General features: G+C 68.3%; 52 protein-coding genes (1 of these 52 cut by a window edge). 9 read left to right on the forward strand and 43 right to left on the reverse strand.

The genetic code is table 11. The features are described 5' to 3' along the window. Positions 1-282 precede the first annotated feature (282 nt). On the reverse strand, positions 283-1152 hold the full coding sequence (pssA, locus tag RKE50_RS16995) for a CDP-diacylglycerol--serine O-phosphatidyltransferase (protein WP_350038477.1): 870 nt from the start codon (positions 1150-1152) through the stop codon (positions 283-285). 35 nt (positions 1153-1187) lie between these two features. Continuing rightward, positions 1188-2099 (reverse strand): HTH-type transcriptional activator IlvY, encoded by a 912-nt coding sequence (gene ilvY / locus RKE50_RS17000; protein WP_350038479.1) that lies wholly within the window; start codon positions 2097-2099, stop codon positions 1188-1190. 95 nt (positions 2100-2194) lie between these two features. On the opposite strand from ilvY, the gene ilvC reads away from it, so the two are divergent. Next, positions 2195-3667 carry a ketol-acid reductoisomerase gene (gene ilvC / locus RKE50_RS17005; RefSeq protein ID WP_350038481.1) on the forward strand — a complete coding sequence of 491 codons (1473 nt, stop codon included), beginning with the start codon at positions 2195-2197 and terminating at the stop codon, positions 3665-3667. A 317-nt stretch (positions 3668-3984) separates the two neighbouring features. On the opposite strand, the gene ilvN is transcribed toward ilvC, so the two are convergent. Both ilvN and RKE50_RS17015 read right to left on the reverse strand, forming a co-directional pair. Next, positions 3985-4476, reverse strand: a complete 492-nt coding sequence (gene ilvN / locus RKE50_RS17010; RefSeq protein WP_350038483.1) for an acetolactate synthase small subunit — start codon at positions 4474-4476, stop codon at positions 3985-3987. A gap of 1 nt (position 4477) precedes the next feature. Then, positions 4478-6226 (reverse strand): acetolactate synthase 3 large subunit, encoded by a 1749-nt coding sequence (locus RKE50_RS17015; protein WP_350039072.1) that lies wholly within the window; start codon positions 6224-6226, stop codon positions 4478-4480. Positions 6227-6731: 505 nt separating this feature from the next. Between RKE50_RS17015 and RKE50_RS17020 the strand changes: the two genes are divergently transcribed. Beyond that, entirely contained in the window at positions 6732-7208 is a 477-nt protein-coding gene (locus RKE50_RS17020; protein WP_350038485.1) for a DUF4124 domain-containing protein, read from the forward strand. A 6-nt stretch (positions 7209-7214) separates the two neighbouring features. Here RKE50_RS17020 and clpB read toward each other — a convergent pair whose 3' ends face one another. The 3 genes from clpB to rluD all read right to left on the reverse strand — a co-directional run bounded on the left by clpB (position 7215) and on the right by rluD (position 11633). Next, positions 7215-9809 carry an ATP-dependent chaperone ClpB gene (gene clpB, locus RKE50_RS17025; protein ID WP_350038487.1) on the reverse strand — a complete coding sequence of 865 codons (2595 nt, stop codon included), beginning with the start codon at positions 9807-9809 and terminating at the stop codon, positions 7215-7217. A gap of 105 nt (positions 9810-9914) precedes the next feature. Next, positions 9915-10655 (reverse strand): peptidoglycan editing factor PgeF, encoded by a 741-nt coding sequence (gene pgeF, locus RKE50_RS17030; RefSeq protein ID WP_350038489.1) that lies wholly within the window; start codon positions 10653-10655, stop codon positions 9915-9917. 3 nt (positions 10656-10658) lie between these two features. Further along, on the reverse strand, positions 10659-11633 hold the full coding sequence (gene rluD / locus RKE50_RS17035) for a 23S rRNA pseudouridine(1911/1915/1917) synthase RluD (RefSeq protein WP_350038491.1): 975 nt from the start codon (positions 11631-11633) through the stop codon (positions 10659-10661). 123 nt (positions 11634-11756) lie between these two features. Here rluD and RKE50_RS17040 point away from each other — a divergent pair, with 123 nt between their 5' ends. Next, positions 11757-12668 carry an outer membrane protein assembly factor BamD gene (locus RKE50_RS17040; protein ID WP_350038493.1) on the forward strand — a complete coding sequence of 304 codons (912 nt, stop codon included), beginning with the start codon at positions 11757-11759 and terminating at the stop codon, positions 12666-12668. A 9-nt stretch (positions 12669-12677) separates the two neighbouring features. Here the strand turns inward: RKE50_RS17040 and RKE50_RS17045 are convergent, their stop codons facing one another. Continuing rightward, the gene (locus tag RKE50_RS17045; protein WP_350038495.1) at positions 12678-14309 is read right to left on the reverse strand and encodes an NAD+ synthase; all 1632 of its coding nucleotides are present in this window, start codon (positions 14307-14309) and stop codon (positions 12678-12680) included. 152 nt (positions 14310-14461) lie between these two features. Here RKE50_RS17045 and RKE50_RS17050 point away from each other — a divergent pair, with 152 nt between their 5' ends. Then, positions 14462-16090, forward strand: coding sequence for a sensor histidine kinase (locus RKE50_RS17050; protein WP_350038497.1), 1629 nt, complete (start codon positions 14462-14464; stop codon positions 16088-16090). A 39-nt stretch (positions 16091-16129) separates the two neighbouring features. Beyond that, positions 16130-17494 carry a sigma-54-dependent transcriptional regulator gene (locus RKE50_RS17055; protein WP_350038499.1) on the forward strand — a complete coding sequence of 455 codons (1365 nt, stop codon included), beginning with the start codon at positions 16130-16132 and terminating at the stop codon, positions 17492-17494. 8 nt (positions 17495-17502) lie between these two features. Here RKE50_RS17055 and RKE50_RS17060 read toward each other — a convergent pair whose 3' ends face one another. The 23 genes from RKE50_RS17060 to RKE50_RS17170 all read right to left on the reverse strand — a co-directional run bounded on the left by RKE50_RS17060 (position 17503) and on the right by RKE50_RS17170 (position 41297). Next, a complete protein-coding gene (locus RKE50_RS17060) occupies positions 17503-18606 on the reverse strand; it encodes a pilus assembly protein (RefSeq protein ID WP_350038501.1) in 1104 nt (367 codons plus the stop codon). A gap of 14 nt (positions 18607-18620) precedes the next feature. Next, a complete protein-coding gene (locus RKE50_RS17065) occupies positions 18621-19118 on the reverse strand; it encodes a hypothetical protein (RefSeq protein ID WP_350038503.1) in 498 nt (165 codons plus the stop codon). Then, positions 19115-20074 carry a PilW family protein gene (locus tag RKE50_RS17070; protein WP_350038505.1) on the reverse strand — a complete coding sequence of 320 codons (960 nt, stop codon included), beginning with the start codon at positions 20072-20074 and terminating at the stop codon, positions 19115-19117. The genes RKE50_RS17065 and RKE50_RS17070 overlap by 4 nt, the downstream gene beginning before the upstream one ends. Beyond that, entirely contained in the window at positions 20071-20508 is a 438-nt protein-coding gene (locus RKE50_RS17075) for a prepilin-type N-terminal cleavage/methylation domain-containing protein (RefSeq protein WP_350038507.1), read from the reverse strand. Before RKE50_RS17075 ends, RKE50_RS17070 begins: the two co-directional genes overlap by 4 nt. Continuing rightward, positions 20505-21029 (reverse strand): GspH/FimT family pseudopilin, encoded by a 525-nt coding sequence (locus RKE50_RS17080; RefSeq protein ID WP_350038509.1) that lies wholly within the window; start codon positions 21027-21029, stop codon positions 20505-20507. Before RKE50_RS17080 ends, RKE50_RS17075 begins: the two co-directional genes overlap by 4 nt. Positions 21030-21125: 96 nt before the next feature. After that, positions 21126-21431, reverse strand: a complete 306-nt coding sequence (locus RKE50_RS17085) for a hypothetical protein (protein WP_350038511.1) — start codon at positions 21429-21431, stop codon at positions 21126-21128. A gap of 16 nt (positions 21432-21447) precedes the next feature. Continuing rightward, positions 21448-21882, reverse strand: a complete 435-nt coding sequence (locus tag RKE50_RS17090) for a type IV pilin protein (protein WP_350038513.1) — start codon at positions 21880-21882, stop codon at positions 21448-21450. Continuing rightward, positions 21882-25646 carry a pilus assembly protein gene (locus tag RKE50_RS17095; protein ID WP_350038514.1) on the reverse strand — a complete coding sequence of 1255 codons (3765 nt, stop codon included), beginning with the start codon at positions 25644-25646 and terminating at the stop codon, positions 21882-21884. The genes RKE50_RS17090 and RKE50_RS17095 overlap by 1 nt, the downstream gene beginning before the upstream one ends. A 64-nt stretch (positions 25647-25710) precedes the next feature. Continuing rightward, positions 25711-26211 carry a PilX N-terminal domain-containing pilus assembly protein gene (locus tag RKE50_RS17100; RefSeq protein WP_350038516.1) on the reverse strand — a complete coding sequence of 167 codons (501 nt, stop codon included), beginning with the start codon at positions 26209-26211 and terminating at the stop codon, positions 25711-25713. Beyond that, complete coding sequence (locus RKE50_RS17105) at positions 26208-27218, reverse strand: PilW family protein (protein ID WP_350038518.1); 1011 nt, start codon at positions 27216-27218, stop codon at positions 26208-26210. The genes RKE50_RS17100 and RKE50_RS17105 overlap by 4 nt, the downstream gene beginning before the upstream one ends. Continuing rightward, positions 27215-27832: a type IV pilus modification protein PilV gene (pilV, locus tag RKE50_RS17110; protein ID WP_350038520.1), complete on the reverse strand. Its 618-nt coding sequence runs from the start codon at positions 27830-27832 to the stop codon at positions 27215-27217. The genes RKE50_RS17105 and pilV overlap by 4 nt, the downstream gene beginning before the upstream one ends. Then, a complete protein-coding gene (locus RKE50_RS17115; protein WP_350038522.1) occupies positions 27816-28433 on the reverse strand; it encodes a GspH/FimT family pseudopilin in 618 nt (205 codons plus the stop codon). Before RKE50_RS17115 ends, pilV begins: the two co-directional genes overlap by 17 nt. 94 nt (positions 28434-28527) lie before the next feature. Further along, positions 28528-29475 carry a 4-hydroxy-3-methylbut-2-enyl diphosphate reductase gene (ispH, locus tag RKE50_RS17120; protein ID WP_350038524.1) on the reverse strand — a complete coding sequence of 316 codons (948 nt, stop codon included), beginning with the start codon at positions 29473-29475 and terminating at the stop codon, positions 28528-28530. After that, positions 29475-29933: an FKBP-type peptidyl-prolyl cis-trans isomerase gene (locus RKE50_RS17125; protein ID WP_350038526.1), complete on the reverse strand. Its 459-nt coding sequence runs from the start codon at positions 29931-29933 to the stop codon at positions 29475-29477. Before RKE50_RS17125 ends, ispH begins: the two co-directional genes overlap by 1 nt. Continuing rightward, positions 29930-30424 carry a signal peptidase II gene (lspA, locus tag RKE50_RS17130; protein WP_350038528.1) on the reverse strand — a complete coding sequence of 165 codons (495 nt, stop codon included), beginning with the start codon at positions 30422-30424 and terminating at the stop codon, positions 29930-29932. Before lspA ends, RKE50_RS17125 begins: the two co-directional genes overlap by 4 nt. Then, positions 30417-33221 (reverse strand): isoleucine--tRNA ligase, encoded by a 2805-nt coding sequence (gene ileS, locus RKE50_RS17135; protein WP_350038530.1) that lies wholly within the window; start codon positions 33219-33221, stop codon positions 30417-30419. Before ileS ends, lspA begins: the two co-directional genes overlap by 8 nt. 34 nt (positions 33222-33255) lie before the next feature. Then, positions 33256-34209, reverse strand: a complete 954-nt coding sequence (ribF, locus tag RKE50_RS17140) for a bifunctional riboflavin kinase/FAD synthetase (RefSeq protein WP_350038532.1) — start codon at positions 34207-34209, stop codon at positions 33256-33258. 60 nt (positions 34210-34269) lie between these two features. Then, on the reverse strand, positions 34270-35853 hold the full coding sequence (gene murJ, locus RKE50_RS17145; RefSeq protein ID WP_350038534.1) for a murein biosynthesis integral membrane protein MurJ: 1584 nt from the start codon (positions 35851-35853) through the stop codon (positions 34270-34272). Between the two features lies 1 nt (position 35854). Then, on the reverse strand, positions 35855-36478 hold the full coding sequence (locus RKE50_RS17150; protein WP_350038536.1) for an NUDIX domain-containing protein: 624 nt from the start codon (positions 36476-36478) through the stop codon (positions 35855-35857). Continuing rightward, positions 36475-37491: an aspartate carbamoyltransferase gene (locus tag RKE50_RS17155; protein ID WP_350038538.1), complete on the reverse strand. Its 1017-nt coding sequence runs from the start codon at positions 37489-37491 to the stop codon at positions 36475-36477. The genes RKE50_RS17150 and RKE50_RS17155 overlap by 4 nt, the downstream gene beginning before the upstream one ends. A gap of 56 nt (positions 37492-37547) precedes the next feature. Next, the gene (gene sbcB, locus RKE50_RS17160; protein WP_350038540.1) at positions 37548-38990 is read right to left on the reverse strand and encodes an exodeoxyribonuclease I; all 1443 of its coding nucleotides are present in this window, start codon (positions 38988-38990) and stop codon (positions 37548-37550) included. Between the two features lies 1 nt (position 38991). After that, positions 38992-40515 carry a fumarate hydratase gene (locus RKE50_RS17165; protein ID WP_350038542.1) on the reverse strand — a complete coding sequence of 508 codons (1524 nt, stop codon included), beginning with the start codon at positions 40513-40515 and terminating at the stop codon, positions 38992-38994. 23 nt (positions 40516-40538) lie between these two features. Further along, positions 40539-41297: a hypothetical protein gene (locus RKE50_RS17170; protein WP_350038543.1), complete on the reverse strand. Its 759-nt coding sequence runs from the start codon at positions 41295-41297 to the stop codon at positions 40539-40541. Positions 41298-41578: 281 nt separating this feature from the next. Here RKE50_RS17170 and RKE50_RS17175 point away from each other — a divergent pair, with 281 nt between their 5' ends. Next, positions 41579-42211: an antitermination protein NusG gene (locus RKE50_RS17175; protein ID WP_350038545.1), complete on the forward strand. Its 633-nt coding sequence runs from the start codon at positions 41579-41581 to the stop codon at positions 42209-42211. Between the two features lie 210 nt (positions 42212-42421). Continuing rightward, on the forward strand, positions 42422-43003 hold the full coding sequence (gene sodB, locus RKE50_RS17180) for a superoxide dismutase [Fe] (protein WP_350038547.1): 582 nt from the start codon (positions 42422-42424) through the stop codon (positions 43001-43003). Positions 43004-43628: 625 nt separating this feature from the next. Here sodB and groL read toward each other — a convergent pair. The 3 genes from groL to RKE50_RS17195 form a co-directional block, all read right to left on the reverse strand. Then, positions 43629-45272, reverse strand: a complete 1644-nt coding sequence (gene groL / locus RKE50_RS17185; RefSeq protein WP_350038549.1) for a chaperonin GroEL — start codon at positions 45270-45272, stop codon at positions 43629-43631. A gap of 68 nt (positions 45273-45340) precedes the next feature. After that, positions 45341-45631 carry a co-chaperone GroES gene (locus RKE50_RS17190; protein WP_035515397.1) on the reverse strand — a complete coding sequence of 97 codons (291 nt, stop codon included), beginning with the start codon at positions 45629-45631 and terminating at the stop codon, positions 45341-45343. A 151-nt stretch (positions 45632-45782) separates the two neighbouring features. Beyond that, a complete protein-coding gene (locus tag RKE50_RS17195) occupies positions 45783-46235 on the reverse strand; it encodes an FxsA family protein (protein ID WP_350038552.1) in 453 nt (150 codons plus the stop codon). A gap of 76 nt (positions 46236-46311) precedes the next feature. Here RKE50_RS17195 and RKE50_RS17200 point away from each other — a divergent pair, with 76 nt between their 5' ends. Together RKE50_RS17200 and RKE50_RS17205 are read left to right on the forward strand one after the other, a co-directional pair. Beyond that, positions 46312-46629 carry an MGMT family protein gene (locus RKE50_RS17200; RefSeq protein WP_350038554.1) on the forward strand — a complete coding sequence of 106 codons (318 nt, stop codon included), beginning with the start codon at positions 46312-46314 and terminating at the stop codon, positions 46627-46629. Continuing rightward, the gene (locus RKE50_RS17205) at positions 46626-47744 is read left to right on the forward strand and encodes an acyltransferase family protein (protein WP_350038556.1); all 1119 of its coding nucleotides are present in this window, start codon (positions 46626-46628) and stop codon (positions 47742-47744) included. The genes RKE50_RS17200 and RKE50_RS17205 overlap by 4 nt, the downstream gene beginning before the upstream one ends. On the opposite strand, the gene RKE50_RS17210 is transcribed toward RKE50_RS17205, so the two are convergent. The 9 genes in view from RKE50_RS17210 to RKE50_RS17250 are tightly spaced (at most 34 nt apart) and all read right to left on the reverse strand, a layout consistent with a single transcriptional unit that may run on beyond the window. Further along, positions 47716-48672 (reverse strand): glycosyltransferase family A protein, encoded by a 957-nt coding sequence (locus tag RKE50_RS17210; RefSeq protein WP_350038558.1) that lies wholly within the window; start codon positions 48670-48672, stop codon positions 47716-47718. The genes RKE50_RS17205 and RKE50_RS17210 overlap by 29 nt on opposite strands. A gap of 13 nt (positions 48673-48685) precedes the next feature. Continuing rightward, positions 48686-49687: a phytanoyl-CoA dioxygenase family protein gene (locus RKE50_RS17215; RefSeq protein WP_350038560.1), complete on the reverse strand. Its 1002-nt coding sequence runs from the start codon at positions 49685-49687 to the stop codon at positions 48686-48688. Further along, on the reverse strand, positions 49684-51462 hold the full coding sequence (locus RKE50_RS17220) for a sulfatase family protein (protein WP_350038562.1): 1779 nt from the start codon (positions 51460-51462) through the stop codon (positions 49684-49686). The genes RKE50_RS17215 and RKE50_RS17220 overlap by 4 nt, the downstream gene beginning before the upstream one ends. A gap of 34 nt (positions 51463-51496) precedes the next feature. Further along, entirely contained in the window at positions 51497-52312 is an 816-nt protein-coding gene (locus RKE50_RS17225; RefSeq protein WP_350038564.1) for a class I SAM-dependent methyltransferase, read from the reverse strand. Next, positions 52309-53334, reverse strand: coding sequence for a glycosyltransferase family 2 protein (locus RKE50_RS17230; RefSeq protein ID WP_350038566.1), 1026 nt, complete (start codon positions 53332-53334; stop codon positions 52309-52311). Before RKE50_RS17230 ends, RKE50_RS17225 begins: the two co-directional genes overlap by 4 nt. Before the next feature lie 27 nt (positions 53335-53361). Continuing rightward, positions 53362-54081: a sulfotransferase family protein gene (locus RKE50_RS17235; RefSeq protein WP_350038568.1), complete on the reverse strand. Its 720-nt coding sequence runs from the start codon at positions 54079-54081 to the stop codon at positions 53362-53364. Then, the gene (locus RKE50_RS17240; RefSeq protein ID WP_350038570.1) at positions 54078-55469 is read right to left on the reverse strand and encodes an AmpG family muropeptide MFS transporter; all 1392 of its coding nucleotides are present in this window, start codon (positions 55467-55469) and stop codon (positions 54078-54080) included. The genes RKE50_RS17235 and RKE50_RS17240 overlap by 4 nt, the downstream gene beginning before the upstream one ends. Further along, positions 55462-56157: a hypothetical protein gene (locus RKE50_RS17245; RefSeq protein WP_350038572.1), complete on the reverse strand. Its 696-nt coding sequence runs from the start codon at positions 56155-56157 to the stop codon at positions 55462-55464. Before RKE50_RS17245 ends, RKE50_RS17240 begins: the two co-directional genes overlap by 8 nt. Then, positions 56151-57139, reverse strand: partial view of a hypothetical protein gene (locus tag RKE50_RS17250; RefSeq protein ID WP_350038574.1) — the 3' portion only. Its footprint extends 43 nt past the window's final position; the window shows 989 of its 1032 coding nt (coding positions 44-1032); the start codon falls outside the window, past its right edge — the gene reads right to left on this strand; the stop codon is at positions 56151-56153. The genes RKE50_RS17245 and RKE50_RS17250 overlap by 7 nt, the downstream gene beginning before the upstream one ends.

A 57139-nucleotide genomic window follows, 5' to 3' on the forward strand; every position in this document is an offset into this window, starting at 1 on the left:
GACACATCAGAATCAATGATTCATAAATGAATCGATGAGTCACTTGTGTCTGATAACTTTACTCCCCCGGGCAAGCCCGATGAGAGTGAGCCACCAATCCAACAAGTGCCCACACATCTGTCTTCATCTGTCTGTTAAGCAACGCGTTCAGCGCCGGGCTGAACGTCTCGTCGTGGGCAGTGCCCCTGACCGAGGACGCGCATTATACGCAGGGCTGAATGCCCCGCAAGGGCTTTGACGAAAATTTTTCAGAAAAATGTCAGCGCGGTTACGAAGGGCCCTTCAGGCTCCCCTGCTGGAGCGGCGCCGGCGCACGAGCATGACCGGCCCGGACGCCGCATAGGCCAGGAAAACCAGCAGGAAAACCCGCGGCGGGTCCACCGTCACCAGGCTGAAGCCGAGCACGACGAGGAGGATGACGACAAACGGCACGCGCCCGTGGAGATCGACCATCTTGAAGCTGTAGTAGGGAAAGTTCGCCACCATGAGGATGCCGGTGACGGCGGTGAGCAGGGCGACCAGGACGGCCACCTCCACCGGCAGGGCATCGCCGACCCAGCCCAGGTCGTGACAGACCCACACCGTGCTGGCCATGATGCAGGCCGCCGCCGGGCTCGCGAGGCCCGTGAAGAAGTTCTTGTCGGCACTGTCGACCTGTGTGTTGAAGCGCGCAAGGCGCAGCGCCGCGCAGGCCACGTAGATGAACGCGGCGCTCCAGCCCAGCTTGCCGAGGTCGCCGAGGGCCCAGCTGAACACCACCAGGGCCGGCGCAACCCCGAAGGAGACCATGTCCGCAAGGCTGTCGTACTCGCCGCCGAACTTGCTGGCCGTGTTGGTCAGGCGGGCAATACGGCCGTCGAGGCCGTCGAAGACGAGCGCGAAGAAAATGGCGATCGGCGCGCTCTCGAAGTCTCCCCGCAGGGCGGCAACCACGGCATAGAAGCCGCAGAACAGCGCACCCGTGGTGAACAGGTTGGGCAGGAGGTAGACGCCGCGGCGCTTGACCGTGCGGCCGTTTTCGGAAACCTCCTCCTCGTGGTCGTCCACGAGCAGGTCGAGGCCGGCGGTCACCCGGCTGGCCTGGGCCGTCGCCTCGTCCTCCGGCAACTGCGTGGGCTCGGCGCCCTCCCGCTCCGGGTTGTAGTCGTTCATCGCTGGTCCTCCAGCGAGGTGGGGCGCCGATGATATCAAATCGGGCCCGGGTAAGTGCGCGCGGCAACCTCGCGCAGGGCCTGGATCGGCGGATTGTCGAGGCGCGAGGCGAGCGCTACCAGGCCGATGAGCAGTTCCGGCAGCGGTTCCTTGAGCGGCAGGGCCTCTACGCCGCCCGCCAGCCCGCCGCTCTGCATGACGATCTCCGGCGCAAAGCCCACCCCCAGGCCCAGGGCGACCATGGCGACGATGGCCTCATGGCCCGCCACCTGCGCATAGAGGCGTGGGCGGCGGATTCCCTGGGCGGCGAACCAGCGCTCGATGAGCACCTTGGTCACTCCGCGCTCCGGCACGATGAAGGGCACGCGGTCCCAGTCGATGGCCCCGCTGCGCGCCGCCGCGACGGCCAGCTGGCGGCGCACGGCGCAATCCGCCGTGGGGATGCAAAGGCACAGCGGGCTGCGCGCGAGGGCGAGAAAATCGAGGCGTGACGGCAGGTGCTCCGGGCGCAGCGTTACCGCGACATCGTCCCTGCCCTCCCCGACCCGGGCAAGGCCGTCCGCCTGGTCCCCGGTGTGCAGCATGAGATCGATGCCGGGGTAGGCATCGCGGAAGCGTTCCAGGACCGGTGAGAGAATGCTCCAGGACGCGGTCACCGAGCAGAAAAGACTCACCTCACCGGTCAGCTCACTCTCGCTGGAAAGCTCCCGGCGCAGCGCCTGCCAGTCCGCCAGCGAGCGCTGTGCATGGTCGCGCAGCGCGCGCCCGGCGGCCGTGAGGCGCATGCTGCGCTGGTCCCGCTCCAGCAGCGGCCGGCCCAGGTCCTCCTCCAGGCGCTGGATCGTCCGGCTCACGGCCGACACGGACAGGTGCAGCGCCTCGGCGCTCCGGGTGAAATTGAGTGTCGAGCAGACCGACAGGAAAACGCGCTGGCTCCGGGTATCCATGTGTTGCGTTATACGCAATACAGCTTCGCAAAGATAGCGTTTTACGCAATTTTGCCACCGGCGTATCCTGCCGGCGTCATTACAGGAGGAACCCCATGGCACAGAACTACTTCAACAGCCTGCCGCTGCGCGAGCAGCTGCAGCAACTGGGCAAGTGCCGCTTCATGGCACGCGAGGAATTCGCCGACGGCGTCGAGCCGCTGCGCGGCAAGAAGCTGGTCATCGTCGGCTGCGGCGCCCAGGGCCTGAACCAGGGCCTCAACCTGCGCGACAGCGGACTCGACGTCTCCTACGCCCTGCGCCGGGGCGCGATCGAGGAGCAGCGCCAGTCCTGGAAGAACGCCACCGGCAACGGCTTCGCGGTGGGCACCTACGAGGAGCTGATCCCGCAGGCGGACCTCGTGCTGAACCTCACCCCCGACAAGCAGCACAGCGCTGTCGTGTCCGAGGTCATGCCGCTCATGAAAGAAGGCGCCTGCCTGTCCTACTCCCACGGCTTCAACATCGTCGAGGAGGGCATGCAGATCCGCGACGACCTCACCGTGATTATGGTCGCACCGAAGTGCCCGGGCACCGAGGTGCGGGAGGAGTACAAGCGCGGCTTCGGCGTGCCGACGCTCATCGCCGTGCACAAGGAGAACGACCCGAAGGGCGAGGGCCTGACCCTGGCCAAGGCCTACGCGGCCGGCACCGGCGGCCACCGTGCCGGCGTGCTCGAGTCGTCCTTCATCGCCGAGGTGAAGTCCGACCTCATGGGCGAGCAGACCATCCTCTGCGGCATGCTCCAGACCGGCTCCATCCTCTGCTTCGACCGCATGGTCGAGAAAGGTGTGGACCCGGGCTACGCGGCCAAGCTGGTGCAGTACGGCTGGGAGACCATCACCGAGGGGCTGAAGCACGGCGGCATCACCAACATGATGGACCGCCTGGCCAACCCGGCGAAGCTCCGCGCCTTCCACCTCGCCGAGGAACTGAAGGACATCATGCGTCCGCTCTACGAGAAGCACCAGGACGACATCATGAGCGGCGTTTTCTCCTCCACCATGATGGAGGACTGGGCCAACGATGATTCCAACCTCCTGGCCTGGCGCGCGGCCACCCAGGACACCGCGTTCGAGAAGACGGACAACACGGCAACGGAAATCACCGAGCAGGAGTACTACGACAACGGCATCCTCATGGTCGCCATGGTCAAGGCCGGCGTGGAGCTCGCCTTCGAGGTCATGACCTCGGCGGGCATCATCGACGAGTCTGCCTACTACGAGTCCCTGCACGAGACGCCGCTGATCGCCAACCTGATCGCGCGCAAGAAGCTCTACGAGATGAACGTGGTGATCTCCGACACCGCCGAGTACGGCTGCTACCTCTTCGACCACGCCTGCCGCCCGCTGCTGGCGGACTTCATGGCGAGCGTTGAGACCGACGTGATCGGCACGGGCATGGGCGGCGACAGCGGCGTCGACAACCGCGAGCTCATCGCGGTCAATGAAGCCATCCGCTCGCACCCGGTAGAGATCGTCGGCAAGACGCTACGCGGTTACATGACCGCAATGAAGAGCATCCGCTGAAGCGGGTAGTGCACGATTAAGGCTGAGGCAGCACCGGGTAAGGGGGTGTCGCCCTGCCAACCCCGCCCGGGACGGCTGGTACCGCTTCCCGGGCGGGCCGTTGGGTCAAACCCCGGGGCGGCCGCTGCGGAACTCGACCGGAAATCGCTTCGCGATTTCTCGGGACTCGGACAGTCCTCGCGGAAAGCCCCGCCCCGGGGTTTGACCCAAAGCACGGCCTGAATGACCCGGGAAGCGGTACCAGCCGTCCCGGGCTCCCTGCCAAAACCACCGCACCGACTCCCGTAGCCAGGGCCGAATAAGCTCTAACTTTCGCTTCAGGGCCTAAGCACCTTCTCCCCCCGGGCAACCCCCGCCACCCCGGACCGCACGACCTCCAGTATCTGCAGGTCCGCCACGGCAGCGACAAAGGCGTCGAGCTTCTCCGTGGTGCCCACGAGCTGGATCGTGTAGCTCGACGGGGCCACGTCCACGATCTGGCCGCGGAAGATATCCGTCGTGCGCTTGAGCTCGTCGCGGTCCGTGCCCGCGGCGCGCACCTTGATCAGCATGAGATCACGCTCGATGTGAGCCCCCTCGGTGAGGTCGACGATCTTGACCACGTCCACCAGGCGGTTCAGGTGCTTGGTGATCTGCTCCATGTGATGATCGTCACCGATGGTGGTCAGCGTCAGCCGGGACAGCGTGGCGTCGTCCGTCGGCGCCACGTTCAGCGTCTCGATGTTGTAGCCGCGCTGCGAGAACAGGCCGACCACGCGCGAGAGGGCGCCGGGTTCGTTTTCCATCAGGATGGCAATGATACGGCGCATGTCAGCTCCTCTCGTTCTTGCTCAGCCACATGTCCTTCATGGAGCCGTTCGGCGCCACGTGCATGGGGTAGACGTGTTCCATGGGGTCCACGTAGACATCGAGGAACACCAGGCGGTCGCGCAGCGCAAAGGCCTCGTCCATGGCGGCATCGAGGTCGTTCTTGTCGCGGACCGTGATGCCGACGTGGCCGTAGGACTCCACCAGCTTCATGAAGTCCGGCAGGGAGTCCTCGTAGGTACTCATGGCGTAGCGCCCCTCGTACTGCATGTCCTGCCACTGCTTGACCATGCCGAGGTAATTGTTGCGCAGGTTCACGATCTTGATCGGCGTGTTGTACTGGCGGCAGGTGGACAGCTCCTGGATGTTCATCTGGATGCTGCCCTCGCCGGTCACGCAGGCCACCTCCGCCTCAGGGAAGGCGAGCTTCACGCCCATGGCGGCCGGCAGGCCGAAGCCCATGGTGCCGAGGCCCCCGGAGTTGATCCAGCGCCGGGGCTTGTCGAAGGGGTAGTATTGCGCCGCAAACATCTGGTGCTGGCCGACGTCAGAGGTGACGTAGGCCTCGCCGTTGGTCGCCCGGTAGAGGCTGCGGATCACGTCCTGCGGCATGATGTGCTCGCTCTCGCCGTAACGGCGGCCGGTGAGCAGGCCGTGCTTGCCGCGCCACTCCTCGATCTGGGCCCACCAGCGCTCGAGGGCGCCGGGTTCCGGCAGCGTTTCGTCGGCCTTGCCCTGGGTACTCTTCACCTGCTCGAGGAGATCCGCGAGCACCGCCTTTACGGGCCCGACAATGGGGATGTGGGCGCTGACGGTCTTGGAGATGGAGGCCGGGTCGATGTCGATGTGGATGATCCGCGCGCCCGGGCAGAACTTGCTGACGGTGTTGGTCACCCGGTCGTCGAAACGCGCGCCGACGGCGAGGATCACATCCGAATTGTGCATGGCCATGTTGGCCTCGTAGAAGCCATGCATGCCCAGCATGCCGAGAAACTGCCGGTCCGTGCCCGGGTAGGCGCCGAGGCCCATGAGCGTGTTGGTGACCGGGTAATTGAGGTGCCGCGCGAGGGCGATCAGTTCCTCGCTGCCCTCGCCGAGGATGACCCCGCCGCCGCTGTAGATCATCGGCCGCTTCGCCGACAGCAGCAGTTTCGCCGCCTTGCGGATCTGCCCGGAGTGGCCCTTCTGCGAGGGCTGGTAGGAGCGCATGCGGACGCTCTCCGGGTAGCGGTACTCGAACTTCTCGTCCGGACGGGTGACGTCCTTGGGAATATCGATGACCACCGGGCCGGGGCGGCCGGTGGTCGCCAGGGTGAAGGCCTTCTTGATGGTCTCCGGCAATTCCCGGGCGTGCTTGATCATGAAACTGTGCTTCACGATCGGCCGGGAGATACCGACCATGTCGGTCTCCTGGAAGGCATCCTCGCCGATCAGGTGGCTGGCCACCTGCCCGGAGAACACCACCATGGGGATGGAATCCATATAGGCCGTGGCGATGCCGGTGATGGCATTGGTCGCCCCCGGGCCGGAGGTCACCAGGACCACGCCGGGCTTGCCGGTGGCGCGGGCATAGCCATCGGCGGCATGGGTGGCGGCCTGTTCGTGGCGCACCAAGACGTGGGGGGTCTTGTTGGTCTTGAACAGCGCGTCGTAGATGTGCAGTACGGCGCCGCCAGGGTACCCGAAGATAAATTCGACGCCCTCGTCCTCGAGGGCCTGGGCGATCATCTCGCCGCCCGATAACAGCTCCACGGCCTTCTGATCCATGGTTTTCACTCCTGCTCAGCCTCGGGCCGGCGCGTACCCCTCGCCAACCAGTGCATGCCTGAAGTGTGTGGCTGAACAGGCGCCGGCAGAACACCGGCAGCTGAGTGCCACTCCCGCCGGGCGCAACGACCGCGCCTACTCGCCAGAGGGGGGAATGACAATCACGAGAACCCGTGCGTGTCGCCCTGCGGGGTAGCGCAGTGTCGGACCCACGGCGCCTGCCCATGCGGCAGCACCGTCTAACGGGACATGCGAGCAGCTGAACCAACTGTACCGTTGGCGCAGTGGGCCAGAGGCCGGGGGTACCCGGCGCTAGCCGTTGCCACTTGCACGACAGGCGGGAGTGTCCATCGCGTCGCACGCCCTGTCAATGGCCAATAATGCCGCCTGCGGCTGAAACTGCCCGGACAGGTAAATTGCAGGGCGATAGCGAAGTGAGCTATTTTCCTTCCAGTGGCTTTCTTTCCAGGGTCGGTGGCGGGAGCAGACAGTGATCAGGCAATCTTGTAGCGCAACCCTCATTGCAGTGCTGGCAGTGCTGCTGGCGATGCCGGCGACGGCCGCGTCCAGCACCTACTACCGCTGGAAAGACGACCAGGGCAACCTGGTCATGAGCGATCGTCCGCCGGCGGACAGCAGTATCGAGTTCGAGACCGTCGGGCCGGACGGCTCGCTTCGCCGGCCGCCTGCGGCCGACGAGGGCAGTGCCGTCAGCACCCCGGGAGCCGGCAGCGGCACGGCCGCGGCGCGCGAGGAGGGCGGAGCCCAGGCCGCCACACCGAGCAGTTCCCCGCCGCCGGACCCCGAGCTGTGTGCTCAGGCGCGAGCCAACCTCAGGACGCTGGAGAGCGCCGCCCGCATCCGCATGCAGGGCGAGGACGGCGAGATGCGCTTCCTCGATGACGAAGAGCGCGAAGCGCAGCGCCAGGAAGCCCTGCGGGCCATCGAGGCGCACTGCGAACCCTGAGCAGACTCAGGCCGCGTCAGCGGCGGCGGTCGAGAAAGACACCCCGCTCTCTTCCGAGTATTCGCCCCTGATCGTGTCGCCGGGCGCAAAATCCCCGGCGAGAATCCGCTGCGACAGCGGATTCTCCAGCTCCTGCTGGATCGCCCGCTTGAGCGGCCGTGCCCCGTAGACCGGGTCGAAGCCCGCGGCGACGAGCTTGTCGAGGAAGGCATCGGACAGCTCGAGAGAAAGCTCCCGCTCCGCGAGCCGTTCTCGCAGGTGCGCCAGCTGGATCCCGGCAATGCCGCGGATCTGCGACTGCTCCAGCGGATGGAAGACCACGGTCTCGTCAATGCGGTTGATGAACTCCGGCCGGAAGTGGTGACCGACGACCTCCATGACCGACGCTTTCATGCGGCCGTAGTTCTCCTCCCCGGCCATCTCCTGGATCAGGTCCGAGCCAAGGTTGGACGTCATCACGATCACCGTGTTGCGGAAGTCCACGGTGCGGCCCTGGCCATCCGTCAGGCGCCCGTCCTCGAGCACCTGCAACAGGATGTTGAACACGTCGGGGTGGGCCTTCTCCACCTCGTCGAGGAGCAGCAGCGAATAGGGCCGGCGGCGCACCGCCTCGGTGAGGTAACCCCCCTCCTCATAGCCCACGTAGCCCGGGGGCGCCCCGATCATGCGCGCCACGGAGTGCTTCTCCATGAACTCGGACATGTCGATGCGCACCATGGCCTGCTCGCTGTCGAAAAGAAACTCCGCCAGCGCCTTGCACAGCTCGGTCTTGCCCACACCCGTAGGACCGAGGAACAGGAAAGACCCGTTCGGGCGGTTCGGGTCGGCGAGCCCGGCGCGGGAGCGGCGCACGGCGTTCGACACAGCCGTGACGGCCTCATCCTGCCCCACGACCCGCTCGTGCAGGGCCGCCTCCATGCGCAGGAGCCTCTCCCGGTCACCCTCGAGCATTTTCGCCACGGGGATGCCGGTCCAGCGGGAGACCACCTCGGCCACTTCCTCGTCCGTGACCTTGTTGCGCAGGAGCGTGCGTTCGGCGGTCTCGGCCTCCTGGGCCGCCGCCAGCTGTTTCTCGAGCTCGGGCAGCCTGCCGTACTGCAGTTCGGACATGCGGGCGAGGTCGCCGGCGCGGCCGGCAGCCTCCAGCTCGATCTTTGCCTGCTCGATCTCACCCTTGATCTGGGCGGCGCCCTGCAGGGAGGCCTTCTCGGCCTTCCAGACCTCCTCGAGGTCCGCATATTCCTTCTCGACCTTGTCGATCTGCTCGTTCAGCAGCTCGAGCTGCTTCACGGCGCCCGGGTCGTCGTCCTTCTTGACCGCCTCGCGCTCGATCTTGAGCTGGATCAGCCGTCGCTCGAGGCGGTCCATGGCCTCCGGCTTGGAGTCGATCTCCATGCGGATGCGGCTGGCGGCCTCGTCCACCAGGTCGATGGCCTTGTCCGGCAGCTGGCGGTCGGTGATGTAGCGCTGCGACAGCTTGGCCGCGGCGATGATGGCGCCGTCCGTGATGTCGACCCCGTGGTGCACTTCGTAGCGCTCCTTGAGGCCGCGGAGGATGGCAATGGTGTCCTCCTCGCTGGGCTCATCCACCAGCACTTTCTGAAAGCGCCGCTCCAGCGCCGCGTCTTTCTCCACGTACTGGCGGTACTCGTTCAGCGTGGTGGCGCCCACGCAGTGCAGCTCGCCGCGGGCCAGCGCGGGCTTCAGCATGTTGCCGGCGTCCATGGAGCCCTCGGCCTTGCCGGCACCGACCATGGTATGAATCTCGTCGATGAACAGGATCACCCGGCCCTCTTCCTTCGACAGCTCGTTGAGCACGGCTTTCAGGCGCTCCTCGAAATCGCCACGGAACTTGGCCCCGGCGAGCAGCGCGCCGAGGTCGAGGGAGAGAATGCGCTTGTCGCGCAGACCCTCGGGCACCTCGCCGTTGACCACGCGCTGGGCCAGGCCTTCGACGATGGCGGTCTTGCCCACGCCCGGCTCGCCGATGAGCACCGGGTTGTTCTTGGTGCGGCGCTGCAGCACCTGGATCGTGCGGCGGATCTCGTCGTCGCGGCCGATGACCGGATCGAGCTTGCCGTCCCGGGCGCGTTCGGTGAGGTCGATAGTGTACTTGTCGAGCGCCTGCCGGGACTCTTCGGCCTCCGGGTTGTCGACGCTCTGGCCGCCGCGCACGGCGGCGATGGCCTGCTCCAGGGCGGCCTTGCTGAGGCCGGCGTCCCGGAGCATCTTTCCGGCGTCGCTGTCGCTCTCCAGCATGGCCCGCAGCACGAGCTCCGTGGAGATGTAGGCATCGCCGCCCTGCTGCGCCAGCTTGTCGGTCAGGTTGAGGATGCGCCCGAGGCCGTTGGAGATGTGGATGTCTCCGCCGCTCCCGGATACCTTCGGCAGCGCCGCGAGGCCGGCCTGTACAGCCTCTTTCAGGCGGGCCACGTCGGCACCTGCCTTTTGCAGCAGCGGCCGCGTGGAGCCCCCCTGCTGGTCGAGCAGGGCGGCGAGCAGGTGCAACGGCTCGATGAAGTTGTTGTCCCGGCCCAGGGCCAGGGACTGGGCATCGGCCAGCGCGTTCTGCAGCTGGTTCGTAAGCTTGTCCATTCGCATAGCGTTGTCTCCCGTGTCGCCCTTGTTGCGGACGACGATCTATTCGTTACGGGAGATATTGGGCCGGAAATGACCTTTTTCAACGCCGCGGGCGGTGCGGGAGGCTCAGGGGTTGATGAGAATCAAGGAAACCATACGACCGGTTTCGCCTTCGCTCCGGAAGGAATAGAACCGGCCCGGGTCACTCGCCGTGCAGCGCGGATCCCGCGCGCACGCGCTGACGCCCGCTGCCTCGAGGTACGCGCCGGCCAGGGCGTGCAGATCGGCATGCAGCCGGTCCTCGCGCCCGGGGCGGAAGGCCGCGTCCAGCGCCGCCGCGTCCCCGTTCCACCGGGCGGCGAAGGCCTCGCGCACCTCGGGGCCGACCTCGAAGGCCCGCGGGCCGATGGCCGGGCCGAGCCAGGCGGTGATCTCACCGGGGTCGACTGCCATGGCGGCGATCGTCGCCTCGAGGACGCCGTCCGCCAGGCCACGCCAGCCGGCGTGCGCCGCCGCGACGACCTCGCCGTCCGCGCTGCAGAACAGCACGGGAAGGCAGTCCGCCGTGAGGATGGCACAGGCAACGCCGGGCCGGCGGCTGACCGCGGCATCCGCGGGTTCACTCGTGTCGTCATCGTCGGCGAGCACCCGGGTGCCGTGCACCTGGCGCAGCCAGCGCACCGACGCGCCGTCGGGGAGCGCCGCGGCCAGGCGCGCACGGTTGCGGTCGACCGCTGCCGGGTCGTCGCCGACGTGCCGGGCCAGGTTGAAACTGCCGTAGGGCGCCGCGCTTTCGCCGCCGTCACGGGTACTGGTGAGGGCTGAAACGCCCGGCGGCAGCGACCAGGCCGGCTGCTCGACAGCCACGGCTCAGGCGCCCTTTCTTGCCTTCGCCGGGTCTTCGCGGCGCAGGACGGCGAGCAGATCGGCGAAATCCGCCGCGAGCGGGCATTCGAAGGCCATGGCTTCGCCCGTTGCCGGGTGCAGGAGCTCGAGGGCCCGGGCGTGCAGGGCCTGGCGGCGGAACCCGCGGAGGGCCTCGATGAGGGTTTCGCTGGCGCCCGCGGGGAGGCGCAGACGGCCCCCGTAGACCGGGTCACCGACCAGGGGATGATGCCGGTGGGCGAGGTGGACCCGGATCTGGTGCGTGCGGCCGGTCTCCAGCTTGACCCGCAGCAGCGTGTAGTGGCGGAAACGCTCCGCGATACGGTAGTGGGTCACCGCGGTCTTGCCGCCATGGTTCACCACCGCCATCTTCTTGCGCTGCCGCGGGTGGCGACCGATGGGTGCATCAACGGTGCCGCCGCCGGTCAGGGCGCCGAAACACAGAGCGAGATACTCCCGCCCTACGCTGCGGGCCTGGAGCTGTTCCACGAGGGAGCGATGCGCCGGCAGGGTCTTGGCGGCCACGAGCAGGCCGGAGGTGTCCTTGTCGAGGCGGTGGACGATGCCGCCGCGGGGCAGCGACGCCATGCCCGGGGCATGGGCGAGGAGCGCATTGACGAGGGTGCCATCACCGTGGCCGGCCGCCGGATGCACCACCAGCCCCGCCGGTTTGTCGATGACGATGATGTGCTCGTCCTCGTGGATGATGTCGAGGGCGATGGCCTGCGGGGCCCAGCTGACCGCCTCGGCCTGTTCCGCGGCGACGGTCAGCACCTCACCCGCGGCGACCCGGTCCCGTGGGCGGCGCTGCTCCCCGTCCACGCGAAGTTCACCGGCCTTGATCCATCCCTGAAGCCGGGCCCGGGAGTAGTCGGGGAACAGGCGTGCGGCGGCCTGGTCGAGGCGTTCCCCCGCCTCGCTCTGCCCCACTGTCGCCGACAGCTCGATGCGTTCCGGCATATCCCTTCCGCTGTTACCTTCCGCTATTCTCTTCCGCGCTTCCCTGCCACCACCGCCGCTGTTTAAGCAGTGCAGCGTCTATGCTTAAATAGCGGCCCGCACGCAGCATGGTACCACGCACCGGTGAGCAGCCCCCGCCACACTTCCGCTACCGCCCGCGCCCTGCGCCGCGCCGCGGCCCTGTGCCTGGCGGTCCTGCTGACCGCCTGCTCCGGCAACGACGACATGCCGGATATCGCCGCTGACAGCGGCGAGCAGCAGATCTACGACCAGGCCCAGCGCTACCTGAACAACCGCAACTACGACCTGGCCGTGCGCAGCCTGCAGGCGCTGGAATCGCGCTACCCGTTCGGCAAGTACGCGGAGCAGGCGCAGCTCGAGATCATCTACGCCCACTATGGTGCCTACGAGTACGAGGCCGCCGTAGAGGCCGCGGATCGCTTCATCCGCCTGCACCCGCAGCACCCGAACGTCGACTACGCCTATTACCTGAAAGGCCTGGCGGCCGTGAACTCGGAGCGGGACTTCCTCTCACGCTTCATCCCCATGGATGAAACCAAGCGCGATGTCTCCCGGGCCAAGGAGGCCTTCGCCGAGTTCGCACAGCTCCTCTCGCGCTATCCGGACAGCCCCTATGCCGCGGACGCCAAGGCGCGCATGGTCTACCTGCGCAATCTCCTGGCGCGGCACGAGATCAACGTGGCCAACTACTACATCCGCCGCGGCGCCTACCTCGCCGCCGCCAACCGGGGCCGCTACGTCGTCGAGAACTTCCAGCGCACGCCGGCGGTGCCGGACGGGCTGGCGGTGATGGCCCAGGGGTACATCTACCTGGGTATGGACGACCTCGCCCGGGAGGCCATCGAGGTGCTGCGCACCAACTATCCGGAGTATCCGGCCCTCGACAAGAACGGCGAATTCAAGACCAGCTATACCCTTGAGGGACAGCAGCGCTCCTGGATCAACAAGCTCTCCTTCGGCCTCTTCGATCCACCGAAGCCGCCGCAGTTCGATTATCGCCCGCAGCAGGGCTAGCGCCCAGCATCAGTCGCCCGGCAGCCAGGCCGAGGTGATCGGGTAGCGCCGGTCGCGGCCGAAGCCCCGGCGCGTGATGCGCACGCCGATGGGCGCCTGGCGGCGCTTGTACTCGTTGCGATCCACCAGCTTCACCACCCGCTCCACCTGCTCCCGGGGCAGGCCCGCGGCGATGATCGCCTCGGCGCTCTCGTCGCGTTCCACGTAGCGCTCCAGGATGTCGTCGAGCACAGGATACGGCGGCAGGCTGTCGTCGTCGCGCTGATCGGGCGCGAGCTCCGCCGAAGGCGGCCGGTCGATCACCCGCTCGGGGATGCACGGGCCGAGCCTGTTGCGGTAGCGGCACAGCGCGTAGACCAGCGTCTTCGGTACATCCTTGAGCACATCGAAGCCGCCGGCCATGTCACCGTAGAGCGTGGAGTAGCCCACGGCGAGCTCGCTCTTGTTGCCGGTGGTGAGCACCAGCGCACCGCTCTTGTTGGACAGGGACATGAGCAGCACCCCGCGGCAGCGCGCCTGCAGGTTCTCTTCGGTCGTGTCCGCTGGCAGGCCCTCGAAGTGCGGAGCGAGCGCCTCCATGAACGCGTTGTAGGCACCCTCGATGGAAATCACCGAGTGGCGCACGCCGAGGAGCCGGCTCTGCTCAGCGGCATCCTCGACGCTCATGCTCGAGGTGTAGCGGAACGGCATCATGACCGCCTCCACCCGCTCCGCCCCCAGGGCTTCGACGGCGACCGCGAGGGTCAGGGCCGAGTCGACACCCCCGGAGAGCCCCAGCACCACGCGGGGGAAGCCGTTCTTCTGCACGTAGTCGCGAACGCCCAGAACCAGCGCTTCCCAGGTCGCCGGCAGGTCGTCCAGCGGCTCCGCCGTGGTGCCATCGAGGGACGCATGTCCCCCGTCGTCGAGGCTGACCCGGACCCAGGTCTCCGCCTCGCGGAAGCCCGGCGCGCTCGCCATCACCTCGCCCGTGGCCGCCACCGCGAAGGAGCCGCCATCGAACACCAGTTCGTCCTGGCCGCCGACCTGGTTGACGTAGACCACCGGGATACCCGCGGTGCGCGCTCGCGCACCCACGACCTCCAGGCGCTCCCGCTGCTTGCCGCGATGAAAGGGCGAGGCGTTCAGGTTGAGGAGCAGGCGCGCCCCGGCGGCGGCACTGTCGAGGATCGGGGCCTCTTCCCAGATGTCCTCGCACACCGACAGCGCGACGGGAACCCCGGCGATTTCCAGGACCCCCGGACTGCTTCCCTGCGCGAAATAGCGTTTCTCGTCGAAGACCTGGTAATTCGGCAGGCAGCGCTTGGCGTATTCAGCCACCAGCTCACCGCCGCGGAGAACGCCCGCCATGTTATAGAGACGGCCATCCACGCGCCGGGGGTAGCCGAGTACCACCATCGCCTCGGCCGGCAGCTCGCGGCGCAAGCGGCCGAGGGCACGCTGAACCCGCCCCTCCAGGCTGGGACGCAGCAGCAGGTCCTCCGGCGGATACCCGGAGAGGGTGAGCTCCGGGAACACGATCACCGGCTCGCGCTTCTCGGCGACGGCCCGGCGGGCCACGGCGAGCACCCGGTCGGCATTGCCCTCGAAATCGCCGACGCGCGTATTGACCTGGGCCATCAGAATGTCGAGTGTTGCCATGGCATTACCGGGGACAAGGGGCTGAAGGCCCGGTATTCTCCGGCAAAGCGCCGCCGCTGGCCAGTGCACGGCGGCGCCGTGAACAGCACCGGGAGCGCTGCTGCTACACTGGCAGCGCAGACGCGACCCGCTATGCAACCCTGGATGCGACCGTGAGCAGCCCCTCGATCCTCGTCAGGCCCAGCCCGAACACTCCGCCCCAGAACCGGGTGCTGTATCGCATTTACCTGGCGTACCGGGCCCTGCTCGCCGTGGTCTTCCTGCTCCTGCTGGTGATCCCGACCACCAGCCAGCTCGTGGGGGCGCTGAACCCGCTGCAGTATCTCGGCACGGCGCTCGTGTTCCTGGCCTCGTGCCTCCTCCTGCTGCTCACGGTGCGGCGCCAGTGGCAGCGCAGCAATACCTTCCTGGTACTGCTTTTCGCCTTCGACATCATGGCGATCATCACCCTCGCCGATGCCAGCGGTGGCATGAGCAGCGGCCTGCCGCTGCTGCTGGCGATCGCGGCGGCCGCGAGCGCGGTGTTGATCAGCAACCGCACGCTCGCCACTCTCGTTGCCGCGCTGGCCGTGCTCGCCGTGCTCTCGGATACGATCCGGCTGATCTCCCTCGGCCACCTGGGTATTGCCGATCTGTTCCCGGCCGGCCTGCTGGGCCTGCTCCTGTTCGCGGTATCGACGCTGGTGCAGATCATCGCCGCGCGCCTGGGCCGCGCCGAGGCGCTCGCCCAGGCGCGCACCTCCGACCTGTACACGCTGCAGCGCCTGAACGAGCAGATCGTGCAGTCCATGCAGGCGGGCATCCTCCTCGTCGACCCCGAGGAGCGGGTGCGGATCATGAACCAGGCCGCCTCCGCCATGCTGATGCCGGACCGGCCCGCCGCCATGGAACAGGGCCGGGACCTGGACGAGTACAGCGCCGAGCTCTGCCGGCGCCTGCGCGATTTCCGCGCTACGGGCATCCAGGCCCGCGGGCCCTTCCGCATCCACCCGGAGGGGCTGGAACTGGTGCCCAGGTTCCGGCGCCTCGACAACGGCGACGCGGACGCCCAGACCCTCGTTTTCCTCGAGGACTACAGCCCGGTGGCCCAGCATGCCCAGTCGCTGAAACTCGGCTCGCTGGGGCGGCTGACGGCGTCCATCGCCCACGAGATCCGCAACCCGCTAGGGGCTATCAGCCACGCCGCCCAGCTCCTCGACGAGTCGCCGCAGGCCGATGCGGGCGACCGCCGGCTTCTCGGTATCATCACCACCAACAGCCAGCGTGTGAACGAGATCGTCGAGAGCGTACTGCAGATCTCCCGGCGGGAACCGCCCAGGCCCGAACTTCTGACGCTGACGGACTGGCTCCCCGGATACCTCGATCGCTACCGGGCGGCCAGCCAACCGGCTCCGCGCGTCGCCCTGGATGCCGCGCCCGGCCTGCGGGTGGAGTTCGACCCGGAGAACCTCGAGCGGGTGCTCAACAACCTCATCGACAATGCGTTGCGCCACGCGGCGGAGAAGACCGGCCGGCGGGAGTGCCGCCTTTATGCTCGCGCCGACGCCACGGGGACGCAGGTCCTGCTGGACGTGCTCGACAGCGGTGACGGGGTGGCCCCGGAAGACGAGGCGCGCCTGTTCGAGCCTTTCTTCAGCCGCAGCAAGGGCGGCAGCGGCATGGGCCTGTACCTGTGCCGGGAGCTCTGCGAGCTGAACAACGCCAACCTGGTTTATCATCCTATGGAGACGGGCGAGACCTGCTTCCGTATCGCCATGGCGCGCCAGGCGATCACAGCCTGAACCGGGCAGGCACGGAGTGCGAAAACACCATGAGCAGCCATGACTGAACAGAACGTCCTCATCGTCGACGACGAACCGGATATCCGGGAACTCCTGGAAATCACGCTGTCGCGCATGGGTCTGCGTACCACCAGCGCGGCCAACCTCGCCGAGGCCCGGCAGCTCCTCGCCGGCGACCCGCCGCAGCTGTGCCTCACGGACATGCGCCTGCCCGACGGCAACGGCATCGACCTGGTCCGCCACATCCAGCAGGCCTTCCCCCGGCTCCCGGTCGCCATGATTACCGCCCATGGCAGCATCGATGCGGCCATCGAGGCCCTGAAGGCCGGCGCGTTCGACTTCATCAGCAAGCCCGTGGATCTCGATGGACTGCGTCGCCTGGTGGAGCAGGCGCTGCAGGCCCCACCGGAGGAAGAAGCCGGTGACGAGGGCGGCATCATCGGTGACACGCCGGCCATCCGCATCCTGCGCCAGCAGGTGGACAAGCTCGCGCGCAGCCAGGCGCCCGTGCACATACATGGCGAATCGGGCACCGGCAAGGAGGTGGTGGCACGGCAGATCCACGCCCGCGGGCCGCGAGCCGGAGGGCCCTTCGTAGCGGTGAACTGCGGGGCCATTCCCGCGGAGCTCATGGAGAGCGAGTTCTTCGGGCACGTGAAGGGAGCCTTCACCGGCGCTACCCGGGACAAGCAGGGCCTGTTCGCGCTGGCCCGGGGCGGGACCCTGTTCCTCGATGAGGTCGCCGACCTGCCCCTACACATGCAGGTCAAGCTGCTCCGCGCTATCCAGGAAAAGTCCATCCGCCCCGTGGGCGGCAGCGAGGAGCAGCCCACGGACGTACGGCTGCTGAGCGCCACGCACAAGCAGCTCGCGAACGAGGTGGGTGCCGGGCGCTTCCGCGAGGATCTCTACTTCCGCATCAACGTCATCGATCTCCACGTGCCGGCCCTGCGCGAGCGCAATGCGGACCTGCCACTGCTCGCCCGCGCGCTCCTGGCGCGCATCGCGGAGAGCAGCGGCCTGGCGGCACCGACGCTGACCGATGACGCGCTGGAAGCCCTGGCCGCCCATGACTTTCCGGGCAACGTGCGCGAACTCGAGAACATCCTGGAGCGGGCCCTCGCTCTGGCCGAGGGTGACAGCATCGACGCGGGCGATCTGCGCCTCAACCAGTCGCCGCCGATCCCCGGTGGCGAGCAGTACAACCGCCGCCGCGACGACCGGGACCGGCTCGAGGCGGTGGGCGGCGACCTCACGGGCTATCTCGAGGACATCGAGCGCGAGGTACTCGCCGCGGCACTGGAGCGCCATCACTGGAACCGCACGGAAGCCGCCGGCGCGCTCGGCATCTCCTTCCGCAGCCTGCGCTATCGCCTGAAGAAGCTCGGGCTGGACCAGCAGTAACGCCGGATTCAGTCGCTGTCCAGGAGCAGGTCGAGCCAGTAAAGACGGCTTACTGCGAGCCCCCTGGCCTCCAGCACGTTCTCCGCCACGCCCCGCGCCGCCAGCGCCTCGTCCATGCCCTGAAGGTGAACGACGCCCCCTTCCGGGCGCGGTCCGTCCAGCACCCGCCGCCCCAGTGCGAAGGCGTCTCCGTCGTCGCCGCCGAACAGGGGCAGCGCGCTCTCCAGATCGACGATCACCAAGAAGCGCTCGGCGCTGGCGTCGTCGCACGCGAGCGACAGCCGCGCGTGAGTCGCGAGAAAGATGCGGCCGCCATCGATCAGGGGGACTACGGCCAGGGCATCACCCGGCGCGGCGTCGGCGAGGTGCCAGCCGGGTCCCGTGTCCGGCGGGCAGCCGGGGGACTCGCAGTCTCGCGCGGCGACGAGGTCAGTCGCGCGCACGGGCTCCAGCGCGACGCCTTGATCCAGGGCGTAGTCCCGCAGCAGCAACAGGTCAATGCGACGCCCCGCCACCGTTTCGACCAGGACCGGCAGAACCAGCCCGTCAAAGGGGCGACCGATGCCGTCGACACCCAGGAAGAGGTCGGGGCCCACCGGGAAAGACACTGTGCCGCCACCACCCGCGAGCCCGGCCAGGTCGGCGAGAAGGGAGAGACGCCACTCTGCCACTGATTCTCGGGGGATATCCAGGCGCCAGACATTACCGGCGGCATCCCCGAGGTAAGCCCGGTAGGCCCTGCCCTGATCGTCTTCGAGCAGGGCTGGCGCGTGCTCGAGCGCCGCCGGTAGCGCAGCAGCCGACCGCTGCGAGTCCCAGAGGACGGCGCCCGAGAGCGCATCGGCGGCGATGAGGCGTCCTCCCGTGGCTGGGTCTACCGGCCGTGCCGGGTAGAGGAAGATTTCATGCGAAGCCCCGTCGATCTGGAGCGTGGTGGCCACAGGCGTCGCCGCCGGGACCACCTCGAACGGCGGGAAGTCGGGTTGCCCGCCAATACCCAGTGATGCGACGGCCTCGGCCGCGGTGCAGGCGGGCGCGGCAGCGCTCTGCCCCCGCGCCTCCGCCGTGAACAGCTGCGGTAGCGCGAGCAGAGCGCAGAAAAACAGAGCCATGTCCTGCGGGCGCCTCATGGTGCCGCCCCCTCGTGCGCACCGGAGGACAGCGCGAGACCCGCTGCGAGAGAGACGGGTGCCGGACCGTCGATGCGCACGCGCGCCTCCAGCTGACGCCGTTCATAGGCGCGCGCACTGGACGCCGCTTGAGCCCGGTCGCGCCGTAGGGCAGGTACCGAGGGCGCCGCCAGCGACACGGAGATCACCCACTCCCCCGGTGCCGTTTCCAGGAAGGCGGCAAGCGCGGGAAAATCCCCGGCACAGTACTGGTCTGCGGCGCAGAGCCGACCCCCCGAGGTCCAGCGCTCCGCCGTACGCCGCAGTAGCAGTTCCAGCGCGACCCCGGCAAAGTTGCGGGCGCGCGCCGCTTCCCCGCTCCAGGCCGCCGCGCGAGTTTCGAGCATGCTGTGCTGCAGCGCGGCCCCGGCCAGCATCGCCGCGACGAGGGCAAAAACCAGTACCGTGGGCAGCGCCACCCCGCCCCGGCGCGCTCCCTGCCTGGGCCCTGTCACGCGCGGCTCCAGCGCAGGTTGTCGAGCGGCACTGTGCGAACGTAGACCCGGTGCAGGTAGGGATCGCCGGCGGGGACGCTGACCCGTTCCCGGCCGAGTACCAGCACGCGCGCCTCTGCAAGCGGTCTAAGAGCGGCCAGCGTACGCAGGTGCAGGTACACCGTCGCATGAGTCACCCGCTGCAGGTCCTGCTCGGTGGGGTCCGCCAGCAGCACGTCAGCCCGTCCATCACCGTTCCGGTCGCAATGGAACTCGACATGAAACCGCTCAACGCCCTCGACCAGGCACTGCGAGCGCATGGCACGGCCCTGCAGGCGCTCGACGCAGAGCACCGGTATGCCGTCGCCCGCGTCGACGGAATAATCGCGCACGTAGAAGATCCCCGTCCGCCACTCGCGAACCTGGCGGCCCGCGCTCGGGATGTCGCCGGGACCCGCGCCGGCACCGGCGTAAGCGAAAGCGCCACGGCCCAGCGGATCAGCCAGCAGGTACCACTGCGTCGCCCGGAAAGCCCGGCCGCCGGGGCCCGTCTCGACCACTGCCGCACGCTTTAGGGCGAGGAGGTCGGAGCCGGGCTGCAGGTGACGCCGGGGAAGACAGCCCGGCGTCGAGCCATCGCTGAGGAAAACGTCCGTCGAGCCCTCGCGATCAGCGAATGCGAGGGCCGGGGCCGGCGCTAGCGCCCAGCCGTCCCCCGCGCCACAGTCCGGTGCGCCCGCCGGCAGTGGAACCGAGCTCACTCCGCCGCGGAAACCGGCCATACGCAGCTCCGAGGCGACGAGTGAAAGGCCGCGCTCCCCACCTCGCTCCAGCTGCGTCACGGCCGCCTGCCAGCGCAGTGACTGGCGGCTGGCGAGGACCAGTTCGACGGCAAGGAGCAGGAGCAGCGCCCCCAGTGTCAGCGCCACCATGAAGGCGATAAGCGTCATGCCGCGCTGTCGACACGATCGGGTCACGGCGCCACCAGGTAGGCCACCACGCGCGGCGCAGCGCCGTCGCAGGCGACCGGGACCGCGGGCGCAAAAGGCCGCCAGGCGATGGCGACCTCTAGCAGCACCCCCCGACGGAGAATGCAGAGCCTGGCATCGACAAGGCCGTCCTGCACCAGGGACGCCCAGCCACCCAGGGCCGCGGCGGCACCGGGCAGAGGGTCGCCACCCGCAACGGGTAGCGAAGCGGGAGCCAGCATGGCCAGGTTTTCTCCCAGCCCGCGTTGCACCAGGTCCTGGAGTGATCGGCTCGCCCGCACCTGCGCCAGCGTGTCGCGGGTGGCCGCCAACGCGCCGAGTTGCGCGCGAAGAGCGCCGGCGATGGCAATGGAGAAGACGAGTAGCGCGACCAGCACCTCCACCAGTGCAAAGCCCTGCCGCGAAGCTGCTGCTCTCATCATGCCGCACACGGCACCGGCTCCCGGTCAGTGCGGACCCGACCGGTCATGCTGACGACGATTCGCGCTGTCCGCCGGGACCCGGCTGCACAGAGATCGACCGTGGCCGGCGTTACAACCGATCCATCGGGGCGGAACGTCAGCGCCGAGTCGAACACCTCACCACGGCGGTCACGGACGCGCAGCGCCCGGGACCGGGGAATACGCTCCAAGCGGAGCAATTCATCCTCCCCGGGCCGATAGAGCCGGTCGCCATCGGCGTCCGCAAACAGCACCCAGCCGGCACCCGGACCGGGACCGCAGTCCGGCTCGGGCTGCTCGACATCAACGGGGCAGAGTACCGTCCGTCGATTGCCGTGAATGGCGGCGCTACGCGCGGCAGAGAGGAGAGAGAGCAGCCGGTGCTGCTCGACGCTCGTCGCGAGGTTACCCCGGAGGGTGCTCAGCCCTGGCAACCCCAAGATGAGGAAGGCGGCGACGAGGCCCGTCACCACGAGCAGTTCGGGAAGCGTGAAGCCGCGCATGGAAACCCTCCGTCATCCGTGACGAAGGGTCAGGTTAGCTGCCCTGGGCGCTACCGGAAAGGAAACGATCGGGTTTGGCAGAAGACCGCCGGCGACCTAGAGAACCAGGCCCTCCAGCAGGTCGTTCGCCGCGGCACTCCTGAACCCCGCCTCCGCCTGCGGCACGCATTCGACAACGGCCGCCGCTGGCAAGGGTGGGCTGCCCGCCACGAAGGCGGCGCTTTCCGAAGCGACCACACGCGCCCGCTCGATATCGTCAGCCTGGACGAAGACGAGACCATCCTGCTCGCCGCTCGTCAGCACGTGGCAGACGAAGAGGCCTTGCGGCAGCGGGGGTTGCGCGAGCGCCGGTCCGGCGGCAATCAGCAGCGAGACGGTAAGAAAACCAGCAGTTTTTTTCATGGCATGCTCCGGGGGCTTACCAGCAGTCCGCGGCCTGGGAACCGGTCGCGGCGCGACGCCCGAAAGAGTCGAGGGTGAAGGTCGTGCAGCCGCCGTCAGCGGTCTGCGGCGAGCCCGCCGCCGGCGTGGCAGTCAAGAGGTAACAGGTGGCGATCGTCCCCGCGCCACAAGCCGCCGCATCAACCGTATAGTGGCCCTCCTCCGACACCGCGGGATCGGCACCAAAGCCGAGATCGTTCATGTCGGTGGTATAGGTGGACCGGTCCAGCATGTGCTGTTCCTGCCGGTTGGCGACGTCCAGTAACGTCGAGATGGCATCGCTACGGCGCCCCTTACGGACGCTGTCCTGATAGGACGGCAGCGCGATGGCGGCGAGAATGCCGATAATGGCCACAACGATCATGACCTCCATCAGCGTGAACCCCCGCGCGTCTCGGGACAGCGACCGCATCAGAACTCCTCCTGCATCCAGTAGTTACCGTAAGGCTGGCGGAACAGCTGCCCGATCTCGCAGACTCCGCCCCGGCAGTCGATGCCGTCCACGTCCTGCGGCGGCGTCCCGGGCGGAAGCAGGAGCCGCAATTCCCCATCCTCGCCGAAATAGACAGAGGGCGTATCGGGAATCACTGGCGCCAGGTTCAGCAGCGTGCGGTCACCGTCGAAAAGATTGACCACGTAAAGCTTGCCGCTACCCGAAAGTGGTTCGCAGATATTGATATCGCTGAGCAGGTCGTTGGGCGTGAACGTGGTCGCAAAGATTTTCCCGCCGAGGGTCACGGTCCTCGCCAGGCCCTTCTCACCAGTGCCCGTGAAGTCCATGCGCCAGCCACGCTCGCTTGACAGGGTACTGATCACCGTTGCCTGGTCCTCCGAGGCGAGCGCATTGTCCGTGATGTCGTAGAGCTGGGCGTCGGTAATGGGCAGCTGGCAGCGGAAGTCGTCTTCGAAGTCCTCGTCACCGCACTCCGCTGCGGTCGGCTCCGCCGTGGTGTAGGCAGAGACGGCTTCATCACGGATCATGTAGAGGCGGTTCTGCACGTCCGTCGCATTCGGGTTGGTCCGATCGCCGGTTGCGAAGATCACCGCGTCAATAGCCTGGCCGCCGAAGCGGGTGCGCACCACGTCGATACCGTTGTGGATGCGCCGGTCGGTTGCGGTGTTCCCGCCGTTGACGTCGGCGAGCCTGACGATGAACCAGTCATCCTGCGCAGAATCCGGCAGCGCGTTGCCAGGCAAATCGACACGCCAGACGTTGCCGCCGGTGTCGCCGAAGTACACTCGATCGCTAAGACCATCTCCGTTGCCATCCACCGGTGTCACCTCGGCGGCTACCGAGTGCAGCAGGCCCGTTTCCTGCATGTTAGTTGCGCTGTTCGGGTTCGGCGTCACGCTCCATACCAGCGCGCCGGTCGTCGCATCGACGATGAATAGGCCGCGGCCCATGGTATCCGCCGTGGCAACACCGCCCGCATCCTTGCGGTCGTCGTAACCCGCGCCGAAGATGAGCACGGGCTTCGGGTTGCCGCTGCCGTCCTTGTAACCGGGCACAAAGGTGACAACCGGCCGGGACCAGCTCTGGCCCAACTCGGCGAAGCCGCTGTCCGATGGGTCGATGGACCAGAGGAAGCTGGGGCTCCCAGGATTGCTGATGTCGAGCGCGTAGAAAGAGCGCCCGCCGCGGCGCATGCCGAAGTAGGCATAGACCTTGTCACCATCGCCGGGCTCGATAGTGCCATCCTGGTCGTTGTCGAGGCGATAGGTGACCGGGGTGAGGTCGACGCCGTAGACGTTATCCGAGGTCAGCGGGTTCTGCCGGCGCTGGCGGTGCAGGTCTACCAGGGCTTTCGGGGTGAACGCCCAGTCCTCGTCACCATCGGTGGCACCGAACATGTGCACGAAGCCCGCGTTGGTGCCCACGAGGAGGCGCAAGTCCGGGTTGTCCTGGTCGAAACCGCTGGTCGCGCCATAGTTAACCACCAGCGGCTGGCTGTGCAGGATGTCGCCGAGAATCCAGCGCCGCGGCTCATTGGTAATGCTGTCGCCATCCTGGTCGTAGGCATCGTAGCCACGCGCCCAGGCAACCTGCTGCTCGTAACCGGCCTCCGTCGTTGAACCGAACAGCGCCCACAGCGCCGCATCGCTCGCCACACCGAAGTCCGCCGGCTCGAAGTTGTCGACGTCGAAGGCCTCGAGGGCCTGGCTCGCGCCGGTGTCCGTGTAGATCGTCCGGCTGCCGGGGCTGGTCAGGAGGAGGCGTCCACCGGCTCCGCCCACCTCGACGCTGCCTCCGTCCTGGCCCGTGCTCCAGAAGGTAGTGGCCGTGTCCTTGATAAAGCCGGTGAGGTCGTCGATGGCAGGATTGTTGTTGGCATCCACCAGCACCGCACCGTCGTCGTCCTCCAGCAGCTTGAGCTTTTTGATGTTGCCCGGCCAGTTCACGCGCTCCGTCGGCTTGAACATCGCGTAGAACACCTCGTTGCGGCTCTGCGTCCGGGTAAAAGTGTCGACCGCCACGGCCGGCGAGGTGAAGGTTGTGTCTGTGGAAAGGATGCTATAAATGGCGCCCTGGAAAGCGTCTGTCAGTTCCTCGGCGGTGTTAGCCGTGTAGTACTCGCCCTTGCCAGCAGCCGCCGTGTCGGCGAGCAGGTCCTGGTCAACGGTAAAGCCGATCGTGTAGGTCAGCGCGTACTGGTTGCCGTTACTGCTGTCGCTATCCAGGTCGGTGTTGGCCAGGTATTCGGCGATCTCCGGCATGCAGTTCTTGCGCATGCCCTGGCCGCTGTCGTGCATGTAGTCACTGCAGGTCTCGCCCGTCAGGTTCTCAATGAACGTGTTGGCACGATCATCGTTAGTGGGCAAGCCATCCGTCATGAAGATGATGTACGTGTAGGCGCAGTCCGTTATCGGCGCGATGTAGTTGCCGTTCCCGTCCTCGGCCAGCGTATCCCGCGGCAGGGCGTCGTCCGGTGGCCAGGAGTCGCCGGTGCGGCGATCGTCGCCCCAGAGCACTTGACCACCCGACATGTAGCGGTAGGCCTCGTACATGGTCTCGCAAAGTGGTGTGGCGCCATCGGCGGTCATGGAGTTGACCATGTTGATCACGTTCTGCCGCTGCGCGGCGGTCATGTCCTCGATGATGCGGCTGACAATACGCCCACCGTGGTTGGAACTGCCCTGGTTTCCATTGAACTCCATCAGGCCGAAATCGATCCCCGTATTGGTCGCGATAAGATTGGCAACGACGTCGCGAGCAATGTCAATCCGCGGCCGCGGCGCAACCAGAGAATCATCGTAGTACCAGTCCAGGTAATGCGACGTATAGAAGCCGTAGGGCTGGTTGCCCCAAAGCGTCTCGGACGTGTCCTGGGTCGCACCGTACTCGGCGCCCGTGGCGACATTATTCTGCGGATAGCCGTCACCGATCGTTCCATTGCCTGGGTTGCCGGTGTCGACGTCGTTCCTGCAGTCAACATGCGGCGGATTCCTCACGGCGCCGTCGAGCGCCTGCCAGGTGCCGGGGACGACCGAGTCGTCCTCACAGATCTGGACCCGCTCCTGAACGTACTGCCAGTCCGTTACCTCCACGTCCTCAACACTGCAACTCGGGTCGTTGACTTCAAGGACAAAGCCGAAGCGGCCAAAACTGAAACGCCGACGATCGCTGGGATAGGATAGCCACTCACTGAAGCTGACCTCGCGCCAGTTGTCGATGCAGACTTGCTGTTGTTCGGTGTAGGTGGTGAAGTTGTAGCATCCCCAGCCTTGGCTCCCGCGACGGTAGGTAAGATCATCGGGACACTCAAGGCGGCAATCACCGGGAATGACCGTAGAGTCAACCCAGCGCCGCGCAGCAGTCGCCTGGAAAGAGCCGTTGTTGGCTAGCGGGTCGTAAGAAGAGGCACAGCGGTTCTGGCTCGCATTGAACCAGTTGCTGCTGTTCTCCGGCGGTACCGAGCCGTTCGTGCTCCAGTAGATGCGGTCAGTGCCGAACTGGTTGACATAGGTGCCGTTCGGGTCGTAGGGGGGACGCTGCTGGTCGACATTGGTCGCCATGCTCCCGGAATCATCGAAGACGATAAGGACCTTCGGGCGGGCAGAAGCCGCACCGACGACCTCTGCCTGGTAGATTTCCGTGTCATCAGCACGCACCGGCAGAGCCACCTGTGTCGCGATCAGCGCGAGCGCGCCTAGCCAGGCTGTCAGTTTAGCGTTCATCGTTCTCTTCCCCCCGGGGCCGCGTCCCTGCCTGGGTTTGCGCCCCTGTGTTCCGGCCCCGTCGTCAGACGCCGGAGCTGCCAATCACTGTCTTCACCACGCCGACCTGCACCTGCGTGCGTGAACGGCCTTCCTCACTGTGCGCGGATTCCACCCGGTAGTACTCGCAATCGTAGACGCCCACGCTGCTCCCGGAGGCGGCGTTCTGGGAGCGCGGGCAGGGCCGGTCCAGCGCCACCACGAACACGTCGACATCGACCGCGTTCGGATCCCGCAGGTTGCGCAGCGGGTGGGCGCCCGCGGCGATGCCCGCGAACGGGTCGAGGTTATTGACCCGCTGGTAGGGGTCATTGACCGTGTCAACCAGGCCCAGGGTGGCGTAGGCGCCGGCCTCCGCCGACTGGAAGGACTCCGCCATGTCCTGCATGTTGGTCGCCATCTTGAACGACCGGGAACTGTTCGTGGCCGCTACCACGCTGATCAGCGTCACCACAAGCAGGAACAGCAGCGATACCACCAGGGCCACGCCGCCCTGTCTGCGCCCACTGGAAACAGTCTCAATCATGCTCCACCTCGAAGTCTCAAGCGCGGATTGCGCAATGTGATCTCACTCTGCACCAGGATCCTACGGCGGTTGTCATTGGCGGCCGCCACGGTCACATCACCCAACTGGTAGCTGCGGTCATCCAGGTAGTCGAGGTCGTCGGCCGTGCTCTGCACCAGCAGGAATGCACGCACCACGAGCACCTGCGACCAGTCGGTAACGGTCGCCTGGTTGGCGAAGACATCGGGCTCGCCGTCGAGGTCGTTGTCCTCGCCGAACAGGAACTGCATATTCTCCACCCCCTCGACCAGGTCCTGGGTGGCAATCGTCATTGCGCCCGCCGTGGTATCCCACTGCAGGACCTTGCGTGCCAGCGTGGGCACACCCCCGGTGTCGCGCACGTAGTAGATGGCCAGGCGGTAGGGATAGGCGATTCCGTTGGCGTAGATCTCGCCCTCGGCGACCGAGGGGGCCGTGTCCGCGCCATCGAAGATCAGGCCCTGCTCCGCATTGACGATCACGTAGGTATCGGTAGCGGCCAGGCCCGCCGGGAAACTGATCGTTCCGTCTCGCGCCGCCGTGGGAACGGCGGGGTCAGCGTCATAGCCGGGGTCCGGCGCGAGGTGCTTGATAACGAGCACATCGGTATTGGGCACCGCGTCGGTGATGCAGCCGAGCATGGACGCACCGCCCGCCTGAACACCGAAGAAGAAATTGATGACGTCGTAGGCCTCGGCCCCGCCCGTGCAATCGCCGGTGACCGCGCCGAGATTTCCATCCGGCAGGATGTTGCCGGGTCCGGCCGCGCCGAAGAACCCGACGTGGCGCAGGGATTCCTCGAGCACCGACAGGCTGAAGCGCGCATTCTCCGCCAGGCTCGCGACCTGCTCGACCTCGGTGTAGGAACGCTTGGAGCCAAGGTAAACACCGACGGCCCCGGTGATGAGGATGGTCCCGAGAAGTATGGCGACCATGAACTCGATAAGCGAGAAGCCGCGGTCGTTGTGCTGGCGGGCTGAGCGGCTCATAGCTCCATCTCGTCGACAACGTAGGTACTGAGGATGACCTGGCGCCGGAAGCCCGCGTCTGCCGCCGGAAAATCATCGCCGCAGACGAAGCCGCCGCCGGTCGCGTCGGAGGTATCCTGCAGGCCGCGCCACTGGATCACCACGTCGACGGTGCCGGTGCGCGCCTTGCCGTTGGCCGTATCCGGCGTGAACACCACGCAGCCGCGCGGCTGGATCAGGCCGGCGCTGGTGCCGCCACCGTCCGCGGCGGTCACGCCGGCGCCGTCGAGTGCCTGTTCCCAGGACCACAGGTCGTGGGCCGCCATCTGGTTCGGGTCGCAGGCGGCGCTGATGCAGTTGGGCGTAGGCTGGTCGGCGATACTGCCGCCGCCGACCGAGCTGGCGCCGATGTTGTAGCGGGTCACCCCGCGCGGGTTACCGCGGATCATCTCCAGCATCTGGTCGGCCAGGGTCACGGCGCGGCTGCGCTGCACCGCCTGGTGCTGGGCGGCCTTCGACATTGCCTGCAGGCTGACCACGCCCACGAGGCCGATGCTGATAACAAAGAAGGCGATCAGCACCTCGAACAGGGTAAAGCCGCGGCTGCGCGGCAGACGGTCACGGACAGCTGACATTGCCACCTCCCGCAGCCGCCGGCAGATTCACGATCCCGTCGCCGTTGGTGTCCTCGAGGCTCCTCGCCGACCCCGCATTGCTCAAAAACAGGGCGCGGGCCTCGCTGGCGCCACGCACGTCGCAGACGGTGAAGGTGCCGTTGTTGTTGAGCGCGGTGCCCTGCGGATCGAAGCGCAGGCGCCCGGAGGCGTCCGCGGCCGCGAGGTTGACCGTGATATCGCGGACGCCGGTGACCTCCGCGAGGAACACCAGGTCATCGGGACCGCCGCCACCGGTGTCGATAGTACCGTCGCCGTCGAAATCCGTGAACGCGATGTACCCGTCTTCCCAGGTTCCGCTGCAGGAAGCGCCGTCATTGCTGGAACAGACCGTCACGAAGACGCGCTGGGCCAACGCCTCGGAGCGGGCAGTGCTCAACGATCCGCGCAGGTCGTAGACAGCCGACACGAGCCGGTTGTTGCGGATCAGGTTCGTAAAGGATGGCGCACCGACAGAGAGCAGCACGGCCAGCACCACGAGGACCACCATCACCTCGATGAGCGTGAAGCCCCGGCGCCGCTGCGGCTGACATCGATACCGGATTAATGAGCACTTTTCCATGCCCTTAGACTAGGCCAGTGGGCCTGTCCAGCGCACGGATCGTTGGACAAGCGGGCATTTTGGACGACGAACGGTCGTTTCCGGCCGCTGGCGGCTAGTCGACTTCCGCCAGCCGCAGCTCCCGGGGCATGCTGAAAGTCACGTTCTCGGGCCGCCCGTCCACCTCGGTAACGCCGTCTGCGCCGAGGTCCTTCAGGCGCTGGATGACCGCCTGCACGAGGACTTCCGGGGCGGAGGCACCGGCGGTGACGCCGATGTGCGCCTTGCCCTCGAGCCAGGCGGCGTCGATGTCGTCGGCGCCGTCGACCAGGTAGGCGGTCGCGCCCATGCGCTCGCCGAGCTCGCGCAGGCGGTTGGAATTGGAGCTGTTGGGGGAGCCGACCACCAGCAGCAGGTCGCAGCCCGCCGCGAGCTGCTTGACCGCGTCCTGGCGGTTCTGGGTGGCGTAGCAGATGTCGTCCTTGCGCGGGCCCTGGATCGCCGGGAAGCGCGCGCGCAGGGCGTCGATGACCCTTGCGGTGTCGTCCATCGACAGGGTGGTCTGGGTGACGAAGGCCAGCCGCTCCGGGTCGCGCACGTCGAGGGTGGCGGCCTGGGCCTCGTCCTCGACCAGGTAGATGTCGCCGCCGGCGCTGCGGTCGTACTGGCCCATGGTGCCTTCCACCTCCGGGTGACCGGCGTGGCCGATGAGCACGCACTCGCGCCCCTCGGCGCTGTAGCGGGAGACCTCCAGGTGCACCTTGGTGACCAGCGGGCAGGTCGCATCGAAGACCTTGAGGCCGCGGCCGTCCGCCTCCTTGCGCACGGCCTGGGAGACGCCGTGGGCACTGAAGATGACGATGGCATCGTCGGGGACCTCGGAGAGCTCCTCGACAAAGACCGCGCCGCGACCGCGCAGGTCGTCGACGACGAACTTGTTGTGCACGACTTCATGGCGCACGTAGATCGGCGCCCCGAACACCTCGAGGGCCCGCTCGACGATGTCGATGGCCCGATCCACGCCGGCACAGAAGCCGCGCGGGTTGGCGAGCTGAATGTCCATCAATGCAACTCCGCCGGTTCCACCCGGTGTATCTGGACGTCGAAGACCAGTGTACGCCCCGCCAGCGGGTGATTGAAGTCCACGGTCACCTCGGCGTCATCGAAGGCGACGATCACCCCCGGCAGCTCGCCGCCAGCGGCATCCGCGAAGGAACAGACCAGGCCCTGCTCAAGCTCGATACCGTCCTCGAACTGGTCCCGGTCCACGCGCTGGACATTCTGCGGGTTGTGCTGGCCGAAGGCGTCCTCCGGCGGCACGGTGAACTGCTCCCGCTCGCCGGGCAGCAGTCCGAATAGGCGCCGCTCGAAACCGGGCAGCAGGCTGCCGTCGCCCACGGTGAAGCTCACCGGGTCGCGATCGAAGTTGGAATCGACCTCCTCGCCATCATCCAGCCGGAGGGCAAAATTAAGGTGAACGCAGGTGCCCTCGCCCACCGGTAGCCTGTCATCATGCGTCATGCCTGTGCTCCGTCACCGCGCCCGCCGCGCAGGCTGTCGAGAATCAGCAGCCCCGCACCGACGGTGATCGCCGAATCGGCGATGTTGAAGGTTGGAAAGTAGTACCCCGCATAGTGTAGCGAGATGAAGTCCACGACGTAGCCGTGCAGCAGCCGGTCAACCAGGTTGCCGAGGGCGCCGCCCAGCACCAGGGACAGGCCCAGGGCGAGCACGCGCTCGGCGCGGGACAGGCGCCACAGCCAGGCCGCGAGAGCCCCGCTCACCACCAGCGCCAGCACGGTGAAGAACCAGCGCTGCCAGCCGCCGGCACCGGACAGGAAGCTGAAGGCCGCGCCGGTGTTGTGGTGCAGCGTCAGGTTGAAGAAAGGCAGCACCGGCACCGGCTGCGCATAGTCGAGGGCCGCGGTCGCCCAGGCCTTGCTGCCCTGGTCGAGGACGATGACGAGCAGTGCGAGGCCGTAGCCGGCGATGGCCAGCCGTCGCTCAGGCAAAGCGGCGCAGCTCCCCGGGTCCGTCGACGTTGCTGACGCAGCGGCCGCAGAGCGTGGGGTGGGCGGCAAAGCTGCCCACGTCCGCGCGCCGGTGCCAGCAGCGTTCACACTTCTCGTCGGCCGAGGCCTCGACCCGCACCCGGAGCCCCGGGAGCTCGGTCTCTGCCGCGTCCGCCGGCGCATCGCCGAGCGGTGCGACGCCGGCGCCGGAGGTGATCAGCACGAAGCGCAGTTCATCGCCCAGGGCATCGAGGTCCGCCGCCAGGGCATCGTCGCAGTAGAGCGTCACCGTCGCATCGAGGGAGCCGCGGATTTCGCCGGCGGCGCGGCGCGCCTCCATCTCCCGGTTCACCGCATCGCGCACGGCCTGCACCCGGGCCCAGTAGTCCCGGCCCATGGCAGCGTCGTCGGGCAGGGTCGGCAGCCCATCGGCCCACTCCACGAGGAACACGGAGTCAGCCCGCTCGCCGGGCAGGTTTTCCCAGATCTCCTCGGCGGTGAAACTGGTGATCGGCGCGATCCAGCGCGCCAGCGCATCGACGATATGGTACATGGCCGTCTGTGCCGAGCGCCGCGCGGCGGAATCGGCCCGCGTCGTGTATTGCCGGTCCTTGATGATGTCGAGGTAGAAGCCGCCCATGTCCACGGCGCAGAAGTTGTGCAGCTTGTGGTAGATGCTGTGGAACTGGTAGGCGTCGTAGGCCTCGCTGATCTCCGCCTGCAGCCGGGCGGCCCGGTCCAGGGCCCAGCGGTCCAGCGGCAGCAGCTCGCCAGCCGGCAGCGCGTGCGCGGCCGGGTCGAAGCCGGCCAGGTTGCCGAGAAGAAAGCGCGCCGTGTTGCGGATGCGCCGGTAGGCGTCGGCGGTGCGCTTGAACACTTCGTCGCTCACGGTGAGCTCGCCGCGGTAGTCTGCGGCGGCCACCCACAGGCGCAGCACATCGGCGCCGAGCTCGTTCATGGCCTTCTTCGCGGGGAGGATATTGCCCCGAGACTTGGACATCTTGTGGCCGTCGCCATCGACCGTGAAGCCGTGCGTGAGCACCGTGCGGTAGGGCGCGGCGCCGTAGGCCCCCACGGCGGTGAGCAGCGACGACTGGAACCAGCCGCGGTGCTGGTCCGAGCCTTCCAGGTAGATGTCCGCCGGCCAGGCCAGGGCCTCGCGACGGCGGAGGACACAGGCGTGGGTCACGCCGGAGTCGAACCACACGTCGAGGGTGTCGGTCACCTTTTCGTAGTCGGCGGCCTCGTCACCGAGCAGCTCCGACGGGTCGAGCTGGAACCAGGCCTCGATGCCCCGCTCCGCCACCCGCTCCGCCACCGCCTCGATGAGGCGCGAGGTCTCGGGGTGCAGCTCGCCGCTCTCGCGGTGCGCGAAGAGCGCGATGGGCACGCCCCAGGTCCGCTGCCGGGAAATGCACCAGTCCGGCCGGTCCTCGAGCATGCCGTCGATCCGGGCCCGGCCCCACTCGGGGACCCACTGCACGCCGGCGACCGCGGCTTTCGCGCCGTCGAGGAGCCCGTTCTGGCGCATGCTGATGAACCACTGCGGTGTAGCGCGGAAGATGATCGGCGTCTTGTGCCGCCAGCAGTGCGGGTAGCTGTGCCGGTAGGGCTCGTGGTGCAGCAGCGCGCCGCGCTCGGCCAGCAGTTGCACGATCGCGTCGTTGGCCTTGAACACGTGCTGGCCGGCGAAGTGCGGCGTACCCTCGAGGTAGACGCCGTTGCCGCCCACCGGGTTGTAGACCTCGATGCCGTAGCGCTGGCCCACGGTGAAGTCGTCGGCGCCGTGGGCCGGGGCCGTGTGCACGGCGCCGGTACCGGCGTCCGTGGTCACGTGATCGCCGAGCACGATGATCACCTCCCGGTCCAGGAAGGGGTGCCGGAGTTCCCGGCGATCCAGGGCGGCGCCGCGGCAGCGGCCGAGAATGGCCGGCTCGCCGAGGCCGAAGCGTGCGGCGCAGGCCTCGGCCAGCTCCGCCGCGACCAGCAGCTGGCGGTCGCCGGCGTCCAGGAGCACGTACTCGAGCTCCGGGTGCAGGCTCACCGCCATGCTCGCCGGCAGGGTCCAGGGCGTGGTGGTCCAGATGGCAACGGCGATGTTGTCCGCGCCCTCCGCGCCGCAGGCGCCGGCGATCGCGGCGCTGTCCACCGCCGCGTAGGCGACGTCGATGGCGGGAGAAGTCTTGTCCTCGTACTCCACCTCGGCCTCGGCCAGCGCGGAGCCGCAGTCAAGGCACCAGTGCACGGGCTTGAAGCCCTTGTGCAGGTGGCCGTTGTCGATCAGCTGCCCGAGGGTGCGGATGATGTCCGCCTCGAAGGCGAAGTTCATGGTCAGGTACGGGTTGTCCCAGTCGCCGATCACGCCCATGCGCACGAAGTCCGTGCGCTGGCCGTCGATCTGCTGGCGCGCGTAGGCACGGCAGCGCTCGCGGAATTCCGCGGCACTCACCTTGTGCCCGGGCTTGCCAACCTTCTTCTCGACGTTGAGCTCGATCGGCAGGCCGTGGCAGTCCCAGCCGGGCACGTAGGGCGCGTCGAAGCCCGCCAGGGTGCGGGACTTCACGATCATGTCCTTGAGGATCTTGTTGACCGCGTGGCCCACGTGCAGCTCACCGTTGGCGTAGGGCGGGCCGTCGTGGAGGATGAACTTCGGCCTGCCGGCAAAGGCCTCGCGGATACGGCCGTAGAGGTCCATGGCCTGCCACTGCTTCAGGCGCTCGGGCTCGCGCTGGGCCAGGCTCGCCTTCATGGGGAAAGCCGTCTGCGGCAGGTTGAGGGTGGCCTTGTAGTCACTCATGGCAGTCAGTCACGGTAGTCAATCCTGCGTCCAGTCATGCGTCATAGCGGTCCACGGTCCGGGCGGCAAACCACTCCCTGGCCGCCGCGAAATCCCCGTGAATGGCCTCCTTGAGGTCCTCCAGGGCGTCGAATTTGCGCTCCGGCCGCAGCCGGTGCAGGAACTGCACGTCGATGCGCCGGCCGTAGAGCTCGGGCTCACCCTCGAGCAGGTGCACCTCCAGGTTGGCCCGGCTGCCGTCGTTGACCGACGGCCGCGTACCGACGTTGGCGACCCCGGGCGCCTCGAGCAGGCCGCCGCCATTCACGCGCACCGTGAACACACCGGAGAGCGGTGCCTTCAGCCGGTTCAGCTCGACGTTCGCCGTCGGTGCACCGAGCGTTCGGCCGAGCTGGCGGCCCTGCACCACCCGGCCCGTGATCACGTAGGGCCGGCCCAGCAGTTCGGCTGCCAGTTCCAGGTCGCCCTCCGCCAGCGCCTCGCGGACCCGGGTCGAGCTGACCCGGTCGCCGTCCAGCGCCAGCGTGTCCGTGGACAGCGTGTCGAAGCCGTGGCGCTCGCCCTGCTCCCTGAGAAAGTCGTAGTCTCCCTCGCGGCCGCGGCCGAAGCGGAAGTCGTCGCCGAGGACCAGGCGCTTAACGCCGAGGCCGTCGACGAAGATCCGCTCCACGAAAGCGGCGGCGGACATGGTGCGTACGGTTTCGTCGAAGCGGATGCGGAGCAGCCGGTCAACGCCGAGGGCGGCCAGGGCCTGGAACTTCTCGCGGAAGTCCATGAGCCGGGCCGGGGCCTCCTCCGGGTGCAGGTACTCCCGCGGCAGGGGCTCGAAGACGATCACGACGGCCGGCAGCGCCAGCGCCCGGGCCTCGCGGAGCACCCGGCCCAGCACCGCCTGGTGACCCCGGTGCACACCGTCGAAGGCGCCGATGGTCGCAACGCAGCCGCGGTGGCGGGGCTGCAGGTTATGCAGGCCTCGGATGAGCTCCATGGGGTAGCCGGGGACTTTCCTGAAACAAGCCTCGCAGTATAGCGAATGGCCCCCGGCGGGTCACGGTGGCGGGCTGCGCAGGTCGCGCAGCCGCACGCCCGCGGCGGCGAGCACGGCGAGGTAGGCGCCGCCCCCGGCGCCGACCAGCCCGGCGAGCTCCAGCGCCCGCCGCTGCCAGCCCCAGGCGAGCCACGCCGACGCAGCGGGGCTGAGCCACAGCACGAGGCCGACCATGACCGCGGTCGCGCCGAACAGCCGCGGCAGGAAGACCCGCCAGGCAGGATCGAAGCGGTAGACACCCTCCCGGCGAAGCCCGCGCCAGAGCAGCCCCGCGTTCAGGTAGGCGGCGACGCTGGTGGCCAGGGCCAGGCCGACGTGGCCGAGGTCCAGGTAGAGCATGAGCGGCACCACGAAGGCGAAGTTCAGCACCATGTTCGCCAGCATCGCACGGATGCCGATACGCACCGGCGTCACCATGTCCTGGCGCGCATAGAAACCCGGCGCGAGCACCTTGATGAGCATGAAGGCGCAGATACCGAGCGCGTAGGCGCGCAGGCTGTAGCCGGCCATGCTGACGTCCCGGGGCGAGAGCTCGCCGTACTGGAACAGGGTGATGAGAATCGGCTCGGCCAGCACCAGCAGGGCCGCCGTGGCCGGCACCGCCACCAGGAGCACGCTGCGCACCGCCCAGTCGAGGGTCAGCGTGAAGCGCTCCTCCCGCGCCGCGGCCCGGTCCGCCGACAGGCTGGGCAGGATGACGGTGGCGATGGCGATGCCGAAGACGCCGAGGGGCAGCTCCGCGAGCCGGTCCGAGTAGTAGAGCCAGGAGACGCTCCCCGTGGGCAGGAACGAGGCGAGCACGGTGTCCAGCAGCAGGTTCACCTGGCTCACGGAAACGCCGAATAGCGCCGGCACCATGAGCCTGAGGATCTGCCGCACCCCGGGATGGGCCGTATCCCAGCGCGGCCGCGGCGTGAGTTCCAGGCGCCTGAGAAACGGCAGCTGGAACAGCAGCTGCACCACGCCCGCCGTGAACACCCCCCAGGCGAGCGCGAAGGCGGGCTCTTCGAACCAGGGCGCGGCCACGGTCGCGGCAGCGATGAGCGACAGGTTCAGGAACACCGGCGTCACCGCCGGCACGGCGAAGCGGCCGTAGCTGTTCAGCACGGCGCCGCAGAGGCCGGTCAGGGAAATGAGCAGCAGGTAGGGAAAGGTGACCCGGATGAGGTCCGCCGTGAGGGCGAACTTGGCCGGCTGGTCGAGAAAGCCCGGGGCGAAAAGCCCGGCCACCAGCGGCGCGGCGAGCACCGTCAGGCTGGTCAGCAGCAGGAGCGTCCCGCCGAGCACCCCGGCGACGCGGTCCAGCAGCTCGCGCACCGCCGCCTGACCGCCGCGCTCCCGGTACTCGCTGAGCACCGGTACGAAAGCCTGGGAGAAAGCCCCCTCGGCGAAGAGCCGGCGGAGGAAGTTGGGAATCTTGAAGGCCACGAAGAAGGCGTCGGCGTTGGCAGTCGCGCCGATAAAAGCGGCTAGGACGATGTCGCGGACGAGGCCGAGGACCCGCGACAGCATGGTCATCGCGCCGACCACGGCGCTGGAGCGCAGGAGGCCCGGCGCCGGCGGCGCTGCCCCGGCCTCGTTCATTTCAGGCGTCCAGCCAGTCCCGGCGTAGCCGCTCGCCGTGCAGTGCCAGCCACTGCAGGGCGACCAGCGTGTGGCCGTTGGGTACCCGGTCCGCTGCCAGCAGTTCGAGGCCCTCGGTGCGGGAGAGCCGGTGCACCAGGATATCCTCGCCCTCCCCGTCCACGCCGTGCACCTCGCCGACCCCGGCCTCGAGCACCCGCCCGCAATAGAGGCGTACGCGCTCGGAGCAGGCGCCGGCGCTAGGGAAATAGCTCGCGATGGGCACCAGCTCGGCGAGCCGGGTTCCGGCTTCCTCCTCCGCCTCCCGGTGCGCCACGTCCTCGCCGTCCTCGCCGGCCTCGACGATGCCTGCCACGAGTTCCAGCATCCACGGGCTGTCGTCGGCGCGCAGGGCACCCGGCCGGAACTGCTCGACGAGCACCAGGGAGTCGGACTCCGGCTCATAGGGCAATACACCGACCGCGTCGCCGCGATGGAAGACCTCGCGGGTGAGCGGCTCGCTCCAGCCGCCGTCAAAGCAACGGTGCGAGAGGGTCAGCCGGGCGACGCGGAAGTGCCCGCGGAAGGCTTCCTCCTCGCCGAGGATGCGCACGTCCCGGGCGCCGAAGCGCAGCGCGAAGCTCACGGCGTGCGCCCCCCGACGTACCAGGTCACGGCCGTGGCGTGCTTTTCGACCTGGTCGACGACATCGAGAATCAGCGCAAACAGCGCCATGCGCACCGTGAGACCGTTGTCCGTCTGCCGGAAGATGGCGAGGTTGGGATTGTCGTTGAGGTCGTCGTCCAGCTCCCGGGCACTGTCGCGCGAGTCCCGCGGCAGCGGGTGCATGATCACCGTGTTCGGCTCGCAGTGACGGGTGTAGATCGACTGGTTCAGGCGGAAGCGCCCGCGGTACAGGTCCGCCTCGGCCTGGGACTGGAAGCGCTCTTCCTGGATGCGCGTACTGTAGACGATGTCCACGTGGGCGATGCTCGCCTCCAGCGCATCGGATTCCAGCACCTCGTGGCCGGCTGCGCGAAGCTCGTCGACGATGCCCTCGGGCATGCGCAGTTCCCCCGGGGACACGAGCACCACCTGGACCCGGTCGAAGAGGCAGAGCAGCTTGCAGAGCGAGTGTACGGTGCGGCCGTAGCGCAGGTCGCCGACCATGGCGATGCGCAGCTGGTCAATCGAGCGGTCCCGGCCGGCGAGCTCCCGGCCGATGGTGTAGAGGTCCAGCAGCGCCTGGCTGGGGTGCTCGTTGCTGCCGTCCCCGCCGTTGATGACCGGCACCCGGCTGGCGGCCGCGAACTCGGCCACGGAACCGGCCGTGGGGTGGCGCATGGCGATGACGTCGGAATAGCCCGAGAGCACCCGCGCCGTGTCGTAAAGTGACTCGCCCTTGGCGATGGCCGACTGCTCGAAGCCCGTGGTCTCGCGCACCTCGCCGCCGAGAAGGTTGAAAGCGCTGCCGAAGCTCACCCGCGTACGCGTGCTGGGCTCGAAGAACATGGCGCCGAGGATCGCCCCCTCGAGGACGCGGGTGCGCCGGCGCCGGCGGGCATAGGGCTCCAGCTGGTCCGCCACCGAGAAGATACGCTCGACATCGCCGCGCTCGAACTGGTCGACGGAAAGAATGTGGCTGCCGGCAAACTCCATGGCTCCTCCCCTGTCGAGCGGCGCGCTCGGCGGCATTATACGGGCGCGGTGCCGGGTCAGGCGAGCAGCGAGTCGCCCCAGGCCTGCAGCTCGGCGAGAAGCGCCGCGCCGCGCGGGTCGGCACCTGCCGCCAGCGCCTCGAGGCGCGCATTGAACTGCTCCAGTTCGAGGCCGCCGAAGCCGTCTTCGCCGGAGAGGCGCTGGTAGCGGAAGGCCTCCCAGGCCTCGCGCTCTTCCTGGGCGAGGGTCTCGGGATAGTTGCGGGCGCGGTAGCGGAACAGCAGTTCCGGCAGACGCGCGTCCTCGAAAGCGAAGGCGGCGCCGCCAAGCTCGCCGGGCGGCGTCGCGCGCACTTCGTCGCTCAGGCGGCGGTCCGCGTCGGAAAGAAAACCACCATAGAGGGCGAGGTCCGGGTCCCGGCGTGCGCTGTCCGCGGGGCGCGTGTGGATCGCCGCCAGCTTGTCGGCGACCGCGCGCGGATCGCGTTCCCGCCAGGCTCGCAGCGTGGCCAGGTGCTGCCGGCAGCGGTCGCCGTCGAGGCCTGCGCGCTCGGCGAGCCGGCCGTCGAGCATCTTCGGCGGCAGCAGCACGGGGCAGCGGTTGAGGTGCACGCTCTTCAGGCCGGGGCGGCGGACGCCCTCGGGCAGCTCGTCACCGCGGGTGTAGAGCAGTTCCCGCAGCATCTCCGCGTCGCCGTCCACCAGCGGCGCCGGATCCTCGGCGAGGTCGTAGCAGATCACCTCGTTGCGGTTGGTCGGGTGCGCCGCCAGCGGCACGATGAGCGAGCAGTTGTGCCGCGCCGCGCCGAACATACCGGAGATGTGCAGGACCGGCCGCAGCGCCGACAGGTCCAGCGCTTCCTGCGCCGCGCGCTTGTCCCGGTGGTCGCGGAGGTACGCGAAGAGTCCCGGCTGCCGCTCGCGCACGAGCTGCGCGACGGCCAGGGTGGCGCGCACGTCGACGAGCGCATCGTGGGCACCCTCGTGGGCGATGCCGTTGGCTGCCGTGAGGTCCTCGAGGCGGAAGCTCGGCAGCCCGTCCTCGCGCAGCGGCCACGCGATGCCCTCCGGGCGAAGCGCCTCGGCGGTGCGTACCACGTCGATGAGGTCCCAGCGCGAGTTGCCGTTCTGCCACTCGCGGGCGTAGGGATCGAAGAAGTTGCGGTAGAGCGTGTAGCGCGTGACCTCGTCGTCGAAGCGCAGGGAGTTGTAGCCGACGCCGCAGGTGCCGGGCCTGGCCAGTTCCTCGTGGATGCGGCTGATGAACTCGGCTTCCGCCACGCCCTCGGCAGCGGCCCGCTGCGGCGTGATGCCGGTGACCAGGCAGGCGTCCGGGTGCGGCAGGTAGTCGTCGGCGGGTCGCGCGAACAGCGTCAGCGGCTCGCCCACGGGGTTGAGGTCTGCATCCGTGCGCAGGCCGGCAAACTGCACCGGCCGGTCCCGCGCCGGGTCGGTGCCGAAGGTCTCGTAGTCGTGCCAGTAAAAGGTCGGCGCGGCCAAGCTAGATAAGCTCCAGCGCCTGCTCCTCGATCTTCGCCTTCCAGGCTGCAGGGCCGGTCTGGTGCACCGAGGTGCCGCGGGCATCCACGGCCACGCTCACCGGCATGTCCTTCACCTCAAACTCGTAGATGGCCTCCATGCCGAGCTCGGGGAAGGCCACGACACGGGCACCGGTAATGGCCTTGGAGACGAGATAGGCCGCGCCGCCGACGGCCATGAGGTAAACGGCGCCGTGCTTCTTGATCGCCTCGATACCGGCCGGGCCGCGCTCGGCCTTGCCGATCATGCCCATCAGGCCCGTGTGCTCGAGGATGAAGTCGGTGAACTTGTCCATGCGCGTGGAGGTCGTCGGCCCGGCGGGGCCTACCACCTCGTCGCGCACCGGGTCCACGGGGCCCACGTAGTAGATGAAGCGGTCGCGCAGGTCCACGCCCTCCGGCAGGCCCTCGCTCGCCTTGATCAGCTCCTGCATCTTCTTGTGCGCTGCATCGCGGCCTGTGAGCATCCTGCCGGACAGGAGCAGCGTGTCGCCGGGCTGCCAGCTCGCGGCCTCTTCCCGGGTCACCGTGTCGAGGTTGACCCGGCGCACGCCCTCGCCCACTTCCCAGGTGATCTCGGGCCAGTCATCGAGGGACGGCGGCGTCTGCAGCGCCGGCCCGGAGCCGTCGAGGACGAAGTGCGCGTGGCGGGTGGCGGCGCAGTTGGGGATCATCGCCACGGGCAGCGAAGCCGCGTGGGTCGGGTAGTCCTTGATCTTCACATCCAGCACCGTGGTCAGGCCGCCGAGGCCCTGGGCACCGATACCGAGGCGGTTCACCGCGTCCATGATTTCCAGGCGCAGCTCCTCGACCCGGTTCGCCGGGCCGCGCTCGCGCAGCTCGTGGATGTCGACCGGGTCCATGAGCGATTCTTTCGCCAGCACCGCGGCCTTCTCGGCGGTACCGCCGATGCCGATGCCGAGCATTCCCGGCGGGCACCAGCCGGCACCCATGGTCGGCACGGTCTTTACTACCCAGTCGACGATCGAGTCGGAGGGGTTGAGCATGGCGAGCTTGGACTTGTTCTCCGAGCCGCCGCCCTTGGCCGCCACCTGCACGTCCACGGTATCGCCGGGCACCAGTTCCATGTGGATGACCGCCGGCGTATTGTCGCCGGTGTTCTTCCTTGCGCCGGCGGGATCGTCGAGGATCGAGGCGCGCAGCACATTGTCCGGATGGGTGTAGGCCCGGCGCACGCCCTCGTTGACCATCTCGCTGACCGACAGGGTCGCGTCCCAGCGCACGTCCATGCCGATTTTCAGGAACACGGTGACGATGCCCGTGTCCTGGCAGATGGGCCGGTGGCCCTCGGCGCACATGCGCGAATTGATGAGGATCTGCGCCATGGCGTCCTTCGCCGCCGGGTTCTGCTCCATTTCCCAGGCCTTGTGCACGGCCTGCACGAAGTCCAGCGGGTGGTAGTAGGAAATGAATTGCAGCGCATCGGCGACGCTATCGATGAAGTCGTCCTGGCGGATGGTGGTCATGCTCGCTCCTTGGTAAATATCGCTTAACCGCCTGCGCCGCCGGCGGCCGTGCCCTGCTGCAGGGTGCGCACGGTGCCCTCGAGCTGGCTGATGCTGGCGTTCACCTGGCGGCGGAAGGCGTTGATGGACTCCACCCAGCCCTCGTTCGCCTCGACGCGCTTGGCGAGGCGGTTCATCTCGAGCTCGAGCCGGTTGAGGGTGTCGGCCACCCGCTCCACCTGCGCCTGGTTTGCCTTGGCGTTGCCCATGAGCCGCTCGAGATCACCGGCGACGCCCTCCAGCCGCGCGATGTCGCTGCTCGCTGTCTTGAGCTGGCCGCTGGCCGCGGCAACGTCCTTCTTCAGCGCCGCGATGGACTCGCCCTGGTTGCTGTTGGTGCCCTCGATCTCATCGAGGCGCGCCTTGTTGCGCCGCCAGGCCGAGGCCCAGAGCTTGTCGACCTCCGAGTAGAGCTCCTTGATCTTAACCGCCATGGCCGCGGTGTTCTGCGACAGGCCCTCGTCCGTGTCGGACAGCCGAGCCTCGAGCTCGCCGATGCGCTCTTCGTAGCGCTCGAGCTGGAAGCCGGTCTGGGTCAGCCGCTCCTCGAGCTGCCAGGCCCAGGCACAGGCCACGGCGGCGACCACCAGGGAGACCGTGGCCACGAGGCGCAGGAACAGGCTGTTGCCGGTCGGTGCCGGAACCGCCGCGCGGGTCGCACCTCGCCCTGCCGGCCCCGCGGCCCCGCGGCCGGCGCCGCTGCGGGGTGCCCCTGCCAGATCGTCGTCATCTCGGGTCGGCACGATAGAGGGGATATCTTCGGGGTCGTCATCTCGCGACATGATCGGGGCCTGACTGCAAGAAAAACCCGAGTATAACGCCCGCGGGCCGGCGGCTTAACAGCTCGCATGAAAACAACGGCGATAGCCTGTGGCGCGGCGGCGCCCGTGCCCGCCGGTCCGATCTCCGGCGCTGTGCGGGACCGCAGGGCTTCGTGCTATCCTCTGGAGCGAAGTACGACGGCCGGCCGGGCCCGTGCATGCCGGCGGCAACTTTTATCCTGCGACTCGTTCGGGAGGAAATCATGGAGTTTGTCGACTTTCTTTTCCGCTGGGGCCACGGTCTCTTCGGCATCACCTGGATCGGCATGCTGTATTACTTCAACTTCGTGCAGGGAGAATATTTCAAAGAGGCGGAGCCCGACGCCAAGGCCGACGCCACTAGGAAACTGGCCCCGCGCGCGCTCTGGTGGTTCCGCTGGGGCGCGATGTTCACCTTCCTCACCGGCCTCTACCTACTGTGGATGTTGGGCAAGGGGGTCAACCAGTACATTGCCCTTGGTGCTCTCATGGGCATTTTCATGTTCCTCAACGTCTGGCTGATAATCTGGCCGGCGCAGAAGATCGTGGTCGGCATCACGGAAGGTGACGCCGCGGCCGCGGCTCCCAAGGCACTGCGCGCGTCCCGCACCAACACGCTGTTCTCCGGCCCGATGCTCTGGGGTATGTTCGGGTCCAAGCATGGCAGCTACGACACGAGCGGCTTCGAGGCCATCAGCTTCAGCGACCTGGGCTTCCTGGTCCCGCTACTTATCATTCTCGCGCTCGAGGTCAACGGCATCGTCGGCAAGGTTGGCCCCATGGCCAGCGTCAAGGGCGTGATCCACATGAGCGTGCTGCTGACCGCGGTCGTCTTCGGCCTAGTCGCCTTCCTCTAGCCGACGCAGACCTCTACCAAGCGCGCTGTCGCCGGGGGCGGACACGCCGCCGTGCCCCCGGCGGCGCTTCGGTCCGACCCTGCGACCGTGCTACCATTGATGCTTACCACGCAGGCAACCAATCGGCGCAGCGCATAGCGCCGTATGTCCTGTGACGCCGGGCCGCCGGTCCGCCGCCGAAAGCCACAGCAACCGTCCAAAGGAGACCCCATGGCCTTTCAACTGCCACCCCTTCCCTATGAGCAAAATGCCCTCGAGCCGCACATCTCCGCGGAGACCCTCGAGTACCACTACGGCAAGCACCACAAGACCTACGTCGACAAGCTGAATGGTCTCGTCGATGGCACGGACATGGAAAACAAGTCCCTCGAGGAGGTCGTCAAGGCGGCCGAGGGCGGCGTCTTCAACAACGCGGCCCAGATCTGGAACCACACGTTCTACTGGCACTGCCTGTCCCCGAACGGCGGCGGCGCACCCTCGGGCAAGCTCGGCGAAGCCATCGACGCGGCCTTCGGCTCCTTCGACAAGTTCAAGGAGGAGTTCACCAACAGCGCGGTGAACAATTTCGGCTCCGGCTGGACCTGGCTGGTGCAGAAGGGCGACGGCTCCGTGGCCATCGTCAACACCAGCAACGCCGGCACCCCCCTCACGGACGACAGCGTCACCCCGCTGCTCACCGTCGACGTCTGGGAGCACGCCTACTACATCGACTACCGGAACGCCCGCCCCAAGTACATGGAAGCGTTCTGGAACCTCGTCAACTGGGAGTTCGCTGCTTCCAACATGAAGTAAGACACTCTCAGCGTTCCATCCCGGAAGCCCTCTTCGGAGGGCTTTTTGTGTCTGGGGGAGTTGCTGGCGGTGAGGCTTGGGGACGGCCGAGCGCGGCATGTTTTGCCCAGCGAACGGGTGTGCGTGCGGCAAGCAACGGCGTGTTTTCCCCAGGAACCAGGTGTGCGGGCGGCAGGCCCCGGCATGGCTCCCCGGGACACGCTACAAGCACGTCCATGTGCGCTCGACGCGGGCCATCCATGGCCCGCGACGGTCCCGGGGAGCCATGCCGGGGCCTGCCTTCTCAGCCAACCTCGTCACACTGGCAACTCGCGGCAAGCGCAGTCAGCCAACTGAAAGCGCACTGATAGCTCACATTTAAACAAGCAGGTTGGGGTGTAACCGCGGTGGAAAGTTGCGCAGCGTCTTAGAGAAGGAAGGGGCGGGAGAAGGGGGTGCGGACCGTCGCCGGCCATGGATGGTCGGGGCGGCCTTCCGCGGCGCCGAGCGCACATGGATGTGCTTGTAGCGTGTCCGCACCCCCTTCTCCCGGCCCTTCCGCCACCAGGACCAACAATGGACCCCACAAAAAAGGCAAAAAAAACCCGGCACAGAGGCCGGGTTTTTAGTCGGGCTCAGAGGGCGCTTACATCATGCCGCCCATGCCGCCCATGCCGCCCATGTCGGGCATCGCGGGGGCGGCTGCCTTGTCTTCCGGGGCGTCGGCGATCATCACCTGGGTGGTGATCATCAGGCCGGCCACGGAGCCGGCGGCCTGCAGGGCCGTGCGGGTGACCTTGGCCGGGTCGATGATGCCGGCTTCGATCATGTCCACGTACTCGCCCGTTGCGGCGTTGTAGCCGTAGTTGCCCTCGCCCTGGCGGACCTTGTCGAGGACCACGGAGGCCTCGTCGCCGGCGTTGCTGACGATGTGGCGCAGCGGGTTCTCCATGGCGCGCAGGGCAGCGGCGATGCCGATGTCCTGGTCGTGGTTGTCACCCTTGAGGCCGCGGATCGAATCGATGGCGCGGATCAGCGCCACGCCACCACCGGCGACCACGCCTTCCTCGACGGCGGCACGGGTTGCGTGCAGCGCATCCTCGACGCGGGCCTTCTTCTCCTTCATCTCGATCTCGGTGGCGGCGCCGACCTTGATCACGGCAACCCCACCGGCCAGCTTGGCGACGCGCTCCTGCAGCTTCTCGCGGTCGTAGTCGGAGCTGGTGTTCTCGATCTGGACGCGGATCTCCTTGATGCGCGCCTCGATGGCCGCGCCGTCGCCGGCGCCATCGATAATCGTGGAGTTGTCCTTGTCCATGGTCACGCGCTTGGCCTGGCCCAGGTGCTCGAGGGTGGCGGACTCGAGGTCAAGGCCGACTTCCTCGGAGATCACCGTGCCGCCGGTGAGGATCGCGATGTCCTGAAGCATGGCCTTGCGGCGGTCACCGAAGCCCGGCGCCTTGCAGGCAGCGACCTTGACGATGCCGCGCATGTTGTTGACCACCAGCGTGGCCAGCGCTTCACCCTCGACGTCCTCGGCGACGATGACCAGCGGCTTGGAGGACTTGGCCACCTGCTCGAGGAGCGGCAGCAGCTCGCGGATGTTGGAGATCTTCTTGTCCACCAGCAGGATGAACGGGTCGTCCTGTTCGACACTCATGTTGTCCTGGTTGGTGATGAAGTACGGCGACAGGTAGCCGCGGTCGAACTGCATGCCCTCGACCACGTCCAGCTCGTTCTCGAGGCCCGAGCCTTCCTCGACGGTGATAACCCCGTCGCGGCCGACCTTGTCCATGGCCTCGGCAATGATGTCGCCGACGGCGTGGTCGCTGTTGGCGGAGATAGTGCCCACCTGGGCGATGGCCTTGCCGTCTTCACAGGGGGTGGAGGCCTTCTGGATGGCTTCCACGGCGGCGGCGACAGCCTTGTCGATGCCGCGCTTGAGATCCATGGGGTTCATGCCGGCGGCAACCGCCTTGAGGCCTTCGTTGACGATGGCCTGGGCGAGGACGGTGGCGGTCGTGGTACCGTCACCGGCGGCATCGGAGGCCTGGGAAGCGACTTCCTTGACCATCTGCGCGCCCATGTTTTCGAACTTGTCCTTGAGCTCGATCTCCTTGGCCACGGAGACACCGTCCTTGGTCACGGTCGGAGCGCCGAAGGACTTGTCGAGAATGACATTGCGGCCCTTCGGGCCGAGCGTGGCGCGGACTGCGTCGGCCAGAATGTTGACGCCATCCAGCATGCGGTGGCGGGCTTCATCACCAAAAAATACGTCTTTTGCTGCCATGATTCGTTCCTTGCTCGTTCGTTTCGTGTCAGATCAGGGTCAGATCCGGGTGGTCGGGTGCGGGAGGCTTACTCCACGACAGCGTAGATCTCGCTTTCACCCATGAGGATCAGCTCTTCGCCATCGATCTCGATGGTGTTGCTGCCGGCGTACTGGCCGAAGACGACCGTGTCGCCGACCTTGACGGCCACCGGGCGCTGTTCGCCGTTGTCGAGCACCTTGCCGTCGCCCACCGCGACAACCTCGCCCTGGTTCGGCTTCTCCTTGGCGGAACCGGGCAGCACGATGCCTCCGGCGGTGGTCTCCTCTTCTTCCTTGCGACGAACGACCACACGGTCGTACAGCGGACGGATCTTCATTGGCTACTTCTCCAAGCTAACAACGTTATCGATCCCCTGTCGGGGCCTGCCGCATCTATTGGGGCCGGGGGGGCGCTTTTCAAGGGATTTTTAGCACTCTTTTCGACCGAGTGCTAAATTTTTCGATAGGTAATTGTTTTTGCGAGACTTTTTATCGGCGCGGCGCGCCGTCGTTATCCTCGTCAACGCGGGTGTAGTCTCCTTCGATGGTCGCATCGTGGCGCCAGTCCCGGGCCGTGTGGCCCGGGCCGTAGGGGTCTTCGGCAGCCGGGGCACCGAAAAGCCAGCGCGAGAGCCGGCGCCGGAGCGGCCCGATGAGCACCAGCAGGGCGAGCGTGTCCGTGATCAGCCCGGGTACCATGAGCAGCAGGGCCGCCAGCCCCACGGCCATGTCGTCGACGAGGATCTGCGGGCCGAAGAGCCGTCCTTCCTGCGCTTCGCGGAGCCGGTTGAAGAGGTCCCGGCCCTGCAGGCGCAGCAGCGCGAGGCCGGCGACGAAAGTCAGGAAGACATAAGCCAGGGCGGTGAGGGCACTGGTGGCCACCCCGAGCTGGATCAGGGTGAACAGTTCCAGCCAGGGGAGCAGCAGGAGAAACAATCTCATAAAGCCAGTATGGGGGCGGGGTTCGCGTTTGCAAGGCGTGCTTGCCAGCTACGCGGCGCGGGGGCAAGCTGCCGCCATGGCGGCGGACCCGACAATCGACGAGCGCATCTGGCTGGTGGTGGCGAGCATCCCGGCCGGGCGGGTCTGCAGCTACGGAGACGTCGCCCGCCTCGCCGGTCTGCCCGGCGCCGCCCGGCGCGTCGGCCGCGCCCTGCGCGCGCTCCCCGCGGGCAGCAGCGTGCCCTGGCACCGGGTGGTCGGCGCCGGAGGCAGGCTGTCGCTGCCGAGGGAGACCCGCGCCGGCCGCGAGCAGCGGCGGCGCCTCGGCGAGGAGGGCATCGCGATATCCGACAGCGGTCGCCTGCCCTTCGCCGCCTGCCGCTGGCAGCCGTGAGCAGCGGACCGGGGCTGCGCGCCGGCGTACGCCGGCCGGACGACTACCAGCTCGAGCTGGAATGCCTTCGCGGCTGGGCCATCAGCCTGGTCTTCCTCTTTCACGCCTGGGGCATCTCCTTCGGCGGCGGCGCGAGCGGGCGCATTCCCCCCTGGCTCGCCTTCGTCGTCGCGGGCAATACGGGGGTGACGCTGTTTTTCGTGCTCAGCGGCTTCCTGCTCAGTCGCCCCTGGCTGCGCCACCTGCAGGGGAAACGGCCGCCACCGGACACCCGCAACTACCTTGTTGCCCGGGCCCTGCGCATCCTGCCGCTCTACTACCTCGCCGTCGCTGTCGCGATGCTGGCCAGCGGCGAGCCCGGGCGCGTACTGCCGGCCCTGTGGTTCCGCTTCCTGGGCTTCGAGGTGTTCCCCTGGGGCGTCGTCTGGTGGACGCTCATCACCGAGGTCCAGTTCTATCTGGCGCTGCCCCTCGCCGGCTGGCTCGCCTGCCGCGGGCCCGGCGGGCGCCGCCTGCTGCTGGCGCTGCTGGCGGCCTGGCTGGTGGCCTACGCGCTGCTGGTCGTCGCCGGCGAGAGCGGCAAGGGCTTTCTGCTGACGAAATCGCTGTTCGCCAGGCTGCCGGCTTTCCTCCTCGGAATCGCTGCGGCCTGGCTGTCGCTGCACAGCACCTGGCTCCCCCGGCTGCCGGCCTGGCAGCGCCTGGCCGGCACCCTGCTCTGCCTCGGCCTCCTGGCGTTTCTTCTCCAGGCCGTCGTCGCCATGGGAGACCAGGCGGCCGAGCAGCGCTGGCACCTGCATCACACCCTTGAAGCGATGCTCTGGGCGGGGCTGCTCCTGCTGCTGCTCGGCGGCGCTTTCCCGGGCCGGGTACTGCTGGTCAACCGGCCGCTCGCGTGGGTGGGCAAGCTGTCCTATTCGATCTACCTGAACCACGTCCCGATCCTTTTCTACCTGATCTTCCCGGCGAAGGCGGGCGTGGAGAACTACGCGGGTTCGCCCGCGGCGTGGGCCTGGCCGCTCCTCGGCGCCGCCCTGTCGCTGGCCCTCGCCGCCGTGACCTGGCGCCTCGTAGAGCTGCCGTTCCTCAACCTGAAGGGGCGGCTGGCGCGCTGACGGCAGCCTGCTGCGGACGGCGGCGGTGAATCTTGGCGGCCTCCGTGGGCAGGTGGCCGAGGAAGTTGAGGGGGGCGGTGGTCGTGAACGCGCTGTTGCCGCGCAGGGCCCGGTACTGTTCCCGGTATGCCTCAAGGCGCGCCTCGCGCTGCTCCGGTGCGCTGTTGGTGGTTGCACCGCCGTGCACCTGGTGGAAGCTCCCCTCCCCCACGAGCTGCACGAGCTCCGCACCCGTCGCCTCGCTGGCCCGCTTGAAGAAGTCGAGGTTGGCAAAGCCCCCGCCGGGCAGGTCGAAGCGGGGATCGAGGCCGCCGAGGCGCTCGAACAGCGCCCGCCGCAGGACGAGGCAGTTCGACTCGAACATGCGGTTGAACCAGGTGGTGTGGCTGGCGCCGCCGCGCAGGGGCGCGCCGACCTCGAACAAGCGATACCCGTCCGCCGGCCAGTCGATGCGCTCAAGGAGCCTGTCTTCCCGCGCCTGGTCGTAGCCGTTCAGCACCGTTTCCGGCTGGTCGCCCGGGCCGAGATAGAAGTAGCGCACGGCGATCACCGGCTCGGCAAAGGCGGCGGCGGCACGCAGGGACCAGCGGAATACCCCCGGGGTGAGCAGGTGGGCGCCGTCGATCATGATGCAGAGGAGTTCGCCGCGGGCCTCGGCCGCGCCCAGGTTGACCGCCGCCACGGGGCTCGGCAGGGGCTCGGATACGGAGAGCCGGCGCAACGGCACCCGGGCCGTGAGCGTGTCGTCCAGTGTCAGCGGCGCCGGGGAGCCGTTGTCGACCAGCAGTACCTCGTAGGCGAGGTCCGCCGCGTCGAGCTGGTAATCACGCGCCAGGCTTTCCAGGGTGCGGGGCAGCTCGCGCTGCATGCCATAGCGCACGAGGATGATCGACAGCTTCACGGCGCCCTTTGCAACGTCCTTCACCACGTCGTTCTCAAGGTCAGAGCAGCAGCGGCTGTTGTTTCGCCGGCGCGGTGGAGGCAGCGAAGAACCAGGACTCCACGGCGTAGCGGAAGCCGCTGTCGGCGGGCCCCGTGCCGGTCCGGTGCAGGTTGTAGTGGTCGAAGAACAGCGCATCGCCCGGCGCGAAGCGCGGATACAGCAGCGGGCGCTCGGCGCAAAGGCGCTCGACCAGCTCCGGACCCACGGTCCAGTCGAAGAGCGCACCGTCCGTGCCCGTGGGGTGGATGACCGGCTCCCGGCCCCCGATCAGTTCCATGCCGGGCGCCGAGGCACCCTCGCCGCAGTCGCTGAGTGCAATCCACAGGTTGACGGTGCGGATGCCGTCGCCGAGGAAACGACCGTCCTGGTGCCAGCCGGCGTTTCGCGTCGGCTTCGGCGGCACCTTGCGCAGGACCCACTTCCTTGCCGAGAGCACGCCCGGCTCACCGAAGTAGCCCGCCAGGAGCGCGGGCAACCCCAGTGCATGGTAGAGCTCGCAGAGCGTGAAGGCCGTCGCCGGCGAGTCCACGGCCCACAGCGACCCGGCCTGCTGCGGCGCCCTGCCCTGGCTCGCGAACTGCTGCGGCCCGCCCACGACGCCCGATGCCCGCCCGTACCAGCGTTCATCCACCGGCGAACCGTCATCGAGGGCCGCGGCGTGACGGGCGGCGAAGGCCCGGTCCAGCTGCCCGCGCAGTCCGGCGACGGTCTCCGCATCGATGAGACCGCGGACGATGACGCCCCCGGCGCCCTGGATACCGTCTCGCAGGGCCTCGGCGTCCAGGGCGGCCGCCGGCAGCTCCGACAGCGACGAGCGGGAGATCGCTGGCGGCCGGTCGATCGCACCCGGCACCGGGTCGGGCCACTCGCGCTCACGGAAGGCCGCCAGGCGCAGGTTGATCAGCTCGCGCTCTCGCGCAGCCGAAGGCGAGGCACGGTTCTCGGCAAGGGCCGCCGCGAGGCGGTCTGCCGCCGCGGCTGTCGCCGCTTCCGTTGTCATTCGCTCTCCTCCCCGGCAAAGGCGGGACTGGCGCAGGCACGCGCCGCCAGTGTCGTCAACAGGCGCTCCTCGGGTTCACCGCCGGCGAGCGAGGCGAGGTCATCGTTGAACAGCAGCGGCCGGCCCAGCCGGCCCAGGAACGTCGCACCGCCCTCGCGGTCGCTGCCAAGGTATGCCGGGCGGTGGTAGACATCAAGGGGCAGTGCCGGCTCATCGACTGTCGACGCGTCGAGCAGCTGCCCCCCCGCGAAGAGCCGGAGCTGCGCGCGACTCAGGCTGGGAAACGCCGGCGCATGGTCGAAGCGGCTGTCGACGAGCACGGCCAGGGAGCGCCCCGCGGGTAACGGCCCGCTCGCCTCCAGCTCGCCGACCCGCGCCGTCAAGCGCCCGCCTTCCAGCTGCAGGGACCACAGGGGCGCCTGGTCCAGCAGAACCTGTCGCGGCCCCGTGTCACCGGGTGCCAGGCAAAGGACGGCGGTGCGGCCACCGTAGCCGGGCGCACGCCCGAGTGCGTCACCGGTGAGGATACCCCCGCCTGCGTCGCCGCGGGGCAGGAAACGGTAGTCAACGACAGCGGCATCGCGACGAAAATGCTCGTAGGCGGCAACCAGCGCATCGATCGCCGGCGCTTTGCTATCGCTACCGTCGAGCGCCACGAGCCGGGGCGCCTCCGTCGCGGAACCCAGCAGGCGCCACGCCCCGTCCGGCGTCAGCGCAGACCATTCGCGGTAGCGGCCCGCGCCGGCTTCCCAGAACAACGGCTCCTCTCGCGCGCTCCCCGGGTAAAGAAAATCGAAGCCGGGAGCGACACCACCCCCGGCGCCAACGAAGGTGGCGAGGTAGTCCGTGTACGCGACCACGCGCTGGTCGCGCTTTCCCGCCGGCACGCGCCCCGGCCAGCGCACGACCAGGGGAGTGCGCACACCCCCCTCGTGAAAGCTGCCCTTGCTACCGGTCAGCGACGGCAGCGGCGGGAGAAAGCGGGCGTCGGTCCCGTTGTCGCCGGCCAGCAGGACCAGCGTGTTGTCGGCCACGCCCGCGTCGTCCAGGGCCGCGAGCAGGCGCCCGACCGCCCGGTCCAGCACCTCGACCATGGCGAGATAGCGGCCCCGGGGCGTGTCCGGGTAGCGCTCCGCGATCGACGGCGGTGCCTCGTGCGGCGTGTGCGGTGCAAGGGTCCAGACATTGAGCAGCCAGGGCCGGTCGCCCGGTGCCTCGCCGATGCGGGCGATCGCCTCGTCGACGATGTGGTCCGTGAGAAATCCCGGGTGCTGCTGCGGCGCCGCGTTGTCGCGCTGCAGCCAGGGGTCCCGGTAGGTCGGGCGGCGAAGCTGCCACGCCGCGGCGTCTCCCGGCCGGCGCAGGAGGAACTGGTTCAGGAAACCGTAGAAGCGGTCGAAGCCCTGCTGCCGGGGCCAGGCCAGCCGGGAAGCAAAGCCCGCGTGCCACTTGCCGACGTGCCAGGTGCGGTAGCCCAGGGCGCGGAGCGCATCGGCGTAGGTGTGTGTCTCCGGGCTGATGCCAAGGCCCGCGGGCCGGAAACCGGAGCGGGCCGGCGATGCCCCGGTCAGCAGGCCGACGCGGGTCGCCGCGCAGCTGGCATCCACGTAGTGACGGGTAAAGCGGGTGCCCTCGGCGGCGAGGCGGTCGATGTGCGGCGTATGCGCATCGGCCGCGCCGAAAGCACCGAGGGCATCGCTACCGAGATCGTCCGCCAGGATAAAGAGGATATTGGGTGCCGCCTGCCCCGCCGCCGGCAGGGAAAGCAGGAGCACGAGCCCGGCGAGCTGCCACCGCCACGGCCGCGAATCAGCCCTCCGCCGCACCCCGCCCCGGCTCGTCATTGCCCGCGGCCTGGCCCTTCCCCTGCCCGCCCTTGGCACCCTGGCCCCGGAGCGCGCGGAAGCGCGCGGCCTGGCGGCGCGCTTCGAGGAAATGGGCGGCGTGGGCATAGAACTGGCGCAGCTTGTGCTGCCGGGCGTCATCGCTCGCGAACAGGAGGTCCAGCAGCGGGTGCGCCGGCCGCTCACCCCCGGGCTTGCGCAATACGCCGAGGCCGAAGCCGTGGTCGAAGCGGAAGGTTTCCGGGTGCGAGGTCATGAGCTCCTCGAAGTAGCGCCAGGCCCCGTACTCGGGCAGCCGCGCCATGACATCGTGGAACAGCACGATACCGCCGGGGCTGACCTTCGGGTACCAGCTCTCGAAGTCCTCCCGCACCGCCTCGTAGGTATGCAGGCCGTCGATATGCAGCAGGCCGATGCTGTCGTCGTCGAACTGCGGCAGCGCCTCCTGGAAAAGCATGCGCAGCAGGTAGGCGAAGCCCCGGTAATGCTCCCGGGCATGGGCCTGCACGTCGCGGAAGATGGATTCGTCGTAGCTGTCCGTATGCGCGTCGCCTTCCCAGGTATCGATGGCATAGGCAACGGCGTCAACGTCGAAGTCCTCGAGCGCCTGGCAGAAGGTAAAAAACGAGAGGCCGTTGTAGACCCCGAGCTCGACCACCATGCGCGGCCGCAGCGCCTCCACGAGATCATAGGCGAAGGGCAGGTGGTCCACCCAGGTGCTGAATACCATGCGCCGCGGCTCGAAGCCGCGCAGCGAAGGCGGGAAGTAGATGTCGCTCACCCGGCACCACCCTGCTGCTGGCGGCGGGCTGCATCGTGGAGCAGCACCGGCGCTTCCCGCGGGGCGAACTGCTCGCCGGCGCCCGCGAGCCGGGTGGCGGAGTACTGCACGAAGCGGTGCACGTTGGGGCTGAGCTCCCCCAGGTACAGCGGGCTGGTGCGCGGGCTCGCGTAGTCGCGGCCGCGGAGCCTGCGATACTGGGCCTTGATCTCGTCGATGAACAGCTCGCGCGCCTCCGGCGCTTCGCCGCCGGTGGTCACGCCGCCGTGAAACTGGTGAAAGGTGCCCTCCCCGGGCAGCATCACGTGCTGCACGCCCGGGTGCTCGCAGGCGCGCTTGTACAGGTCGAGGTTGACCATGCCCCCGCCGCGGAGGTCGAAGCGCGTGTCCATGCCACCGAGCTCTTCCCAGACGCGGCGGGGCATGCTCAGGCAGTTGCTCTCGCTGATCGGCAGGTAGAAGCCGCCGGCACAGGAGCCGCTGAAGCAAGCGATGTCGAAGAGCCGGTAGCCGTCCCGGGGCCAGTCGATGGAAGCGAGGAGCCGCTGGTCCTGCTCGACGTCGTAGCCGTTGGCCACCGCGAGCTGCTGCAGCTCGGAGCCGATGTGATAGCCGGGCACGGCGACGATGGCGCTGTCGTGAAGGCGGTGCCCTGCGAGCAGGCCGCGGACGATGCCCGGGGTCAGCAGGCGCGCGCCGTCGATCATCACGCAGATATTGCTCCCTCGGGCGCGGCGAACGCCCTCGTTCACCGCGTGTACCGGCGTCGGGGCCGTCTCGTCGCGGAGCAGGTAGCGGAAGTTGCCGGGCAACCCGGCAACGAAGCCCGGGTCGAGCAGTTCCCCGGAGCGGTTCTCGACGATGAGTACTTCGTAGTCGCCCGGCCTGGCCCCCTGCTGGTAATCCGGCAGCAGTGAGCGGATGGTGTTCCGGGCCTGCAGGGCCATCCGGTAGACGACGACAACGATGCTGAGCTTCGGCGGACGCAGACGCCCGGCCGCATTCCTCACGGTTTGCATCATGGCGCGGAGGGTCCTCTTCCCGTGGTCTTATGGTCTTATGGTCGCCCGCGCGCCCCGGCGCAATCGGCCGTGGAGCCAGCGCAGCGAAAGGGGCAGGCGGTCGCTGCCGTGCGCCTTGCGCAGGCCCTCCTCGAAGAAGGGCTCCTCGGCAACGGCGGTGGCATCCAGGCCGAGCTCGCCCGCGAGCTGCTCTACTGTAGCACGATAGCCCTCGGCGTCGATGTCGAAATCCACGAGCGGGAAGCCCCGCCCCCTGCGCAGCGCAAGGAGACGCTTGTTGTAGGCTTCCCACAAGCCGTAGGCGACGTCCCGCGCCATCTCGCTGCGGTTGGCGAGGGAGGCGGCAACCGCTGCCGGGTGGCGGAACACGCCGACGAACTCCATGGCCGGGTACACCTCCAGCCAGCCGTCGATCACGAGCAGCGTGCGCGGATCCTTGAAGCCGGCAACGGGCGCATCGGCCAGGGAGGCGAGGATCTCCCGGGCCCGCGCCTTGTGCGCCGCACGCCAGTGCACGCGCGTCGGCGGTGCGTCCCAGCTGCCGCCGCTTGCTGCGAGCACGGCGTCGTTGAGGTCGACGATGGCCTGGTTTTCCCGGTTGCCTTTCAGGTTGTAGCGGTTCCACTCGTGTACCTCGCCGAGCACGAGGCCCGCGCGCTGCAGGGAGCCGGTCAGGCAGCTGGTGCCGCTGCGATGCATGCCGACAACGGCGATGAGCCGCTGCGGTGCGCGCCCCGCGCCCGTCAAGGCGCGGGCTCCGGGGCGGCACGGTCCCGGTATTGACGGTGCTCGCGCGCCATGAGCACCAGGACCAGGACGATGGCCGGCACGCCGAGCGCCGCCGCCACCACGAAGAACCAGGGGTAGCCGCTGCTGTCGACCAGCCAGCCCGAGAAACCGGAGATGAACTTGCCCGGGAGCGTCATGAGCGAGCTGAACAGCGCGTACTGGGTCGCCGTGTAGCTGCGGTGCGTCAGGCTCGAGAGGTAGGCCACGAAGGCCGTGGCGGCGATACCGCCGCTGAGGTTGTCCGCGCTGATCACCAGGGCCAGCCAGACGATCGGCGGCGGCGCTGCTCCGCCCTCCAGCGCGAGGAGCGAGAACAGCAGGTTCGTCGAGGCGACGAGGATCGCGCCGAGCAGCAGCGGTCTCAGGATACCGAAGCGCAGTACCAGCAGGCCGCACAGCGCGGAACCGGCGATGGTCATGAAAAACCCGAACAGCTTGGCGATACTCGCGATCTCCGACTTGCTGTAGCCGAGATCCAGGTAGAACGGGTTGGCCATAACCCCCATGGCGATGTCCGACAGCCGGAACACGGCCACGAAGACGAGCACCACGACCGCGAAACGCCGGTAGCGCTGGAGGAACTCGAGGAACGGGCAGACCACCGCGCCGAGGAGCTGGCGCTGCCAGAAGGCGCGTCGCTCGAGATGCATGGGGCGGCCCATGACCCGGTCGACCATGGCCGAGTCCATGCGCTGCTGTTCCAGCGCCCCCCGGTGCGGCGGCTCGTCGCCCCAGAGCGTTGCCGCCACGCCCACAGCGACCAGGACGGCCATGGCCAGGTAGGCCGCCGACCAGCCGCTCGCATCGGCGATGTACAGCGCCCCGGCACCGGCCACCAGCAGCGCGACCCGGTAGCCGAAGATATAGCCGGCGGAGAGCGCACCCTGCTCCTCGTCCGGGGCCGACTCGATGCGGAACGCATCCAGCGCGACGTCCTGGGTCGAGGAGGAAAAGGCAACCAGCACCGCGGCCGCGGCAATCGGCAGCAGGGAGGCGGCCGGGTCGAGCTGGCTCATGGCGGCGAGGCCCGCGGCGATGCCGAGCTGGCCCAGGAGAATCCAGCCGCGGCGCTGGCCCAGGAGGGCGGTCAGCAGCGGCAGGCGCACGCGGTCCACCACCGGCGCCCAGAGCACCTTGAGGGAATAGGTCAGGCCGACCCAGGCAAAGAAACCGATGGCGGTGCGGGCCACGCCCTCGTCGCGGAGCCAGGCCGTGAGGGTGGAGAAGACGAGCAGGAAAGGCAGGCCCGCCGAGAAGCCGAGCAGGCTGATGACCAGCACCGGCTTGCGGGCGTAGACCCGCAGCGCCTCGCCCCAGCCGGGCGCCTGCCCGCCCGCGCTAACCATCGCGCGCGGCCCGCATCGCCAGCGCCTCGCGGTAAAGGGCCATGTCCCGGGCGTGCCAGGCCTCCACCTCGACACGGAAGCCCGGGTCCTCGATGTAGGGTCCACGACTGCCGTGGTCCGGGTCCGCATTGACATTCTGCGGCGCTACCGTGGGCTGCGCCCCGGCGAGGAATTGCTCGCTGAACTGGCGCACGTCCTCGGCGTAGTGCTCGGTGATACCCACGAAATCGAAGCGCGACAGCGGGAAGCCCCAGAGAAAGGCGCTGTAGATGTTGCGCAGCTCCGGCCCGAGGCAGAAGCGCTCCAGCGTCCAGCGCTCCTCGACCACCTGCCGGTGAAGACGCCCCGCGTCCAGGGGGTTATAGCTCCGGTACCAGTAGTGGTAGTGCGAGGCCAGCCGCTCCACCGGGTCGCGCAGCCAGACCACGAAATGGCGGCCGTCGCGCGCCGGCAGCAGCGCGTACTTGAGGGGCAGGAAGTGGCCGTGGATACAGCGCGCAGCCTGCACCCGGGGCGGCGGCGCGGCGTGGCGCAGGCAACCGGCCAGGGCACGCAGCCGCCGCGCAGCCACGGAGCGATTGATCGGCCGGTCCCGGTAGTCGCGCAGCAGCCCGTCGCCATACACAGCCTCGAGAAGACCGAGGAAGCTCGTCCCCGCGGTCTTCGGCAGGTGCAGGGAGATCAGCACGCGGGCTCCACCCGGCTGGCCGCGAAGCCCGCGAGCAGTGCTGCCGCGCGCCCCCAGTCCACGGGGGCCGGTGTTTCCGGGTAGCGCGAGAAGTCCTCGGCGAAGAGCCAGTCGCGCCCGAACCAGCGCCGCGCGACGGCGCTATTGCCGGCTGCAAAGGCGGCGTAGAACTCCTCGGCCTCCGCCCGCGGCGGCAGCACGCTCACACCGGCGCCGTGAGCCTGGAGATAGGCGGCGAGGGCATCGCGGGTCGAGCGGTGCCGGTCCCGGCTCTCGCGATCGCCGGCGCAGCACTCGTTGAAGCGCAGCAAAGCGGCCTGCGCCGGGGCTGAGAGCGCCGTGTTCACCGGTTCCGGCAGCGCCAGGTCGAGGAGCGGCAGGCCGGCAAAATGGCAGAAGTCGCTGACCACGTCCCCACCCTGGAGCACGCTGCGGTCGTAGAGACAGGGATGCACCGCCGCCTCGCCGAAGGCGTCCGCCCAGCGGCCGAGAAGCGCCTCGAAGTCGAAGTACGGGGGCGGGCTGCGCCGTGGCCGCCGCACATTGGCGATGGGCAGGATCGTCGGCGGGATGAAACCGGCGCGCAGCTTCTGGCTGTAGAAGCTGAGGGCGAGTTCGTCCTGGCGCCGGAGGTAGACCCGCACCTGGATGTCGTCGAACAGGGGCTCCAGGAACGCTGCCAGCGCGGCAACCTGCTCAGGCTCCAGGAGCCGGGAATGGAAGTGCTCCGACGAAATGACGAAGACGTCCGCCCTGGCGCCGCCGACCTCCGCCGCGAAGGCCTCGAGGAAGCTCGCCCGCCAGCCGGCCCGCGCCGCGGCGTCGTCCAGCCCGTGGAGCCGCGTGTAGTCGTCGCTCTCGCCCGGGTTCATGAACGCCGCGGCGAGGGCACGGTTGTTGCCGCGCCCGGCGCTGGTGCAGCAGTGGGCACCGGACCGGGCCAGTTCCCCGGCACCCCGCGACAGGTAGGCCTGCAGGGAGC

The organism is Pseudohaliea sp., from assembly GCF_040217025.1.
Classification (GTDB): Bacteria; Pseudomonadota; Gammaproteobacteria; order Pseudomonadales; family Halieaceae; genus Pseudohaliea.

What these genes read in the sequence shown, in the direction of transcription:
- RKE50_RS17195 (WP_350038552.1), bottom strand. Translation starts at nt 46,235, where the DNA reads ATGAGATTGTTTCTCCTGCTGCTCCCCTGGCTGGAACTGTTCACCCTG.
- RKE50_RS17100 (WP_350038516.1), bottom strand. Translation starts at nt 26,211, where the DNA reads ATGATTGAGACTGTTTCCAGTGGGCGCAGACAGGGCGGCGTGGCCCTG.
- RKE50_RS17060 (WP_350038501.1), bottom strand. Translation starts at nt 18,606, where the DNA reads ATGGCTCTGTTTTTCTGCGCTCTGCTCGCGCTACCGCAGCTGTTCACG.
- pssA (WP_350038477.1), bottom strand. Translation starts at nt 1,152, where the DNA reads ATGAACGACTACAACCCGGAGCGGGAGGGCGCCGAGCCCACGCAGTTG.
- RKE50_RS17240 (WP_350038570.1), bottom strand. Translation starts at nt 55,469, where the DNA reads ATGGTTAGCGCGGGCGGGCAGGCGCCCGGCTGGGGCGAGGCGCTGCGG.
- RKE50_RS17155 (WP_350038538.1), bottom strand. Translation starts at nt 37,491, where the DNA reads ATGGAGTTTGCCGGCAGCCACATTCTTTCCGTCGACCAGTTCGAGCGC.
- RKE50_RS17080 (WP_350038509.1), bottom strand. Translation starts at nt 21,029, where the DNA reads ATGCGCGGCTTCACGCTTCCCGAACTGCTCGTGGTGACGGGCCTCGTC.
- ispH (WP_350038524.1), bottom strand. Translation starts at nt 29,475, where the DNA reads ATGGACATTCAGCTCGCCAACCCGCGCGGCTTCTGTGCCGGCGTGGAT.
- RKE50_RS17090 (WP_350038513.1), bottom strand. Translation starts at nt 21,882, where the DNA reads ATGCGGTCGCTGTCCCGAGACGCGCGGGGGTTCACGCTGATGGAGGTC.
- RKE50_RS17045 (WP_350038495.1), bottom strand. Translation starts at nt 14,309, where the DNA reads ATGGCAACACTCGACATTCTGATGGCCCAGGTCAATACGCGCGTCGGC.
- sodB (WP_350038547.1), top strand. Translation starts at nt 42,422, where the DNA reads ATGGCCTTTCAACTGCCACCCCTTCCCTATGAGCAAAATGCCCTCGAG.
- ileS (WP_350038530.1), bottom strand. Translation starts at nt 33,221, where the DNA reads ATGAGTGACTACAAGGCCACCCTCAACCTGCCGCAGACGGCTTTCCCC.
- RKE50_RS17230 (WP_350038566.1), bottom strand. Translation starts at nt 53,334, where the DNA reads ATGATGCAAACCGTGAGGAATGCGGCCGGGCGTCTGCGTCCGCCGAAG.
- murJ (WP_350038534.1), bottom strand. Translation starts at nt 35,853, where the DNA reads ATGAACGAGGCCGGGGCAGCGCCGCCGGCGCCGGGCCTCCTGCGCTCC.
- RKE50_RS17200 (WP_350038554.1), top strand. Translation starts at nt 46,312, where the DNA reads ATGGCGGCGGACCCGACAATCGACGAGCGCATCTGGCTGGTGGTGGCG.
- ilvN (WP_350038483.1), bottom strand. Translation starts at nt 4,476, where the DNA reads ATGCGCCGTATCATTGCCATCCTGATGGAAAACGAACCCGGCGCCCTC.
- RKE50_RS17055 (WP_350038499.1), top strand. Translation starts at nt 16,130, where the DNA reads ATGACTGAACAGAACGTCCTCATCGTCGACGACGAACCGGATATCCGG.
- RKE50_RS17095 (WP_350038514.1), bottom strand. Translation starts at nt 25,646, where the DNA reads ATGAACGCTAAACTGACAGCCTGGCTAGGCGCGCTCGCGCTGATCGCG.
- RKE50_RS17085 (WP_350038511.1), bottom strand. Translation starts at nt 21,431, where the DNA reads ATGAAAAAAACTGCTGGTTTTCTTACCGTCTCGCTGCTGATTGCCGCC.
- RKE50_RS17115 (WP_350038522.1), bottom strand. Translation starts at nt 28,433, where the DNA reads ATGGAAAAGTGCTCATTAATCCGGTATCGATGTCAGCCGCAGCGGCGC.
- RKE50_RS17165 (WP_350038542.1), bottom strand. Translation starts at nt 40,515, where the DNA reads ATGACCACCATCCGCCAGGACGACTTCATCGATAGCGTCGCCGATGCG.
- RKE50_RS17075 (WP_350038507.1), bottom strand. Translation starts at nt 20,508, where the DNA reads ATGATGAGAGCAGCAGCTTCGCGGCAGGGCTTTGCACTGGTGGAGGTG.
- pilV (WP_350038520.1), bottom strand. Translation starts at nt 27,832, where the DNA reads ATGTCAGCTGTCCGTGACCGTCTGCCGCGCAGCCGCGGCTTTACCCTG.
- ilvY (WP_350038479.1), bottom strand. Translation starts at nt 2,099, where the DNA reads ATGGATACCCGGAGCCAGCGCGTTTTCCTGTCGGTCTGCTCGACACTC.
- groL (WP_350038549.1), bottom strand. Translation starts at nt 45,272, where the DNA reads ATGGCAGCAAAAGACGTATTTTTTGGTGATGAAGCCCGCCACCGCATG.
- rluD (WP_350038491.1), bottom strand. Translation starts at nt 11,633, where the DNA reads ATGCCGGAACGCATCGAGCTGTCGGCGACAGTGGGGCAGAGCGAGGCG.
- RKE50_RS17125 (WP_350038526.1), bottom strand. Translation starts at nt 29,933, where the DNA reads ATGACGCATGATGACAGGCTACCGGTGGGCGAGGGCACCTGCGTTCAC.
- ribF (WP_350038532.1), bottom strand. Translation starts at nt 34,209, where the DNA reads ATGGAGCTCATCCGAGGCCTGCATAACCTGCAGCCCCGCCACCGCGGC.
- RKE50_RS17190 (WP_035515397.1), bottom strand. Translation starts at nt 45,631, where the DNA reads ATGAAGATCCGTCCGCTGTACGACCGTGTGGTCGTTCGTCGCAAGGAA.
- ilvC (WP_350038481.1), top strand. Translation starts at nt 2,195, where the DNA reads ATGGCACAGAACTACTTCAACAGCCTGCCGCTGCGCGAGCAGCTGCAG.
- RKE50_RS17215 (WP_350038560.1), bottom strand. Translation starts at nt 49,687, where the DNA reads ATGACAACGGAAGCGGCGACAGCCGCGGCGGCAGACCGCCTCGCGGCG.
- RKE50_RS17175 (WP_350038545.1), top strand. Translation starts at nt 41,579, where the DNA reads ATGGAGTTTGTCGACTTTCTTTTCCGCTGGGGCCACGGTCTCTTCGGC.
- clpB (WP_350038487.1), bottom strand. Translation starts at nt 9,809, where the DNA reads ATGCGAATGGACAAGCTTACGAACCAGCTGCAGAACGCGCTGGCCGAT.
- RKE50_RS17105 (WP_350038518.1), bottom strand. Translation starts at nt 27,218, where the DNA reads ATGAGCCGCTCAGCCCGCCAGCACAACGACCGCGGCTTCTCGCTTATC.